At 42.8% G+C, this 56,329-nt stretch carries 62 protein-coding genes and 8 pseudogenes (1 of these 70 cut by a window edge); 38 read left to right on the forward strand and 32 right to left on the reverse strand.

What is annotated here, in order from left to right:
- Positions 1 to 42: 42 nt before the first annotated feature.
- The 7 genes and pseudogenes from V7126_RS06895 to V7126_RS06925 form a co-directional block, all read right to left on the reverse strand.
- Entirely contained in the window at positions 43 to 312 is a 270-nt protein-coding gene (locus tag V7126_RS06895; protein ID WP_175075349.1) for a hypothetical protein, read from the reverse strand.
- A 61-nt stretch (positions 313 to 373) separates the two neighbouring features.
- Positions 374 to 2,461, reverse strand: a pseudogene (locus tag V7126_RS06900) (thioredoxin domain-containing protein).
- Positions 2,462 to 2,531: 70 nt separating this feature from the next.
- Positions 2,532 to 3,449 (reverse strand): DMT family transporter, encoded by a 918-nt coding sequence (locus tag V7126_RS06905; protein ID WP_175075346.1) that lies wholly within the window; start codon positions 3,447 to 3,449, stop codon positions 2,532 to 2,534.
- Positions 3,446 to 3,859 carry a MerR family transcriptional regulator gene (locus V7126_RS06910; RefSeq protein WP_019260039.1) on the reverse strand — a complete coding sequence of 138 codons (414 nt, stop codon included), beginning with the start codon at positions 3,857 to 3,859 and terminating at the stop codon, positions 3,446 to 3,448. Before V7126_RS06910 ends, V7126_RS06905 begins: the two co-directional genes overlap by 4 nt.
- A 151-nt stretch (positions 3,860 to 4,010) precedes the next feature.
- Positions 4,011 to 4,246: pseudogene (locus V7126_RS06915) on the reverse strand (DUF255 domain-containing protein).
- 571 nt (positions 4,247 to 4,817) lie between these two features.
- Positions 4,818 to 5,174, reverse strand: a complete 357-nt coding sequence (locus V7126_RS06920; RefSeq protein ID WP_175075345.1) for an MmcQ/YjbR family DNA-binding protein — start codon at positions 5,172 to 5,174, stop codon at positions 4,818 to 4,820.
- Positions 5,175 to 5,315: 141 nt separating this feature from the next.
- Positions 5,316 to 5,462 (reverse strand): annotated as a pseudogene (locus V7126_RS06925) (DUF255 domain-containing protein); the annotation flags it as partial.
- A 201-nt stretch (positions 5,463 to 5,663) separates the two neighbouring features.
- Here V7126_RS06925 and V7126_RS06930 point away from each other — a divergent pair.
- Entirely contained in the window at positions 5,664 to 6,623 is a 960-nt protein-coding gene (locus V7126_RS06930) for a patatin-like phospholipase family protein (protein WP_335497351.1), read from the forward strand.
- 175 nt (positions 6,624 to 6,798) lie between these two features.
- Here the strand turns inward: V7126_RS06930 and V7126_RS06935 are convergent.
- Positions 6,799 to 6,948, reverse strand: a pseudogene (locus V7126_RS06935) (DUF255 domain-containing protein); the annotation flags it as partial.
- A gap of 377 nt (positions 6,949 to 7,325) precedes the next feature.
- Here V7126_RS06935 and V7126_RS06940 point away from each other — a divergent pair.
- Positions 7,326 to 7,739 (forward strand): NUDIX hydrolase, encoded by a 414-nt coding sequence (locus tag V7126_RS06940; protein ID WP_175075342.1) that lies wholly within the window; start codon positions 7,326 to 7,328, stop codon positions 7,737 to 7,739.
- 97 nt (positions 7,740 to 7,836) lie between these two features.
- Positions 7,837 to 8,065 (forward strand): annotated as a pseudogene (locus V7126_RS06945) (hypothetical protein); the annotation flags it as partial.
- Between the two features lie 210 nt (positions 8,066 to 8,275).
- Here the strand turns inward: V7126_RS06945 and V7126_RS06950 are convergent.
- Positions 8,276 to 9,184 carry an NmrA family NAD(P)-binding protein gene (locus V7126_RS06950; RefSeq protein WP_175075341.1) on the reverse strand — a complete coding sequence of 303 codons (909 nt, stop codon included), beginning with the start codon at positions 9,182 to 9,184 and terminating at the stop codon, positions 8,276 to 8,278.
- A gap of 114 nt (positions 9,185 to 9,298) precedes the next feature.
- Between V7126_RS06950 and V7126_RS06955 the strand changes: the two genes are divergently transcribed.
- Positions 9,299 to 9,640: a winged helix-turn-helix transcriptional regulator gene (locus V7126_RS06955; RefSeq protein ID WP_175075340.1), complete on the forward strand. Its 342-nt coding sequence runs from the start codon at positions 9,299 to 9,301 to the stop codon at positions 9,638 to 9,640.
- Positions 9,641 to 9,748: 108 nt separating this feature from the next.
- Here V7126_RS06955 and V7126_RS06960 read toward each other — a convergent pair whose 3' ends face one another.
- Complete coding sequence (locus V7126_RS06960; protein WP_175075339.1) at positions 9,749 to 10,633, reverse strand: alpha/beta fold hydrolase; 885 nt, start codon at positions 10,631 to 10,633, stop codon at positions 9,749 to 9,751.
- A 267-nt stretch (positions 10,634 to 10,900) separates the two neighbouring features.
- On the opposite strand from V7126_RS06960, the gene V7126_RS06965 reads away from it, so the two are divergent.
- Complete coding sequence (locus tag V7126_RS06965) at positions 10,901 to 12,124, forward strand: MFS transporter (protein WP_175075338.1); 1,224 nt, start codon at positions 10,901 to 10,903, stop codon at positions 12,122 to 12,124.
- 340 nt (positions 12,125 to 12,464) lie between these two features.
- On the opposite strand, the gene V7126_RS06970 is transcribed toward V7126_RS06965, so the two are convergent.
- Complete coding sequence (locus V7126_RS06970) at positions 12,465 to 13,181, reverse strand: N-acetylmuramoyl-L-alanine amidase (protein WP_175075336.1); 717 nt, start codon at positions 13,179 to 13,181, stop codon at positions 12,465 to 12,467.
- Positions 13,182 to 13,238: 57 nt separating this feature from the next.
- The gene (locus V7126_RS06975; RefSeq protein ID WP_175075335.1) at positions 13,239 to 14,789 is read right to left on the reverse strand and encodes an MFS transporter; all 1,551 of its coding nucleotides are present in this window, start codon (positions 14,787 to 14,789) and stop codon (positions 13,239 to 13,241) included.
- A gap of 270 nt (positions 14,790 to 15,059) precedes the next feature.
- On the opposite strand from V7126_RS06975, the gene V7126_RS06980 reads away from it, so the two are divergent.
- From V7126_RS06980 to V7126_RS06990, 3 genes and pseudogenes are all read left to right on the forward strand, one after another.
- Positions 15,060 to 15,740, forward strand: a complete 681-nt coding sequence (locus V7126_RS06980; protein ID WP_175075334.1) for an aspartate/glutamate racemase family protein — start codon at positions 15,060 to 15,062, stop codon at positions 15,738 to 15,740.
- A gap of 66 nt (positions 15,741 to 15,806) precedes the next feature.
- Positions 15,807 to 16,138: pseudogene (locus V7126_RS06985) on the forward strand (hypothetical protein); the annotation flags it as partial.
- A complete protein-coding gene (locus tag V7126_RS06990; protein ID WP_175075333.1) occupies positions 16,125 to 16,772 on the forward strand; it encodes an O-methyltransferase in 648 nt (215 codons plus the stop codon). The pseudogene V7126_RS06985 and the gene V7126_RS06990, both read left to right, overlap by 14 nt.
- Before the next feature lie 27 nt (positions 16,773 to 16,799).
- Here the strand turns inward: V7126_RS06990 and V7126_RS06995 are convergent, their stop codons facing one another.
- Together V7126_RS06995 and V7126_RS07000 are read right to left on the reverse strand one after the other, a co-directional pair.
- The gene (locus V7126_RS06995) at positions 16,800 to 17,093 is read right to left on the reverse strand and encodes a hypothetical protein (protein ID WP_046129100.1); all 294 of its coding nucleotides are present in this window, start codon (positions 17,091 to 17,093) and stop codon (positions 16,800 to 16,802) included.
- A 142-nt stretch (positions 17,094 to 17,235) separates the two neighbouring features.
- A complete protein-coding gene (locus tag V7126_RS07000) occupies positions 17,236 to 17,550 on the reverse strand; it encodes a DUF6944 family repetitive protein (RefSeq protein WP_046129099.1) in 315 nt (104 codons plus the stop codon).
- A gap of 312 nt (positions 17,551 to 17,862) precedes the next feature.
- Between V7126_RS07000 and V7126_RS07005 the strand changes: the two genes are divergently transcribed.
- Positions 17,863 to 19,098, forward strand: a complete 1,236-nt coding sequence (locus V7126_RS07005) for an MFS transporter (RefSeq protein ID WP_254416484.1) — start codon at positions 17,863 to 17,865, stop codon at positions 19,096 to 19,098.
- Between the two features lie 36 nt (positions 19,099 to 19,134).
- On the opposite strand, the gene V7126_RS07010 is transcribed toward V7126_RS07005, so the two are convergent.
- From V7126_RS07010 to V7126_RS07025, 4 genes are all read right to left on the reverse strand, one after another.
- The gene (locus V7126_RS07010) at positions 19,135 to 19,893 is read right to left on the reverse strand and encodes a class I SAM-dependent methyltransferase (RefSeq protein ID WP_175075331.1); all 759 of its coding nucleotides are present in this window, start codon (positions 19,891 to 19,893) and stop codon (positions 19,135 to 19,137) included.
- 24 nt (positions 19,894 to 19,917) lie between these two features.
- Positions 19,918 to 21,348: a pyridoxal phosphate-dependent decarboxylase family protein gene (locus V7126_RS07015; RefSeq protein ID WP_335497356.1), complete on the reverse strand. Its 1,431-nt coding sequence runs from the start codon at positions 21,346 to 21,348 to the stop codon at positions 19,918 to 19,920.
- 170 nt (positions 21,349 to 21,518) lie between these two features.
- Positions 21,519 to 21,686 carry a hypothetical protein gene (locus tag V7126_RS07020; protein ID WP_175075329.1) on the reverse strand — a complete coding sequence of 56 codons (168 nt, stop codon included), beginning with the start codon at positions 21,684 to 21,686 and terminating at the stop codon, positions 21,519 to 21,521.
- A 3-nt stretch (positions 21,687 to 21,689) separates the two neighbouring features.
- Entirely contained in the window at positions 21,690 to 22,121 is a 432-nt protein-coding gene (locus V7126_RS07025; RefSeq protein ID WP_175075328.1) for a MarR family winged helix-turn-helix transcriptional regulator, read from the reverse strand.
- Between the two features lie 194 nt (positions 22,122 to 22,315).
- Here V7126_RS07025 and V7126_RS07030 point away from each other — a divergent pair, with 194 nt between their 5' ends.
- Together V7126_RS07030 and V7126_RS07035 are read left to right on the forward strand one after the other, a co-directional pair.
- Positions 22,316 to 22,771: a MarR family winged helix-turn-helix transcriptional regulator gene (locus tag V7126_RS07030; protein WP_175075327.1), complete on the forward strand. Its 456-nt coding sequence runs from the start codon at positions 22,316 to 22,318 to the stop codon at positions 22,769 to 22,771.
- Complete coding sequence (locus V7126_RS07035; protein ID WP_175075326.1) at positions 22,768 to 25,428, forward strand: MMPL family transporter; 2,661 nt, start codon at positions 22,768 to 22,770, stop codon at positions 25,426 to 25,428. Before V7126_RS07030 ends, V7126_RS07035 begins: the two co-directional genes overlap by 4 nt.
- A gap of 46 nt (positions 25,429 to 25,474) precedes the next feature.
- On the opposite strand, the gene V7126_RS07040 is transcribed toward V7126_RS07035, so the two are convergent.
- Entirely contained in the window at positions 25,475 to 26,014 is a 540-nt protein-coding gene (locus tag V7126_RS07040; protein WP_175075325.1) for a GNAT family N-acetyltransferase, read from the reverse strand.
- A gap of 134 nt (positions 26,015 to 26,148) precedes the next feature.
- Between V7126_RS07040 and V7126_RS07045 the strand changes: the two genes are divergently transcribed.
- Positions 26,149 to 26,766 carry a nitroreductase family protein gene (locus tag V7126_RS07045; RefSeq protein WP_175075324.1) on the forward strand — a complete coding sequence of 206 codons (618 nt, stop codon included), beginning with the start codon at positions 26,149 to 26,151 and terminating at the stop codon, positions 26,764 to 26,766.
- A gap of 34 nt (positions 26,767 to 26,800) precedes the next feature.
- Here the strand turns inward: V7126_RS07045 and V7126_RS07050 are convergent, their stop codons facing one another.
- The 3 genes from V7126_RS07050 to V7126_RS07060 all read right to left on the reverse strand — a co-directional run bounded on the left by V7126_RS07050 (position 26,801) and on the right by V7126_RS07060 (position 28,999).
- Positions 26,801 to 27,457 (reverse strand): GntR family transcriptional regulator, encoded by a 657-nt coding sequence (locus V7126_RS07050; RefSeq protein WP_175075384.1) that lies wholly within the window; start codon positions 27,455 to 27,457, stop codon positions 26,801 to 26,803.
- 112 nt (positions 27,458 to 27,569) lie between these two features.
- Positions 27,570 to 28,307 carry a sulfite exporter TauE/SafE family protein gene (locus tag V7126_RS07055; RefSeq protein WP_175075323.1) on the reverse strand — a complete coding sequence of 246 codons (738 nt, stop codon included), beginning with the start codon at positions 28,305 to 28,307 and terminating at the stop codon, positions 27,570 to 27,572.
- Between the two features lie 188 nt (positions 28,308 to 28,495).
- On the reverse strand, positions 28,496 to 28,999 hold the full coding sequence (locus tag V7126_RS07060; protein WP_175075322.1) for a DUF1648 domain-containing protein: 504 nt from the start codon (positions 28,997 to 28,999) through the stop codon (positions 28,496 to 28,498).
- A gap of 157 nt (positions 29,000 to 29,156) precedes the next feature.
- On the opposite strand from V7126_RS07060, the gene V7126_RS07065 reads away from it, so the two are divergent.
- The 7 genes from V7126_RS07065 (at position 29,157) to V7126_RS07095 (ending at position 31,722) form a co-directional block, all read left to right on the forward strand.
- On the forward strand, positions 29,157 to 29,624 hold the full coding sequence (locus tag V7126_RS07065) for a hypothetical protein (protein ID WP_175075321.1): 468 nt from the start codon (positions 29,157 to 29,159) through the stop codon (positions 29,622 to 29,624).
- Positions 29,625 to 29,661: 37 nt separating this feature from the next.
- Positions 29,662 to 29,907 carry a hypothetical protein gene (locus V7126_RS07070; RefSeq protein WP_046129088.1) on the forward strand — a complete coding sequence of 82 codons (246 nt, stop codon included), beginning with the start codon at positions 29,662 to 29,664 and terminating at the stop codon, positions 29,905 to 29,907.
- Between the two features lie 138 nt (positions 29,908 to 30,045).
- Entirely contained in the window at positions 30,046 to 30,432 is a 387-nt protein-coding gene (locus V7126_RS07075) for an Hsp20/alpha crystallin family protein (protein WP_175075320.1), read from the forward strand.
- Positions 30,433 to 30,446: 14 nt separating this feature from the next.
- Positions 30,447 to 30,632, forward strand: coding sequence for a hypothetical protein (locus V7126_RS07080; protein ID WP_175075319.1), 186 nt, complete (start codon positions 30,447 to 30,449; stop codon positions 30,630 to 30,632).
- A 15-nt stretch (positions 30,633 to 30,647) separates the two neighbouring features.
- Positions 30,648 to 30,980 carry a hypothetical protein gene (locus V7126_RS07085; protein ID WP_046129085.1) on the forward strand — a complete coding sequence of 111 codons (333 nt, stop codon included), beginning with the start codon at positions 30,648 to 30,650 and terminating at the stop codon, positions 30,978 to 30,980.
- Positions 30,981 to 30,997: 17 nt separating this feature from the next.
- Positions 30,998 to 31,342 carry a hypothetical protein gene (locus tag V7126_RS07090; protein WP_231947416.1) on the forward strand — a complete coding sequence of 115 codons (345 nt, stop codon included), beginning with the start codon at positions 30,998 to 31,000 and terminating at the stop codon, positions 31,340 to 31,342.
- Between the two features lie 119 nt (positions 31,343 to 31,461).
- Complete coding sequence (locus V7126_RS07095; RefSeq protein WP_175075318.1) at positions 31,462 to 31,722, forward strand: YiaA/YiaB family inner membrane protein; 261 nt, start codon at positions 31,462 to 31,464, stop codon at positions 31,720 to 31,722.
- Between the two features lie 574 nt (positions 31,723 to 32,296).
- Here the strand turns inward: V7126_RS07095 and V7126_RS07100 are convergent.
- The 7 genes from V7126_RS07100 to V7126_RS07130 all read right to left on the reverse strand — a co-directional run bounded on the left by V7126_RS07100 (position 32,297) and on the right by V7126_RS07130 (position 37,749).
- The gene (locus tag V7126_RS07100; RefSeq protein ID WP_046129082.1) at positions 32,297 to 32,743 is read right to left on the reverse strand and encodes a hypothetical protein; all 447 of its coding nucleotides are present in this window, start codon (positions 32,741 to 32,743) and stop codon (positions 32,297 to 32,299) included.
- Positions 32,744 to 32,778: 35 nt separating this feature from the next.
- A complete protein-coding gene (locus V7126_RS07105; protein WP_175075317.1) occupies positions 32,779 to 33,246 on the reverse strand; it encodes a hypothetical protein in 468 nt (155 codons plus the stop codon).
- 98 nt (positions 33,247 to 33,344) lie between these two features.
- Entirely contained in the window at positions 33,345 to 35,546 is a 2,202-nt protein-coding gene (locus tag V7126_RS07110; protein WP_335497361.1) for a glycoside hydrolase domain-containing protein, read from the reverse strand.
- A 104-nt stretch (positions 35,547 to 35,650) separates the two neighbouring features.
- Positions 35,651 to 35,764 (reverse strand): DUF2000 family protein, encoded by a 114-nt coding sequence (locus tag V7126_RS07115; RefSeq protein ID WP_335497385.1) that lies wholly within the window; start codon positions 35,762 to 35,764, stop codon positions 35,651 to 35,653.
- Between the two features lie 127 nt (positions 35,765 to 35,891).
- On the reverse strand, positions 35,892 to 36,008 hold the full coding sequence (locus V7126_RS07120) for a DUF2000 family protein (protein WP_236809523.1): 117 nt from the start codon (positions 36,006 to 36,008) through the stop codon (positions 35,892 to 35,894).
- Positions 36,005 to 36,916: a DMT family transporter gene (locus V7126_RS07125; protein ID WP_175075315.1), complete on the reverse strand. Its 912-nt coding sequence runs from the start codon at positions 36,914 to 36,916 to the stop codon at positions 36,005 to 36,007. The genes V7126_RS07120 and V7126_RS07125 overlap by 4 nt, the downstream gene beginning before the upstream one ends.
- Positions 36,913 to 37,749, reverse strand: coding sequence for an AraC family ligand binding domain-containing protein (locus V7126_RS07130; protein WP_046129078.1), 837 nt, complete (start codon positions 37,747 to 37,749; stop codon positions 36,913 to 36,915). Before V7126_RS07130 ends, V7126_RS07125 begins: the two co-directional genes overlap by 4 nt.
- Positions 37,750 to 37,890: 141 nt before the next feature.
- On the opposite strand from V7126_RS07130, the gene V7126_RS07135 reads away from it, so the two are divergent.
- The 11 genes from V7126_RS07135 (at position 37,891) to V7126_RS07185 (ending at position 46,733) form a co-directional block, all read left to right on the forward strand.
- Complete coding sequence (locus V7126_RS07135) at positions 37,891 to 38,358, forward strand: helix-turn-helix domain-containing protein (RefSeq protein ID WP_175075313.1); 468 nt, start codon at positions 37,891 to 37,893, stop codon at positions 38,356 to 38,358.
- Positions 38,358 to 38,537 carry a hypothetical protein gene (locus V7126_RS07140; protein ID WP_175075312.1) on the forward strand — a complete coding sequence of 60 codons (180 nt, stop codon included), beginning with the start codon at positions 38,358 to 38,360 and terminating at the stop codon, positions 38,535 to 38,537. Before V7126_RS07135 ends, V7126_RS07140 begins: the two co-directional genes overlap by 1 nt.
- Complete coding sequence (locus V7126_RS07145) at positions 38,534 to 38,752, forward strand: hypothetical protein (protein ID WP_175075311.1); 219 nt, start codon at positions 38,534 to 38,536, stop codon at positions 38,750 to 38,752. The genes V7126_RS07140 and V7126_RS07145 overlap by 4 nt, the downstream gene beginning before the upstream one ends.
- A gap of 165 nt (positions 38,753 to 38,917) precedes the next feature.
- Positions 38,918 to 39,973, forward strand: coding sequence for an iron-containing alcohol dehydrogenase family protein (locus V7126_RS07150; protein WP_046129075.1), 1,056 nt, complete (start codon positions 38,918 to 38,920; stop codon positions 39,971 to 39,973).
- Positions 39,974 to 40,537: 564 nt separating this feature from the next.
- Complete coding sequence (skfA, locus tag V7126_RS07155; RefSeq protein ID WP_046129074.1) at positions 40,538 to 40,705, forward strand: sporulation killing factor; 168 nt, start codon at positions 40,538 to 40,540, stop codon at positions 40,703 to 40,705.
- Between the two features lie 64 nt (positions 40,706 to 40,769).
- Positions 40,770 to 41,990, forward strand: a complete 1,221-nt coding sequence (gene skfB / locus V7126_RS07160; RefSeq protein WP_175075310.1) for a sporulation killing factor system radical SAM maturase — start codon at positions 40,770 to 40,772, stop codon at positions 41,988 to 41,990.
- The gene (locus V7126_RS07165) at positions 41,987 to 43,480 is read left to right on the forward strand and encodes a CPBP family intramembrane glutamic endopeptidase (protein ID WP_175075309.1); all 1,494 of its coding nucleotides are present in this window, start codon (positions 41,987 to 41,989) and stop codon (positions 43,478 to 43,480) included. The genes skfB and V7126_RS07165 overlap by 4 nt, the downstream gene beginning before the upstream one ends.
- Positions 43,481 to 43,499: 19 nt before the next feature.
- Positions 43,500 to 44,222 carry an ABC transporter ATP-binding protein gene (locus V7126_RS07170; protein WP_046129071.1) on the forward strand — a complete coding sequence of 241 codons (723 nt, stop codon included), beginning with the start codon at positions 43,500 to 43,502 and terminating at the stop codon, positions 44,220 to 44,222.
- The gene (skfF, locus tag V7126_RS07175; protein ID WP_175075308.1) at positions 44,215 to 45,741 is read left to right on the forward strand and encodes a sporulation killing factor system integral membrane protein; all 1,527 of its coding nucleotides are present in this window, start codon (positions 44,215 to 44,217) and stop codon (positions 45,739 to 45,741) included. Before V7126_RS07170 ends, skfF begins: the two co-directional genes overlap by 8 nt.
- A gap of 17 nt (positions 45,742 to 45,758) precedes the next feature.
- A complete protein-coding gene (locus V7126_RS07180; RefSeq protein WP_175075307.1) occupies positions 45,759 to 46,271 on the forward strand; it encodes a HEAT repeat domain-containing protein in 513 nt (170 codons plus the stop codon).
- Positions 46,272 to 46,283: 12 nt separating this feature from the next.
- Complete coding sequence (locus tag V7126_RS07185; RefSeq protein ID WP_175075306.1) at positions 46,284 to 46,733, forward strand: TlpA family protein disulfide reductase; 450 nt, start codon at positions 46,284 to 46,286, stop codon at positions 46,731 to 46,733.
- A 182-nt stretch (positions 46,734 to 46,915) separates the two neighbouring features.
- Here V7126_RS07185 and V7126_RS07190 read toward each other — a convergent pair whose 3' ends face one another.
- Positions 46,916 to 47,677, reverse strand: coding sequence for a SurA N-terminal domain-containing protein (locus V7126_RS07190; RefSeq protein WP_175075305.1), 762 nt, complete (start codon positions 47,675 to 47,677; stop codon positions 46,916 to 46,918).
- Between the two features lie 397 nt (positions 47,678 to 48,074).
- Here V7126_RS07190 and V7126_RS07195 point away from each other — a divergent pair, with 397 nt between their 5' ends.
- Positions 48,075 to 48,953, forward strand: coding sequence for a Vgb family protein (locus tag V7126_RS07195; protein WP_175075304.1), 879 nt, complete (start codon positions 48,075 to 48,077; stop codon positions 48,951 to 48,953).
- A gap of 47 nt (positions 48,954 to 49,000) precedes the next feature.
- Here the strand turns inward: V7126_RS07195 and V7126_RS07200 are convergent, their stop codons facing one another.
- Positions 49,001 to 49,384: a YndM family protein gene (locus tag V7126_RS07200; RefSeq protein ID WP_175075303.1), complete on the reverse strand. Its 384-nt coding sequence runs from the start codon at positions 49,382 to 49,384 to the stop codon at positions 49,001 to 49,003.
- An 89-nt stretch (positions 49,385 to 49,473) separates the two neighbouring features.
- Here V7126_RS07200 and V7126_RS07205 point away from each other — a divergent pair.
- The 6 genes and pseudogenes from V7126_RS07205 to V7126_RS07230 form a co-directional block, all read left to right on the forward strand.
- Positions 49,474 to 49,753 (forward strand): annotated as a pseudogene (locus tag V7126_RS07205) (hypothetical protein); the annotation flags it as partial.
- A gap of 77 nt (positions 49,754 to 49,830) precedes the next feature.
- The gene (locus tag V7126_RS07210) at positions 49,831 to 50,562 is read left to right on the forward strand and encodes a carbohydrate deacetylase (RefSeq protein WP_175075302.1); all 732 of its coding nucleotides are present in this window, start codon (positions 49,831 to 49,833) and stop codon (positions 50,560 to 50,562) included.
- A gap of 14 nt (positions 50,563 to 50,576) precedes the next feature.
- A complete protein-coding gene (locus V7126_RS07215; RefSeq protein ID WP_175075301.1) occupies positions 50,577 to 51,968 on the forward strand; it encodes a PTS transporter subunit EIIC in 1,392 nt (463 codons plus the stop codon).
- Between the two features lie 56 nt (positions 51,969 to 52,024).
- Positions 52,025 to 52,234 (forward strand): hypothetical protein, encoded by a 210-nt coding sequence (locus V7126_RS07220; protein WP_175075300.1) that lies wholly within the window; start codon positions 52,025 to 52,027, stop codon positions 52,232 to 52,234.
- Between the two features lie 180 nt (positions 52,235 to 52,414).
- Positions 52,415 to 53,188 (forward strand): annotated as a pseudogene (locus V7126_RS07225) (MerR family transcriptional regulator).
- 292 nt (positions 53,189 to 53,480) lie between these two features.
- On the forward strand, positions 53,481 to 54,860 hold the full coding sequence (locus tag V7126_RS07230) for an amino acid permease (protein WP_175075299.1): 1,380 nt from the start codon (positions 53,481 to 53,483) through the stop codon (positions 54,858 to 54,860).
- A 420-nt stretch (positions 54,861 to 55,280) separates the two neighbouring features.
- Here V7126_RS07230 and V7126_RS07235 read toward each other — a convergent pair whose 3' ends face one another.
- Entirely contained in the window at positions 55,281 to 55,676 is a 396-nt protein-coding gene (locus tag V7126_RS07235; protein ID WP_175075298.1) for a DUF2809 domain-containing protein, read from the reverse strand.
- Positions 55,677 to 55,865: 189 nt separating this feature from the next.
- Here V7126_RS07235 and V7126_RS07240 point away from each other — a divergent pair, with 189 nt between their 5' ends.
- Positions 55,866 to 56,329 carry the 5' portion of a vWA domain-containing protein gene (locus tag V7126_RS07240; protein WP_175075297.1) on the forward strand. The gene runs 274 nt beyond the window's last position, so only the first 464 of its 738 coding nucleotides appear in the window; the start codon lies at positions 55,866 to 55,868; its stop codon lies off the right edge, out of view.

Here is a 56,329-nt window from a genome sequence, read left to right on the forward strand (position 1 = left end):
ATTAAGAAAAGCTGCCGCGCGCCGCGGCAGCTTTTCTTAATGTTATTTTTTCTTTTGATCGTAATATTGAACCGGATACATTGAGCCTTCAGAGACCATTTTGTTGTCTTCGATATCATGCGGGTGCGGATGCCCCGCCTTTTCGACCGGGAATGACGCCGTATCTTGCTTTTGCGGCAAAGACGGCAGTTTTGCCTTCATATTCTGCAAGCATTCCTTGAGTTTTTGCCTGTTGGCCTGGTCCTTAAGCATATAAGAGGCGACACCGACAACTGCGGAAACGGCGAGCACTGACATCACGTTTTTCTTCATGGTCAAAACCCCTTTCTGAAAGTTTTGGTGAACTTTCAGGTGCTATTCCCGCTATCATCGTTTATGAAACGGACAGAAGCCGTTTCAGCGCTTCATTAATGTCTGTTGTCGGCTGTTGACATGCGAAGTTTTCGCAAATATAGACGGTCGTTTTGTCACCGATCGCTTTATAGTCCGCCGCAAAGTCGGCAACCCCTTTAAAATCTTCCGGAGACTCTGCGGCCAGGACGGCGTAGGTCGGCTGAAAGGCATGCTGCAATGCCTTAACGATCTTTTTCCGGTCAGGATCATCGCGTTTGCCCAGGATAACAATTTCTTTTTGCGGCATCACATGGCTCAGTAAACTTTGGAGAAAGTTTGTATGTCCGCTCGGGTAAGCAGATACGTCCCCGTGAAACGCCGAAAACATGCCGGATACACGATCGATCAATGACAAGTCGCCCGTCAGCCGTCCGAGACGGAACAGCTGGACGGCGGCAACGCCGTTTCCGGACGGCAAAGCACCGTCGTACACTTCTTTATCTCGGACGATAAGCGCCTCGGCGTCGCTTCCCGTAAAGTAAAAACCGCCGTGATCCTCATCCCAGAACAGCCCGATCATCTTTTCCGCTAAATCTTTCGCTTTTCGCAAATCGTCGAGGTTCAGCGACGCTTCGTACAATTCGAGATACGCCCATAACAAAAACGCGTAATCATCGATAAACCCTTTATTCTTCACTTCACCGTCGCGGTAGCGCACCATAACGCGCCCGTCCTTGATTAATTCGTCTTCGATAAACGACATTGCAGTCCGCGCCATTTCCAAGTATTCAGGGGCATCGAACACCTTCGCCGCTTTGGCGAGACCGGCGATCATCAAAGCATTCCACGATGTCAGCACCTTATCGTCGACATGGGGATATACCCTTTCTTGGCGTTTTTCGAAGAGCCTTTGCTTCGATTCTTCCAGCTTGTCTCCCAGTTCAGCTTCCGTCAGCGAAAACTCTTCCTTTACCCCTTCAAGATTCGCATAGATCAAGTTCGGAATATTGTGCCCTTCGAAATTCCCTTCGTCCGTTATATCATAGACGGCGCAGTACAGCGTGCCGAGCTCATCGCCGAGCGTTTCTTCAATTTCGTCTTTTGACCATATGTAATATTTTCCTTCAACACCCTCTGTGTCGGCGTCAAGCGCAGAGTAAAAAGCGCCTCTGTCATCTGTCATCTCGCGGCGGATAAACGCGATGATCTGCTCGGCAATCCGTTTATACCGTTCGCGTTTTGTTACCTGATAGGCTTCTGTGTAAGCGATCAGCAGCAACGCATTGTCATAGAGCATTTTCTCAAAATGGGGGACGAGCCATTCCGGATCGGTCGAATAACGGGCAAACCCGTAGCCGATATGGTCGTAGATGCCCCCGTTCGCCATGCTGTCGAGCGTTTTCGTCACGCTGTACAAGGCGTTTTCCTCTCCGCTGTATTGATGGTAGCGGAGCAGAAAGGTCAGCATGTGAGGAATCGGGAACTTCGGCGCGCTGCCAAAGCCGCCGTATATCGTGTCAAAACTGTTCATCAGCTGCTGGTACGTGCGCTTCAGGATATCCTCTTCCAGCGCTTCGCCGGCATCGCTTTTCGCTTTGATTTTCAGGTTGTTGGACGCCTTTTCAGCGATATCTTCGACATAATCCCGTTTTTTCTCAAACGTATTTGACAGCTGCTTCAGCACCTCGACAAATCCCGGACGGTTGAAGCGGCTCATCTTCGGAAAGTACGTCCCCGCATAAAACGGCTTTTGCTCAGGCGTCAAAAACACATTCAGCGGCCACCCGCCCTGCCCCGTCATCATCTGGCAGATCGTCATATAAATCGAATCAACATCAGGCCGCTCCTCGCGATCGACTTTAATGGCGACGTATTTCTCATTCAGAAGCTCGGCGACTTCTTCGTCTTCAAAGCTTTCATGGGCCATGACATGGCACCAATGGCAAGTTCTTTAGATTAGCCAAGGCTAGCTATACCCAATAGATACGAGAACAGGCTTGTTTTCGCTTTTCGCTTTTTCAAATGCTTCTTCCCCCCAAGGGAACCAGTCTACAGGGTTATGGGCGTGTTGAAGCAAGTACGGAGACTTCTCAGCGATTAATCTATTGGGTGTATTGTTAGTGGGCATGGGATCACCTTCTTTCTATATTAGTGTATATTTAACTTAACACATTTTCTCAAAAATAATCCCTATTTCTTTATACAGCTGACTGTTCTTTAGTATTGTACTTAGGAATACGTATTACCCCCGAAGCAGTTAAAACGCCTAATATAACTAACCCAGCCCCAATAACTTGAAATACCTTTATCGGTGTTCCAACGGCAAATGTAATAATCATCGTTACAACGGGAACAAGGTTGAAAAATAAAGATGTTTTACTTGCCCCAATCTCCTTAATCCCTTGATTCCACCATAGGTAACCCAAAATACTTGTAAAGAAAGCCATAAAGGCAATTGCTCCCCAAACTCCAATCGGGATGTTTGATAAAGAAACGGGATTCGATGTAAATAAAGAAACTACTATTAAACTAACAGCACCGATAACCATCGTATAAGTGGTTGTAGATAGCGGAGTACCATCTTTTATAAACCGACGTCCAAGTACACCATAAAGTGCCCAACAAACGTTACCTGTAAAGATTATTAAATCTCCGCCTGAAATTGATAAGGTTTTAATGGTTTCGATAGAACCTTGTGTAATGACTAACAATACACCGATGAAAGCAAAGAATATGCCGAGCACTTGTTTTTTTGTAATTTTGTCCTTTAAGATAATTCGAGCGAAAATTGCTGTTAATAAAGGATTCAGACCCATTATTAATGCTCCGTTAACGGGAGATGTATATTTCAACCCAACAAAAAACAAGGCGTTAAAACCAAATATCCCCATAATCCCAAGCGCAATGTATGAAACGGCATTCTTCCGTAATTGACTTTTCTTTATACCTTCAGTAAAAATCAAAATGATGAGCATCACCGCAGCAGCTAAACCGAAACGCCATGCCGCAGAAGACGATGGAGAAAAATATCCAACTGTATATTTTGCAAGATTAAAAGTAGCTCCTGTAAAAATAGAGAAGCCAAGTAACATCAGGTATATATTTAAATGTTTCATTTGTTTTCCACTTCCTCTTTCAAAATTGAATAATATGTATCCAGTTTTCCTTTTGTAGTAGAAATTACTTCTTCCAGCTCCTTTTTTTTAATTTCCATTTTCTCTAAGTGCTTGGTTAAAATCTCAATACGTTTATTTATAGATGGGGAGAGTTGTGACGATTTAACATCCGAATTGATTTTTTCCAAAATGCAGCCGTCTTTGACAAACTCATTAATATCCTCCAATGACATACCTGTTTCCTTTAAACTTTTAAGGAATGTCATAAACTGAATATCAGTCTCTGTATAAAAACGTCTTCCGCTGTTTTTTCGTTTTGGTGGTGGAAGTAACCCAATTTTTTCGTAATATCTTAATGTATACGAACTAATACTAGTCTTCTCAGCAGCTTTACTAATGGAATACAACAAACATCATCCCTCCCTTTTAATTAAAGTTAGTTTACAACTTAGAGTTAACTCTAAGTCAAGCAAAAAAAAACTGCTACCGCATAGTTGCGGATTACAGGTTTTAAAAAATGAATGACATAAAAGGTAAACTGTATTATTTGAACAAATGGTATTATCGTTTAAAATGGCTTCCGTTATCTTTTAATGGAGTTATACACGAGTTGATTATCCCAGGCCACCAATGGCATGCCGAATAACCGATACTGATCAGAAGCGCTTGTTCTCGTGTTTCGCTTTTTCGAAGGCTTCTTCTCCCAAAAGGGACCAGTCCACAGGATTGTGAGCATGTTGAAGCAAGTACGGAGACTTCTCAGCGACTAATCTATCGGGTTTACCTTTATTTATAATAGGATCATCTTCTTTCCAATTTGATTATATTCAGGTTGCCACATTAACCATAAACAATACAAAACTGGTGTTTATTCCATAAAAAATGAAAAAATATATATAATGTTTGATTGTGTCATCATAGGAAATATAAGTTTATTTTTGGTCTATTGATATATATTTGGTTACGTACTATATGTTGTGATAACGTTGCTTTACAAAAAAATTCAAGTTCAAATTACATTGAATAAACGAGATTCAAAAACATACGTTCTTCAAATGTTATACTTGAGAAAATCAGCACTCATACTATATGATGGGCAGTTAATACCTTTGGAAGCGATTTTATGATTCGAAGATCTTTATTTGATGCGAGTATGATCAAGAACGGCCTTTAGCAAATCGTGTGGGGCCCAAAAGTTTAGAAGAGTTGGTAAGGCTAAAACATGCGCATAACATGTTTTATATGACTAATATGTTCCGCCCTTAGTTTAAGTAGAATCCTTCTTGTTAAAGAAAATGTGCCCGTTTGTGGCACAGAGAAAAGAACAATAATATCCTAAACTTGATTAGCAGGGAGCACTCTTTATCTTTACTTGGTTAAATGAAAGCTCTGCTCGATTAAGTAATAAATTTCTCCTTCTGGATCTGTACGTTCCAAAACAAGTGAAATCCAATGTTCCTTATCCATATGATATCCGGGCAGGATATTTTCCCCGTTTCTTAAACTATCACTTATTTCAGGTGGACATTTTAGATTCAGAATATCTATTTCGTCACTTCCATATAATCCTAATTTTTCCGGGGGAACATTCATTATAAGACCGTACCATTTTTTGTTTGATTCATGTCTCAAAGCGGCATAGTTTGGGTATTTCTTCCACGGGTAATCAGGCGATGTACCGTATTTTTCTTTGACGTGTTTAAAGATATCTTCTCTTGTTAACATACTTCAATCATCCCTCCAACTACTTACGGTTAATTTCTTCTCTCTAACCCATCTTTGAAAAAATCACAGGAATTTGTACTCGACGATCCTTGGTTGTCGATTTTGGTTACTTTAATAGACATGTCACCCAATGGCAAGCCAATAGCCGATGCTGACGAGTACCGGTTTGTTTGCGCGCTTTGCTTTTTCGAATTCTTCTTTTCCCCAGGGTACCAGTTGACGGGAGTGTTGGAGTAAATATGGGGATTTCTCAGCGATTAATCTGTTGGGTTTATTGTTAGTTGGCATGGGATCACCTTCTTTCATATCGTTTTGCTCTTTCTTACTTTACCACGTGTATTGAATTTAATACTTTCGTTGATATGTGAGTCCTAACAAATAATATTAATAAATCGAACAACGTTTAGCGCAAGAGGTATCCATCCATACAACAGACACTGGATAAACATATACTGCATGATAGATCAAATTAGAAAGGAGAAATCAGCTTTGACAACATATCGGATCATGACCTTTGATGGGGGTGGTACCTTAGGTGCTTTAAGTTTGCAACTGTTGAGCAGACTGGTTAAACAAAACCCGAAATTAATAAGTCAGACCCATGTATTTTCGGGAACTTCAATCGGTTCATTCACGGCCCTTGCGTTAGCAAGCGGAAGATCGCTGCAGGAGACATTCCAATATTTTAAGGAAAAAATTCTGCCTGCATTCAGTATTTCCCGGCCAGGAGGGCCTGTTTTTAATCAGCAATTACCATATTCAGGTTTTATTAAAGCGGTACGAAACTTTTTCCCGTCAGATCTTCGTCTTAAAAATTTAAAAAAACGAATTGTTGTTCCTGCATTTAAATTATACTCACCTGAGCTGGATCGGTGGACTCCTGTATTATTCCACAATTTTCCTGACTCTCCCTATTTAAATGAAAAAGTGAGTGATGTCATACTGCGGAGCAGCGGTGCTCCCGCGACGCAACGTGCCTATCAAAATTACGTGGATGGATATGTAGTAGCAGCGAACCCTAGTACACCAAGTATCGCGTTTGCAGTGGGTAAAGCCAACGTGCCGTTGGATGAAATTGCGGTATTATCCATCGGAACAGGTGAAGCCCCGACTCGGTTAAGAAGAGATACGAGGGGGTGGGGGATGGTAAGTGCAGATAACATACGCCCCAAAAATCTGGATAATCTTCCTCCAAATTGGGGAGTGCTTCTGAACCGAGCGCCCAACGAACCTTTGCTGCCATTCCTTTCGGTTGTCGGCAGTGGATCAGGTTACTATGAAACCATGGTCAGTTCTAATCTTCTGGGTGATCGCTTTTTTCGGTTAAATCCACGAATCCCAAGCTTATCCTTAACAGACCCTTCTGTTGTTCCCGTTGTCATTGAAATTGCTAACAAAACCAATTTACAACCTGTACTTCGATTTATAGAGGAGAACTGGAGCAAATAAATTTTCATTTTAAGCTGTTCTCACTTATATTTTCTTAACTTACAACTTTTCTTAGAGAAAAGTATTTTCGAAATAAATACAGACAATGGGTGAAAAGAATTTTGTTTTAGGCACTAGCCTGTGATGAATTGAATTTTCATCCAGGCCTTTTTATTTAGTACAGTATATGTGATCAGTGGCAAGTCGAATAGCCGATGCTGACGAGCACCGGCTTGTTTTCGCGTTTTGCTTTTTCGAAGGCTTCTTCTTCCCAGGGGTATGGGGATTTCTCAGCGATTAATCTATTGGGTTTGTTGTTAGTTGGCTTGGGATCACCTTCTTTCATTATTTTGTTAAGTTTATTTATATAAATGTTATTACCAAAAGAAGAGTTTACATAATAATCACTCAAAAGTAGACAAAAAGCTTTTTTGTCCCTTGTTGTTGAATAATCTACAAATTTTAGTTTTTATTTGTTTTTCTGTACTACATAAATAAAGTCCACAAAAACCATCATCTTCATATACCCTTTCGCTTTGTTTTTTATACCGATCTATTATGCTGTTAATGGCATCATCATATTTGTTGCCCCCCGCAGGCAGCTAACACAAACAGCATCATTAGATTAAGGAAAATAAAAACGCATCTCAATCTTATATCCTTTATAGTAATATGTAGAAGCCCAATATGCGGTTAAAATATATTTATATAAAGGAGATTATCATGGAAGAAGTTAAAGTTGTATATGCATTGATTAAAAATGAGTTCAATCAGATATTAATGGTAGATAATCATGAGGGGCATTGGTCACTTCCAGGTGGAAGAGTTGAACTTGATGAAAACCTAATAGAAGCTGCTGTACGTGAGGTGTATGAAGAAACAGGGCTAGAAGTTGAAATAGGGAATATACTAGTTATTAATGAAGCGAAATTTATAGAGAGGAATCATCACGCTATATTATTTACATTTGAAGCAAAAATTGTAGGAGGAACAGCAGTAATTAAAAATGCTCAAGAAATATTGAAAATAGAATGGGTTGATATTGATCAAGCAAGTCAACGAATGCCTTATTACACTGAAGGGATTAATAAACTTATGAAAGGAAATGCGTTGTATAACAATCAAGGAACAATATGAAATAAACGATTGTAATAGTTGTTATCTGTAAAAAATTAATAGCTATTCCCTAATAGTCTCGTATTTTGATTTATCCAAATCAAAGTGCGTTTTTTTATTGCTCCTACCCAATCGAGCACGATTGGGTAGTGATTTAGAGTCTATTGGCTGTTTGGATATTGCTGAGGAACTGATTAAAAAAATGATGGGAGGTACTTTTTACAGTGATGTCGCTCAAAGGGTTATAGTTCAAGCTCTTGCAGTTATAGAGAATGCCAAACTTCAAGCCCATTCAACATACTGGAGGATGAAGAAAAATCGTAGAGTTTGAAGGAATTAGCTACTACCCATATATATCTAAAAGATGCCGGTTTGTCTGCACGATTGGCGTATTGGACTCCGCATGTTTCACAGATAAAATATGCCATTGCAGTCTGCTCCTTTTATTCTTTATTTAGAACAAAATAATGATAGAGCGGCAGTCTGGATGTTCTGAGTTTGTCCTTTTCATATTATAGCAGCTTCTTCTTCAACTGGATAAAAGAGTAATGGAGTTTTTATTTTACCCGTGCTTCCTTCTCATATTGAGGTTTAAATACTTCATTTATAAACGTGTCAAAAGACGTCGGGGTAGTATTTTCGGATGAACGCTGTTCCAGCATTCGAATGTGCTTTGTATTCAGAGCCCGTGCTGTCTCTAACACAAGGTCTATAATATGTTCTGAAAACCCTTGATTTCTCATTTCATTTCGGGCTGTTTCTTCGGTTGTTTGTATATAGCCGAGGTTCGGTTTGCCGATCGCTTTTCCTATGAGCCTCGCCGCTTCAGACATACTCAAGTCACAACTGCCGTGCAACTCTCTTATTTGTTGATCTTGATGGTTAACTTTTAGCATCGCTTCTCCTGCAATTTGTCCAATGTCCCGTGTGGCAATCATAGGAAACTGAACATCGGGGAGAAAAGGACCTTTTGCGGCATCGTGAATTAAAATGTTTTGAATTTGTGAAAGTAAATTTTCCATGAAGTATCCAGCCCGTAAGTGCAAAACGTTTAACCCTTCTATTTGATTCAGTCGTTGTTCGAGCAAGTGTAATCCTCCTACTGATCCGGTGCCTTCTTCTTGATCTGCTCCCCAGCTGCTGAGAGACACAACATTCTTAATTTTTGTTTGTGTCAGAGCAGGGATTAATGCATTGATAATGCGGGTCTGGTAAGCGCGAAAATCAGTGCTCGTCACAATGTAGTTAGGCTGAAGCATCACGTAGACTGCTTTTGCGCCGGTAAAAGCCTTCATCAGCCTTGTTGCATCTCCTGGTTCAGAGACAAACGGCTCAGCTCCTTTACGCACAAACCGCTGTAAGCGTTCCGGGTTTCTGCCAATCACTCTGACCGGCTGTCCTTTGTCTAATAAATAGTTTGCAACTGCACTGCCTGTTCGTCCGGTTGCCCCTGTAATCACGTACATAGCCTGCACCTCCGTGGTTTTGATACTATCATAAAAACTATGGTATAAAATAACAAGCAGGCACTTTTGGGACACGCAGTATCCATTTTGATACTAATCTGGGGAGGGAAGCGAATGCTGGTGAAATACAAGGATAACGAGTATAGATGTTCAATAGAATTGACATTGAAGCTGATAGGGGGTAAATGGAAAGTACTCATCTTGTGGTATTTAGGCGAAAAAAATATGCGCTTTGGCGAATTAAAAAGAGCTTTACCGCAAATTACGCAAAAAATGTTAACAAAGCAGCTGAGGGAATTGGAAGAGGACGGTATAGTCAATCGATTTGTTCATCATCAAGTACCGCCTAAGGTAGAATACTCTCTTTCTGAAATTGGAAAAAGCCTTTTGCCGATTTTAAGCACTTTGTCTGAGTGGGGGGCCTTCTATGCGGAGCAGGCTGGATCTAATCATTAATCCCGCGAAAAAAATAGAGCCTATAAGAGACTCTATTTCTATATTAATAAAAATATCCAGAATACGAATACCGATTGAGATTCTCTTACACAATTATAAGACTGTGGTTTATTTACTGAAAAAACGTAATACACGTTCATTTACGTATTGAGGCTGTTCCATTGATAAAACGTGGCCTGCCTGTTTTATGATTTCTGCTTCAATACCAGGAACGAATGTTGAGGCGCGATGTAAGGCTGATTGCGGGTCATAGATGACTTCATGTTCACCCAGCAATAATAGAATAGGGACTTTTACTGATTTTAATTCGTCATCGGTGAAAACATACGGAAATCCGTCGGCGTTGGGCTTTGGCTGTCTTAATCCATCCTGCCACATCACGCCTGCATGAAACTGCTCTGCAAAAACCGGGTGTAACACATTACGGTCTGTCATCATCCACTTTAAGAAATTCTCTACTCCATCAGGCTCTGTGAGACTAAGAGCGTATTGATAAAAATCGTGATGAAACGGCAAAAATGTTTCCGCGGGACTAAGGATAGCTGCGCTTTCTACTCTCTCTGGCGCACGTAAAACGAAATTCATCGTATGAAGCCCACCAAGCGAAAGTCCAACAATGTGCGACTTTTCGATCCCCAGAGCGTCAAACACATCAAGAAGCCAATCGGCGTAACCCGCCCTCGTACCGCATAAATCTGCAGGGATGCTTTTGTTCTTATCACCTATGATATCGATTGCATATGTTCGGTATTTGCTGCTCCAATCCTCGATATTGGGATGCCACATAGTGGAGCTGAATAATGCCCCGTGAAGCAATACAAGCGGCGGGGCATCCTCAGGTCCGCTTGCAATAATATGAGTTTGGCCGAAACGGGTAGATACATAGAAAGCTTTGTAGTGAACTGGCCAAAGACCGAGGCTTTCGTCATAAGCTTGAAAATAGCGAATGCCGCCGTCGCTTAAATCAGGGGTAATCGGTGAATGTTTTGACATGAACATTTCCTCCCAATCCTCTTTAAATGAATGTTTCGTTACGTGCAAGGGAGTCTGTTTTTTGTATAACAGAATTTATAAATAATATAATACAGTTTTTATTTTATATCAAATTTCAATAATATAAAGGAAATTATATTAAGTTACAGTATTTTATAATTAGATATAACAGTTATTGATTGCATGTAAAATGAAATCTAATAGTGTTGTTAATCGTCTAGTTATTTTAATATGTTATATGCTCTTGAGGAGAAAGGAGGGATTTTTGTGAAGAAAAGCTATTATTCTATTTTATTAAGCCAGACCACTACAAACTTAGGTTTTTCTCTATATACGATGGCAGTCATTTCATTTCTGTTCAACATGACGAACTCTACAGCAATCGCCTCTCTTGTGACATTCATCAGTATTATGTTTCGTATTATAGGAAGTGCTGTATTGCCGTTGGTTGCAACCCAATTTAACCTTCGTCTTACAGTAGTGATTTCTCAATTCATCCAAATTGTTTTGTTAGTATGCTTGGTTTATTTTCTTTTGCAAACGTATTCCTTTGAAATGATGATTTTCGTTTTCGTGATGATTGGCGGGATTTCATTTTTTAATGGGTGGTTTGCGCCTTTAAAAAGTGCGTTGATTGGCGAAATCATCCCTCCTGGTGAAAGAGTGAAAGCAAATGGATTATTATCAACAGTGGATCAAACGTTTCAATTTGTAGGCTGGTCGCTGGGAGGTCTTATCATCGCCTTTTTAGGAGAGGGATACACGATGATCATCACGATCCTTTTATTGTTGATATCGCTTTTTTTCATCATGTTTTGCCTTAGAACAAAACACCATGCCACTATAATCGGAAAAAGTACTCCCTATTTCAGTGTAATAAGCGGTTGGAAATACTTGTTTAAACAAAAGAACCTAAGAGCAATAATCATTATGGATGTAATCGAGTCATGGGCGGGAATGATTTGGATAGGGGCTGTCTCGTTGGCTTTTGTAAACGAGGCATTACATAAAGGCGAATCGTGGTGGGGCTATATAAATGGAGCATATTATTTAGGGGCGATGATCGGAGGATGTATCATCTATAAACTTTCCGGCAGATTCCAACATAAGTTAATAACTTTTATGTTAATTGGTGCTATCTCATATGGAATGTTAACTTTAATATATGGTTTTATAAGCAATGCATATTTAGCCCTTTTATTGGTTATTTTGATGGGGCCGGCTTATATCCTGAGAGACTTAGCACAGGAAACAATTATTCAGAACATAACAACTGAGCAAACGCGAGTAAACATTATGTCTGCAAGATCAGCTCTCGTACAGTTGATTTTTATGCTGTCCATTCTGGGTATCGGGTTTATTTCAGATTTGATTGGCGTACGATTCGTTTATATATCAGCAGGCATTCTTTTGCTGGCATCGGCATTATACGGTTTTTGGCAATTGCAGGCCAAGAAAAAATCAAATTACCATAAACAGATCAGCGTTTAACGAGTTCTTTTCGAAAATAAACCAATGACGTGTTGTGAAGGATCAAGCAAATTCCAAACAAAAAACCTAACCAAACGGTTAGGTTTTAAATTGTTCATATCCTGTCGTTAATCTTATTCGTCTATCGTTCCAAACTGGACTCCCAGTTGTCATAAACGGTTTGGGAAGCGCCCCAGCTTAACCATGATACAAGGATGGGAGAGCTATTTTCTTCTACAACCCAATATTCCCAACGTCTTTTTTTAGGATTTACATATATTCCTGATTTTTTGATTGTCTGCATGATACCTCCGTAAAAACCACCTGGTCGCTGTCGTATTAAGACAGAATCTGTTTCGTATTAAGAACTAAAGTAATCAGATAACCCATGTACAATCCCATTGGCTGCTCTTATTTGATAAGTTTCTGACTGTATAGCCGATTCTTCGCCGGGATTTGAGATATAGCCAAGTTCCAATAATACCGCAAGTTTTGGATTTTCCCTCAAGACATAAAAGTCGCCGAAACGAACGCAGTTGCTTGGAAATCCGGTTTCATTGGATACGCTGCGTAGTACATTTGCAGCCAGCGATTTGTCAGCGCCTCCTTTGTAGTAATACACTTCAACCCCGCGGCTCAAATGAACAGGAGATGAGTTGTAGTGAACAGAAACAAATGCATATGTATGATAAGTGCTGCTGATCGCAACGCGGCTGTTTAAACTCAAATAACGGTCGGACGCGCGGGTCAGAATCACATGCGCCCCCTTTTCTTTTAGAAGAGAAGCAAGATGTGATGCTGTTCTTAGCGTATGATTTTTTTCAAGGGAACCGCTGTAGCCAATCGTTCCTGGATCGCTCCCTCCATGCCCGGCATCAATCACAATATTTTTTCCTCTTAAACTATTGGCATTTTGAGAGGCCGAGGTTCGAGAAACGGCAGAAGAACCTGATTGATTTGAATCTGATACCAACCATCCTGCGATCCAGCCCGACTGAGTGCTGTCCACTTGAATATGTACCCATTGACCCTTTTTTTCAAGGACTGGATATGTATCGCCTTGATTTCCGATTTTCACAACTTTATAGTCTGCCCCCAAGGGCTCAAGCGTATCCCTTGTCTTTTCGTTCGATCCCTACGTATTGTTTTGAAACTGTTTAAGCGCACGCCTGAATTCTTGATCACTCATTTTTCTCGAAATGTGCTTGAGTTGCCCGAGAGTCCGGTCATGAACGCGACGGGGAAGATGCTGTGAAATACCTGTATGTGTTTTTTGATGATGCGGTTTATGAGCAAGCTTATGCCCTTTTCCTGTAAGCGCCATTCCAAACGAGAAACATAAAATCAGCAGGCTCAGAATAAAGGAAATGAAGAAAAAATCATGATATGTCATCATGTGGGCCGCTTCAGTTTTGCCGGTATTCATCAAATGACAGGCCATGTCTTTTTTTAAGGCAAAACTTGCGATGATGGGTATCCACGCATAAGCGAACAGTCGAATAAACTGAACGGCGACCATCCTTTGCACCAGGTCCGGCAGCGGACCTCCTAAAGCAGCCCCCATGAGGCCGGATGCTACGGTAAACCCGACGCCGGCCAATAAAATCATAAAATTGCAGGCATACATATACAACGGGACATGATTGCCCAATAACAGTCCTTGCAGAACGGCGGCCATGATACATATCGATCCTAAGATTCCGATCATGCCCGGGCCGAGTTTGTCATACAGCAAGGCGCTGAGCAGCGCTGAGATCCCGACGCCGCAAATGAAGAATAAATAGAAAAGCAGGAAATCATGGTGTGAAATCCCGTTATCTTTCAGCATTCCTTGCAGGGAAGACAGGCTGAACACCATGCACATATAACCTAAAACAATGACTAGCAGCCCCAATATTGGCTTTGGACGCAACAGCAATTTGAACGGGAGGAAGGGTTTTTTCATGTAACATTGCGTTGTAAATAAAATCACAAAGAGGAGAAGACTTGCCCCCGCACTTTCCCATACATAAGGAGAGGACAATCCCCGTTTTAAAAAGCCGATGAACGTGAGAACCGTCAAAGCAGAAACGATTCCCGACAGGATAAATCCGATAACATCAAAGGGATGTCTGGTCTCTGTCGAATGTTCGTTTTGAAGAAAGATGCGGCTCAAAGCAATTCCGATGAATGAACATGCGCCGGCTGCATAACATAACCATCTCCAGTGGCCGGAAACAGAAGAGATCGCCCCGAAAAACGTTCCCAAAATGGCAAAGCCGAACAATCCGCCGACAAGGACAAACAATGCAAAATTTCGAATGCTGATTGGGAATGAAAGGACCAGCATGGGAATCATCATCATGAGCACTGTCCCCGTGCCGATCCCCTGCAGCATGCGGCCGATTGTCATCCATAACAAATTCGGAGATGCTCCGCATATCAATGCGCCCAATATAAAAAGACACATTGAGGCGACATACGTTCTCAAAGCACCGATTCGATGCCGCAGAAAAGGACCGAACGGAACGAATAAACCAAAAGCGACGGCTCCAACGACAAACGGAATAAGAGCTGCATTAGCTTCGGCATGAAACGTCTGCTGCACCAGCCTTTGCGCTGAAGTAAACGCACTATTCATCATTAATCCGGGGCCGATTGACAAGACTGCCAATAATGAAATTCCCCAGTGTTTACTTATTTTCATACTGCAATTCCTTTCTTTTCTTGCTTGTTCATCTGGTTGATATTCGATAAAAAAGACGCCTTCAGAAATAAAAGGCGCCCGTTTAGGAGAAAACAGGTCTGTTGTAATGCCATCGAGAAACTTTTAGCTTCTGTTATACTAGTATTTCTTTCAAACGAAAAGGCACCCCGGATATGCGCCGCAAATGACCTTCCTCTTTTCTGTCATTTCCTTCAGGTGATGGTGATGCATGGTATAATTTGAATATCAGTGTAAAAAGGAGGAGCAACGATGATAGGAATACTTGCGGGCATGGGGCCGAAATCGACCGGGCCGTTCGTTGATAAAGTAGTAGACGAGTGTCAAAGAATGTATGGGGCAACATATGATATAGATTTCCCGCATATGATGATTTATTCGTGTTCGACTCCTTTCTTTATTGATCGACCCATTAATCATGAAGAGATGGAAGCGGCAATTATAAAAGGCGCCCGTAAGCTTGAACAAACAGGGGCCGATTTTATTGCGATACCTTGCAATACGGCACACATCTATTTTCAACAGCTGCAACATTCGGTTTCAGTACCGCTCTTAAACATGGTCGATGAAACGATGAAAGCCATACCCGGACATTCAAAAAAGATAGCCTTATTAGCTACTGATCCGACAGTTCAGTCGGGCATTTTTCAAGATGCTTTTTTGAAAAACGGCCTGGATTATATCCATAAAGATCATTGGCAAGCGCGTGTGAACCAAATCATACAAATGATTAAAACAGGTCAAACAGACGAAGCCGTTCAATTGTGGGAAACGTTCTCTAAAGAACTAACCGGGGAAATTGACGCGGCTGTGATTGCCTGTACGGATTTAAATGTCGTGACAGATAAACAATCAGCCATTCGTTGCATTGATTCATCATCTTGTCTCGCCAAAGCGATTGTGCATAAATATCTTGCATTGACGGGTCGTTAATCCGTTGGCATGACCCCATACATTTGATTCAAGACGTGCAGAAAATGAGCACATAAAGATCTTAAAAAAGAGGGACATCATCATCGCGGCTTAGCATAAAAAAGGAAAAGGCGGACCAAAAACGTTCCGCCGGGGAAGAGCGATTGCTTTTTTGGAGATGATGAATCTTAACCGTTCGACCATTAAGAAACAGTTGGAAGAGGCTGAGTTTCAATCGATCCAGCAAATATTTCGGTGAATTAAAAGCGATTGATATGGTGATCAACGAATTTATTCAATTGTTTGACATACAGGAAGGGGAAGCGGCGGAAATACCGAATAAGACAGAGGAAGAATCGGATCGAAATGAGGCTTCAGACAAAAGTGAGAAAGGAACTGAACCCGATGAAACAAATTAGCCGTTATATCGACTCAGTGTTTCCATGCCAGGATGCCCTTTTGCAGGAAGTCCTTTCGTCCATAAAAGAAAACGGAATGCCTTCCATATCGGTAACTCCCTCGTCCGGAAAACTTCTGACGATGCTTGTATCGATTTCAGGGGCTAAACGCGTTCTCGAAATCGGAGCGCTCGGGGGATACAGCGGGATTTGCCTCGCGAGGGGGTTCGGCAGCGAAGGAACGTTAACTTCTCTTGAATTAGAAGAGAAGTACGCAAAGCTGGCACACAGCAATCTTTCGAAAGCGGGCTTTGGTGATCAAGTCGCATATATGACCGGACCGGCTTTGGAAAGCCTTGAAAAACTTGTCCGCGATCATAAGCGATTCGACTTCTTCTTTATCGATGCCGACAAAGGAAATTATGAAAATTACCTCGCGTATTGCATCAAGCTTTCAGAGCCTGGTGCGGTCATCGTTGCCGATAATGTACTTGCAGGCGGCAGTGTAGCAGATCAGGACGCTGAATCTAACCGTCGGACCGAATTGATGAGGTCATTCAATGAAACCGCGGCAAGCCATCCCCGATTAGAATCCCTTCTCATTCCGATCGGCGATGGGATGACCATTTCTAAAGTGAAAAATTCAGCTGTTTGATTTGGGATTCAAACAGCTGAATGGATCTTAGTACGGATGCTGAGGCAACGGGGTCCCCGGCGGTCTCCACCAAGATTCAACGGTTTTCCAAGCGTTATGATAATGATAGCCTCTTCCCATCAAATATCCAATTGCGACCGCTTCCCTTAATGCGTGCCGGTAACCGAGATGCTGGGCCTCGCGCAATCCGTGTCTGACAACCGGATCTATGGCTGTCAGTGTTTGCTGTTTAAGGTTGGGATCCCGGTAATATAAGTCTGGATATAGATCTGGTTGAAGGTGAGGAACATAATCAGGAGCTTGATGGTAGCTGATATCCAATTTAATATCTCCCCCTTTTTGAGATAATGTATGCTGATATGGGTAGTTGCGGAATAGGCGATAAACATGTCCTTATCATTTTTCCGGGGATTGAGCAGTTTCGGAAAAGAGAGGTATTCGGGTGGACGGAATGATGCAAAAATTAATCGCTTTCTGCTGCGGCTTCGATTCCATTTCCGATTGATTGGATCAGCGGGCCTAAAACATCCAAAGCGACCCCTTTTTTGTCTTTTTCATTCTTTCCTTGTATTTCAGCCAAAGCAGCCTGAATGCCGTTGCCTAACGCCTGAATCAAATTTCCTTTTATCTGCAATTCAATTCCTTCTTTTTTTTTCTCCTCTTTTTCAGATAAAAATTTCGTTTGGCCAATTGCTTGAATATAGGATCCATAGGTTTGTATCCATGAGCTTATCGCATTCAGTTCATCTATTACGTCTTGTGAATCTTGTTTTTTCATTTCATCCCCTCTCTTTCCGGCCCGTTAATTCAATATAATCAAAAATGTATATTTTGGACTAGGTGCTCTGAACAGTAAGGAGCTTTTTACATGTTTAACACGACTAAAGACAAGGTATTTGATAAATGGCCCTTGTCTTTTTTTGTATAAAAAAGGGGTTTGGAGAAATACTTAGTATACCGCTTGAGATGGCTTGGGTCTCAAAAAAAAAGGGGGCATGCAGGTAAAATGAGTGTAAAAACCATAATGGATGAGTCTCCTTTTACGTCTTTCCACCGTAAATTGACGATTTATACTTGCGGGGGCCCGTTCTTGGATGGTTACATTTTAACGATTATTGGCGTTGCTTTAACACAAATGACGACACAGCTTGATCTGACGACATTTTGGAGTGCGATGGTGGGGGCTTCTGCTCTTTTAGGTTTATTAGTAGGAGGGGCATTATTTGGCTATATTACCGATCTGGTCGGCAGGCACGTGATGTATACCCTTGACCTGATTGCTATATTCATATTTTCGGTACTGCAATTCTTTGTCAATAGCGGACTTGAATTAACCATTATCCGCTTTTTAATGGGAGTCGCCATCGGGGCCGATTACCCGATTGCTACAGCGTTGCTTGCTGAATTTTCCCCCAAAAAACACCGGGGAAGAATGCTGGGAATCTTAATGTCCATGTGGTATTTAGGAGCTCTCGTATCTTATATCGTCGCCTTTCTGTTGATGAATCTCGGTGACAGCGCCTGGCGCTGGATTCTTGCCAGCAGTGCTGTTCCTACATTGATTCTGCTTGTCATGAGATGGGGAACGCCTGAGTCGCCGCGCTGGCTGTTAAGCAAAAACCGCGTAGAGGAAGCTGAGGACATCATTAAAGATGTATATGGAGAAGAAGTAGACCTTTCACATGAAACCGGAAAAGTGGAAAAAACGCGTTTTAAAAAAATGTTTGAGGGCATTTATTTAAAACGCACCTTGTTTATCGGGCTGTTTTGGACATTTCAAGTAATTCCGACCTTTGCGCTTTACACCTTTGCCCCGCAAATTTTAGGGGCATTTGGATTAAAAGGAGAGAACACTTCTTTCATCAGTGAAGTCGTGATCAGTTTCTTCTATTTAATCGGCTGCATCCCGGCTTTGTTGCTGGTCAACCGAATCGGCCGCCGCCCTGTGATCATATGGTCTTTTTTCATGATGACAATCGGAATGCTGATTTTAGGCATTTTTCCAAACGCATCTATTTTCGTTGTTCTTCTCGGCTTTTCCATCTATGCTTTCTTCTCCGGAGGTCCGAGTGTTCTGGATTACATTTATCCAAACGAACTCTTCCCGACGGATATTCGGGCATCAGCAGTCGGAATGGGAACCGCATTCAGCCGGATCGGCTCATTTATAGGAACATTCCTCCTGCCGTACTCGTTAACGTATTTAGGCGTGTCTGCTACCATGATCATCATGGCTGTCCTGACCGGAATCGGACTGATTGTATCGATTGCATGGGCGCCGGAAACAAAAGGGAAGACACTTGCCGAGGCGAGCGGATCTGAATAATCGGGCCGTTGACGAAACCGGCAGCGGCTCCGTTTTTCAGCTTTTTCGCAATTTAAAAACGATAAAATCAGGACATCTGAAATCTTCTTCGAATGACGGATATTTTTTCAGCATCTCTTCTGACGGCTTTGGTTCTATTATGCCTTCCAGCATGAAGCCCGTTTTAATCAAAGTGTTGATGTAACTCGTCAAGGTTCTATGGAAGAACAGCATATTCTCCCGATCGCCAAACCTTTGTTCGTATGTACCTTCATAAAAATATTGATCTACATTCCAATGCAGCTTTTTGCCGTCTTTCGATTTCTCCCAGCCGCTTTCCGGCGTAATGAAGCAGGGATGCAAACTCGAAAAAATAAAACATCCGCGGTCTGTCAGCAGCCGATGCATTTCCTGAAACGCTTTTTCATAATCCGCGAGGTCTTGTATGACCATATTCGATATGATCAAGTCAAAGCTTTTGTCTTCCAACATATTCAAGTCTTCACAGTTCCCGTGCCGATACTCAATCGGCAAATCATCCGGCGTTCTTTCCTTGGCGATGTCGATCATTCTCGGCGAGTAATCGACAGCTGTTACAGCTGCTCCGGCCTTGGCCAGCAGCCTGCTGAAATACCCTTCACCGCACCCGGCGTCAAGCACGCGTTTATTCTTTACCGTTTCAATGAGAGAAAAAATAGCAGGATTTAAAAACACTTCTTTATGAATGTCTCCCAGTTCGGTATGATTGGCGGCGTACGCATCGGCAAATCGGTTCCATCTTTGAATGGCTTCTTCTGTGCCAACTTTATTTGTCATATTTCTCCTCCTTTTCAAAGTCTGTTACCCCTGTTCATAAAACTCATCAATTTTTTCAAAAACTCTTTGAATAAGGGTATTTGAGATAAAAGGATTTAATAAAACGGCGCGGAGCCAGCGGCTTCCTCTAAATGCAGGCAATGAAAAGAAGATGTTTTCTTCATTCAACAAAAACTGCTGCAATTCGAGATTCCAGTGATCCCATTGAGCTTCATCAACGTCATGAGGAACGCCTCTAAAGCATACAACATTTGTATCCGGCTCGCCGGACAGTTCGAGATAGTGACGCTGTTTCACCTGCTTAATAAATTCGTCTTTTAATGCGAGGCTTTCATGCAACAGCTCCCTGTATCCTTTTAATCCGATGTGTTGAAGCGATAAATATAATTTTAGGATATCCGCATGCCGCGTGCCTTGAACGCTTATTTCGCCCAGGTTTGCAAAGTCGGTTTCGTTCATATATGGGGCGGAAATGCGAAAATCGGTTTCCAAAACGCCGCGATTTTTGAACAAAACCATTGCACAAGTCTTCGCGACGTACATCCATTTTTGCGGATTGAATGTGATGGAATCGGCCATTTCGATACCGTTCAGCTTGTCGCGGTAAGCTTCTGAAAAAATGAGTGCTCCCCCGTATGCCGCGTCGACATGCAGCCACAATCCGTTTTCCTTTGCGGTGTCAGCGATCGATCGAATGGGGTCGATGCTTCCTGTTACCGTCGTTCCGGCCGTGGCTGCAATTGCAAATGGAATCTTTCCTTCATTTTTTGCCTGACTGATTTTCTTTTTTAAATCGTCAAGATCCATTTTCGAATCGCTGCTGCTTTTCACCGGGATAATGCTGGAGGTTCCCAGGCCCAACAGCATTGCTGCTTTATGCAAGGAAGTATGGCTGACGTCTGAAGCAAAGATAACCGGCTGTCCGGTAAGTCCGAATAACCCCGATTCCTTTACCTTCAATTGACGATTGCGCGCTGCTGCAAGCGCTTGAAGATTCGCGAGGCTTCCGCCGCTTGTCATCACGCCCCCTGAGTTGTCATCGTATCCAAACATACGGGCGACGGTGCCCATAAGCTGTACTTCCATTTTTGAAAAGACAGGCGACATTTCCAGGCTCAGCATATTGTTGTTCACTGAAGTGCTGACGAATTCGCCCAGACAAGACATTAGAGACGGAATGGAATCCATATGACCCATATAATCCGGACTTAGAGGATTTATGGAGTTTTTTACAATCGCCTGCAACTTTTTTAAAAGCTCTTCTAATTCGATCCCAGTCTCGGGTATATCTCCGTAATACGATGATTCCGGGGAAGGCAAAGTGCGGTGATTCCCGGCGCTGCTTGCGTGCTCAATGACGAATTTGACGACTTGATCAACAATGTTCATGATTTCCTTAATATTCTGACCATTTGGATCGATAAAGGCGTTCTTAGGCAAAAAGGATAGCTTCATAGTACACACGCTGCTTTCTTTCACATTTTTCTCAATTATAGCATTGTGGTCATTCAGGAGTTCAAAAATTTAGAATCTGTTTGTGCAACAGGCATTTTCAGGGAAGGAGAAATTGACGGAAATCAGCCTGATCAAGCGGCGGTTGCTATGATAAAGAAAAAGCCCGTCAGTCAGGCTCTTTTTTCCGTTTTCGCTTTCATGCTTAACCGAAGCGTGATGACGGAAGCTGCGATGACGCCGGTCACAAGGCATTTGTACATATCCTTCAACAGAAGTCCCGACACCACGCCGGTGATCACTCCCAAACAGATGATTGTAACGCGTTCTCTTTGATTCATGTTTTAATCCTCCATCTTTTTCAATAATACGTTCGCTTTGTGAAGCGCAAAGTGTAAATCGATGAGCTCTTCATCGCTCAATTTATTGAGATTGCCGCTGAACGTTTCATAAATCCTCGTCCATTTTTTTTCGACCATTCCCTTGCCGAGAGAAGTCAAAGAGACGAGGACGGCGCGTTTGTCTTTAGGATCGGGCGCTTTTGTCACATAGCCGTCGGCTTCCAATGAGCCGATGACGTTCGTCAGCTGCTGTTTTGCGATATTTAACCCGGTGCTGATGTCTTTCATGTTTAAGGCTCTTTTTTGCATATACATAAATTCGATGACGTGATTTTGCATATGCGTCAGCCCTGTCGCATCTTTGTTTAATTCGCTGAACCCGGCGAATACGTTAGGGATCAATTCGATATATTCTTTTGCAATTTTTTCTTTCATGGATATCACCGTCTTTTAGTAATTGTATTATTACTATATGTCAGACAAGTCAATTTAATTTCATTAAAAAGGTTCAAAATCGTTTACTAATACCCGAATTAATAAAAATATTGACACCATATAGTTTAACGGTATAAACTATATGACATGCGAATAAAGTTTAGCGGTGTAAACTAATGCAGAGGTGAATCCTTTTGGATGAAAAGAAATTGTGCCAGGCGATCGATCTCTTTGCAGAAGTATTGTTTGTCGGCACGGAATTTGTACAGCGTGAAATTGACCAGGATGTGTTTCAGCACATTTCAAGGGAACAGGCTGATTTATTAACCGTTTTAAAAATTAAAGGACCTTCCACTCCGGGAAGCCTTGCGCTCATACAAAATGTACATAAAAGCGCCGTTTCCAACAGGCTGAAGAAGCTGCTTGAAAAAGGACTCGTTGAATGGGATGACTCTCCTGTCCAGCACGATAAACGTTCCAAGCTTATCAAAATTACGGAGCAAGGCGAAAACGTCATGGAAGAATTAGATTCGGCCATTTTTAAGGCTTTAAAAAAAGTGATTGATGATACAGATGAGGAGCACTTGGATTCCTTTATCGAGATATTCAAGATGTTAAAACAAAAATTTAAAGGAGACGTGACGGAATGAGATTGATCGTCAAATACAAATGGATCATTGCCGCATGCGTTTTGGCACTTACGGTCATCTTAAATTTATTTTCCCCGAACCTGACCGAGCTGGCGAATCAAAAGGGGCAGGTGCAGCTTCCTGCTGATTCGGTATCTGAGAAGGCAAAGGAGATTCTGAAAGATGCAGGGGAAAATAATAATACAATCAGCGTTGTTTTTTCGCTGGATCACGCCTTTAAGAAAGACGAAAAAGAAAGCATGCGCGATGCAGCGGATCAGATCAAAAAGATCGAAGGCGTGAAAGGCGTTACATCTCCTTTTTCAGGCGACAGGGAGATACAAGATCAACTGATATCAAAGGATAAGAAAACGGTCCTCATTCCCGTTACGGTCACAGGATCGGATAAACAAGTGGAAAAGATCGCGGATCGTATTTATCAAATCGTTCCCGAAGACTTGACGGCATACATTACAGGAGCGTCTCTCATTAATCAGGACTTTGCACACAGCTCAGAGGAAGGGCTGAAGAAAACCGAAGTTATCACGGTCTTTTTAATTATCGGTTTGCTTTTGGTTGTGTTTCGGTCAGTCGTAACGCCTTTTGTTCCGATTATCGCTGTCGGTTTTTCCTATTTGATCAGCCAATCGCTGTTGGCGATCCTGGTTCATCATGTTGATTTTCCGATTTCGAGTTTTACACAGACGTTTTTGGTGGCGATCCTGTTCGGGATCGGGACGGATTATTGCATCCTTCTTCTGACGCGCTTCCGCGAAGAGCTGGCAAACGGGCATGACAAAATAGAGTCGACTTTGATCGCTTACCGCACAGGGGGGAAAACGCTCTTTATCAGCGGCTTTGCCGTATTGATCGGTTTTTCCTCTCTCGGGTTTGCCAAATTTGCGATATTCCAATCTGCCGTAGGTGTCGCTGTCGGGGTCGGCGTATTAATGATCATTTTGTATACGCTGCTTCCGTTGTTTATGGTGACCCTGGGTGAAAAATTATTTTGGCCGTCCAAAAAAGTGCTTTCACACAGCGACAATAAATTGTGGGCGTTTCTTGGCAGACATTCGGTTGCGCGCCCGTTCTTGTTTATCATCATCACGGCCATCATTACAGTTCCGTTTATGTTAACGTATGATGATCAAATTTCTTTCGATTCCACTTCGGAAATCAGCAGCAGCTATAAATCGGTAAAAGGCCTTGAGGCGATAAAAGAAGGGCTTGGAGAAGGAAAAGCCTTTCCGGTGAATGTCGTCATCAAAGGTGAAAACAAGCTGACGACGGCTGAAACGATTCCTTATCTCGGGAACGTCAGCAAAGCCGTTGAGAAGGTGGATCACGTCGATTCGGTGATGACGATCACGCAGCCGACGGGAAAGGAAATTGAAGACCTGTCGATTGATCACCAGCTTGGGGCGGTTTCAGACGGACTTGATAAAGCGACAAAAGGCCTCGGCGATGTTCAAAAAGGTTTAACTGATGTAGAAGCGGGCCTAAGACAAATCGCGGGGCAAGCCGCAGATTCTGCCGGGAGCGGACAATCGGGCGGTTCGCTGGGGGATGCAGCCGATGGGTTAGGAAAAATCAACAGCCAGCTCCAGCTCATCAGCAAACAGATGGCTCAAACGGGCAGCACCGCACAGTCGGTGCCTCAGCTGACTGCAATCAGCGGCCAGCTTGGACAGATTCAAAGCGGGCTTGAGCAAGCCGATCAGCAGCTTGCAGGACAAAAACAGCAGGCCGGAACGCTGAAAGCAAGCTTAGGCAAGCTTGCAGACGGTGTGAAGAGTGCAAATGCCGGTCTTTCAAAAGTGACTGGCGGCATCACGGCTTCCGCTGATATGCTGAAGGATATGAGCAAAAGCTCTGCAGTGAAGGATACGGGGATATTCATTTCTGACCAGGTCATGAAAAACAAAGAATTTAAGAAGTCGATCGACAATTATTCATTTTCGGACGAAAAAGGCGTTCAATTAAGCGTGGTGCTCGACATCAACCCGTATTCGGAACAGGCCATTACAACGGTTAATCAGATCAAAAAAGCCGTCGCCGATGAAGTCTCAGGCACTCCATTGAAGGATGCAACGATTGCGTACGGCGGAGTCTCCAGTCAGAACGCCGATTTAAAAGAGCTGTCGACGACAGACTTATCCCGCACGATGGCGATTATGGTCATAGGTTTGTTTGCGGTGCTGACGATTTTGTTCCGTTCCATGATCATGCCCATCTATATGATTGCGTCTCTGTTTATCACATATTACACGTCGATATCGATTACGGAGCTGATTTTTGTCCGGGTCATGGGCGACGACGGGGTCAGCTGGGCCGTTCCATTCTTCAGCTTTGTGATCCTGATCGCTTTAGGGGTGGATTATTCGATTTTCCTGCTTGACCGGTTTAAGGAAGAGGTGCACCTCGGCATCAGCCAGGGCATCGTAAAGTCCATGAGCAAGATGGGGTCTGTGATTATGACGGCAGCCGTTATTTTGGCAGGTACATTCGCCGCCATGATGCCATCAGGGGTCAATACGCTGATGCAAGTGGCGACAGTCGTCATTGTCGGCCTTCTGTTATACGGACTCGTCATCCTGCCGCTGTTGATTCCGGCGATCACTGTGACGTTCGGAGAAGGCAACTGGTGGCCGTTTGGCAGAAAAAAGAGCGAAGAATAAAGCAAGAGAGTGATGAACAATCGATGTTCATCACTCTTTTTTAGATTTAAAACGTCAAATACCAGTAAAGCGCGATTTCATCTTGATGTTGATCCATCCCTTTATATAAGCATAGATCAAACCCGCCGATTTCAAATCCGCAGCTTTCATAAAATTTGCATGCTTTCACATTGTTGTTCTGCGTTTCCAGCGTGATCCCCGCCAGGCCTTTTTCCTGCGCCCAGCGTTTGACTTGCTCCATTAGTCTCCGCCCGATTCCATTGCGTCTAAACGCTGAATCGACTTTGATGTCCTCGATATAGGCATATTCATTCCAGTTCCGTTTGACTGCGGCAAGTCCTGCAGGCTGATTGCCGGCAAACGCCAAATAAACGGCTTGATCGGGATTATCGAGATATACAGAGTAATCAGCGGGCTCTGATTCTTCCGTATAGCTTTTTTCGTAGCTTTGAATTGGTTTTACCGAATACCGGATTTTATTTTCCTCAAGCGTGAGAAGCAGAACCGAGTCTACGACGAAACTGTCATCGATATCGGGCAGCCGGCCCAGATCCCCGCTTGCCATTTTTCTAATGGTTATGTTCATGCTCTGAGTTCACCTCATTTCCAACATCGTATCATAACAGCGAAGCGAGCGTCGCTAAACAATAGGGAGCTTATCGCCGATTATATAAATAAGGAAACTTATCGGAAAAGTATAGATGAATGGAGTTTTTGAGAATGGAATTTAACGAGCTTATCGAAACGCGACACTCTGCAAATAATTTCCTGGAAGATGTTCAAATCACGGTGAAAGATTTGGAGCCTATCTTTGAGGATATCAAGCTTGCGCCTTCGGCGTTCAATTTGCAGCACACAGAGTATAAAGTGGTATTGGATAAGGATTTAAAAGAAAAAGTCAAGGAAGCTGCGAACGGCCAATATAAAGTGCATTCAGCCTCTGCCGTGATTTTAGTGACGGGAGACCGCTACGCCTACCGGCAAACGGAAAAAATCAACGAAGGCATGAGGGATTTAGGAATTATTAAGGACTTTGAGCTGCAGGAAATGATCGAAAACAATACCCATTTTTACGAGTCGCGCGGGGAGCAATTCATGAAGGAAGAGGCGATTCGCAATGCTTCTCTTTCTGCGATGATGTTTATGCTCGCCGCCAAGAACCGGGGATGGGACACCTGCCCGATGATCGGATTTGACAGCGATCAAGTTCGCGATCTGCTGAAGATCCCGGATACACATGAAATCGTCCTCATGATAACGATCGGCAAAGAAAAAGAAAGCAACCGACGCTTGAGAGGATATCGCAAGCCGGTTAATGAATTTGTTTCTTTCTATTAGAAATGAGAGGCGGCCGTAAGAAAGGCCGCCCTTTTTATTGATGAGACAGCACTTCGGCTAAGTGGTCAAGATCAAGCTGAAGGTGGCGAATCATCGCTTTTGATGCCTGCTCGTCGTCTCTTTGTTTCATATGGCGGAAAATTTCCCGATGCTGCTCCAAAATGGCTTCAGCCCGTTTTTCTCCTTCAAAATTCAAAATACGGAAATAATAAATTAACCCTTCCAAATCGTTGAGCTGTTTCCGCAATAGACTGTTTTTTGTATATTGGACAATTAAGTTGTGGAATGTATCATTTAATTCGATAATCGTGTTTTGATCTTTGGATTGAAGGATGGCTTCCTCCGTTTTTTGCAAAACGTCTTCGATCGTTTTCAGTTCCTCTGCCGTTGCAATTCTTGCCGTCAATCCCGCAGCAAATGATTCAAGCGCCATCCGGCAAAAATAGATTTCTTCAACGTCCTTGATTGTCGGCTGATAGACCTTCACTCTTGAGTCGATGACGATGAGCCCCTCTTTTTCCAGAACCCTGATCGCTTCTCTCAAAGGGCTTTTGCTGACGCCGAGCTCCTTGGCTAACTTCGCTTCGGCGATTCGTTCACCGGGTTTTAATTTCCCTTCAAATATCATTCGCTTAATCGCATGGTAGGATTGTTCATAAAACGGTTTTGGTTTTTCAATCACGCTTCTCATCCTCGTATTCGTTCTCATTTCGTATTTTACCACAGGTTCCTTCGTTATCCCCCACTATAACCACTCCAAGTGCAGGATAAACAAAATGCCCGGCCGCAAGCCGGGCACTGAATTAAAATAAGAGAATGAACCCCGAAACGGCGGGAGTTAAAAATAAACCCGATTTCAAGACGACTTTCGGCAGGACATTGGTAAATTTAGCCCCGACATACGCGCCGCACATCGTACCGATCAGGATTTTGACCAATAGGACATAATCGACGAATCCTTCTGAAATATAGCCGACCCCACCGCCTAATGAGAGCGGAATAATGACGAGCATTGTCGTTCCTACGGAATGGCGAATCGACAGGTTCAGCATCATCATCAACCCGATTTGAATAAAAGGTGCAGAGCCGATTCCGAACGTTCCGGACAGGACGCCGGCCACGATTCCCAATAAACAGGCCTTGATCCAAAAGGCAAGGTTCGTTTCCTGCGCAGCTTCCTTTTCTTTCAAAAAGAATAATCTGATTAAAATGAGGATGGCCGATAAAAATAACATTCCCGCGGTCATATAATGCAATGAGCTTGAAGGTATCAGAGAAGTCAGCTTAGCTCCTACAAAGGATCCCGCTGCTGCAAAACAGCCGACGGTTAAGCCGATTTTCAGCTTGATATTTCCCTCGCGAAAGTGGCTGTACGTGCCCGATAAACTCGTAAAAGCCATGCCGGCCAGAGACGTTCCCAATGCTGTATGAATCGGAATGTGAAACAGCATCGTTAACAGCGCGATGACAAATCCGGCTCCACCGGCCCCGACAAAGCCAAGCAAAAGACCTAGTAAAAACATAACGAACACAATCGACATGTTGCTTCTTCTCCTTTATGAACACCTGAATATCTTTTTGTAGTCGACGGTATTCGGTCGACCATAATCGCTAAACAATATATTACTCTATTCATTTCATATTGACAAGCCGGGCCGGCATGGGGAAATTAATTTCAGCAAACCGGCCGAACATACAAAAAAGGCCCCGGCAGAGGACCTTTTTTAAGCTATCGTATCTTTCTGCGCCTGATCATGCTCGATGCAACAAGAAAACCGACGGCAAATAGGGCGATCGGTAAAAACCATTTGCCAAAACCGCTGCCCCATCCTAAAGCAATCGAGGCAGATTCGAGCAGAATGAAAGAGAATATGATGATACACACGTTTTTAAGTTGATTGATCAGTTTTCGGCTGTGCAAATAAAAGCGTTCTGCGTTTGTCTCATTCAACCGTTTAGGATAATTGTGGATTTCAAAGTGCTTTTCCAATAGCGTCATAAGCAAGAGAATGAACATCCCGATTCCGGGCAATATGATCAGCTCCCATTTTGATCCCCAGCGGTCTGCTTCACCGAGTACGCCATAATGTACGGGCACTTTTTCAGGAAGCTTGCTCCAAATCAAGATCAAAAAGACGATCGACCCGGCATAGCATAAACAGCCTAACATATCCCAGACCTTTTCGCTTAGGGTCTTTGGAATGTTTGCTTTTTGTTCTGGTGAATTTGGCATCTTTCTCCCCCTCTTTATCTTTATACGGATGAAGTGTGAAAAAGTTTGATTTTTTGATCCTTTGAAAAGTGACCCAGAACTTTTATTCATGTCAAAACATATTGTAAAGTATTGAATTCAGATGCAATCACCGAAAAATATCGAGGACTGAAAAAAATTGAACCGTGACACAATCATCAATCAGGTCAATGTTTATCAAATCAGTGTAAATTCCATCGATACTTCTTCAGGAATTTTTGTCGGAACCAATTATGCGCATAATTGGTCTTCACATCGAAAAAACAATTACGGTTTCGGATCGATCAGCAATTCGCAGATTTCAAACAACTATAGTTATGTGACGGACAATGATATCGTCGACACGCCGATCCAAAATCAGCCGAACATCCTGCTTGGACCTAAGGAAGGAAATGTAAATGAAGTGGATATCGGAGAAATCAATGTTAACGTCATAGATACTTGTGCAGCCATTTCAGTCGGCGAAAATGAAGTGAACGGCTGGAGCGCGCACAGCAAGCGAATAGCCGGTCAAGGGAGATTTACCGGCACCGTTCAAAATTCCCAAAATACGACTCTTGTGATTGATAATGATGACAATGACTGTCAAATAAACGATTTTCACTAAAGGCTGCTTTTTGGTTCGAAAAAGGAAGGTGATTTGTTTGGCAATTGGATTTTCACTCGGCGCCGTCAATGTGAATTCACAAAATACAAACTGTGTCATTGCCATCGGGGAGAATCAATTAAATGGTTATGCTGCGCACCGGAAAGTTAACAACGGAATTGGTTTCTTGTCCGGAAACGTATTAAATCAAGCAAACGTGACATCGGTATTTGACCCTGACGGAGTCGACTCATTGATGAATTCCCTAAACTTTTCACCGGCAGTTCAGAATCAGGCTCTTTAAGATGTTGTGTAAAGAGCTTGATTTTGTTTTGAAATGAAGACAAGCCTCCTTGATATTCTTTTAGCATGACTTTCGTTAAAAGCACATATGGATGAATAAAGATGTAATGATTGGCAGATCTGCGGGAGGCTTTAAGCAATGGTAAAACCCCATTTTCATTCAAACGTGAAAGAGATGCTGGGAGAGGATTTTTCCAATCTCCTGTACGAGATCTCGCCATTTGTTGAACCGAGGGTGGATATCCTTCAATCAAACGGCGGCTTGATCATATCCGTTGATTTGGCAGGCGCGGGCACCGATGACTTTACCGTGAGAAAAACGAACCACGCACTGTGCATTGAAGGAATCATTGAAAACAAACTTGGTTCAGAAAATGAGAAAGTCATCATCCGCAGGGAACGGTTCTACGGACCTTTCAAAAGGGAGCTTCCGATCCCCGAGGAGTGCGATTTGCAGAGGATTCAAGCGGTATTTGAAAGGGGAGTCCTGGTGATCACCATTCCTTTCTATAAAAATAAACGATGATGAAGGAGAACGTGATGACATCGATAAAATACGGTTCTTTAAAAGTAAATGCGATCAGAAATTCTTCCGGAATATTTGTCGGAACCAACATGTTAAAAGGCAGAAAAAGCGAATCGTTTATCCGTGAAGGCTTTGGGTCAGTGAGGGGGAAGCATAATAAAGTCAGAGAGAATAAAGGTGTTGTGGAAAAGCGTTATTAAAAAGGAATGGGGCATATGAGCCAAGACGATATTCTAAAAAAACTCGATGAATTGTCTCAAAAAATCGACACACTCGAGACATCCCTCAACCATCGAAGCCATCCTTCTTTATTTTTGAAAATGGACGTGAAAGACCTTCATTTGCAGGAATTGAACCTCGAAGAATTCGCATTTCACCTCGACAACATCGAAATAAAGGATCTGAGCGGGATGCTGAATATGGGAAATGTCTTCTCCCCATATATCCATCCGAAACCGAAAAGACCGCCTCACCAAAAGAAAAAAAGGAAAACCGATGAAATCGAAGTGAAAATAAACGGAAAAGCAGTGCCTTATACGATCAATTAGACGAAAGGATGTTGGCCGTGAAACGTTTTTCCCCTTCATTTTTTATTGGAGCGATTTCGATCGGAACAGTTGAAGGCGCCTCATGCGTCAACCTCGGAAACAACCTGCCGAGCGGTTTTGTGAACTACAAAAAACAGAACCAGGGATTCGGCTCGATCTCCGGCGATCATAACGATATTCACGATATTTTGGCGTCCATAGAAGAAAAGGAGCCGAATGATGCGTTTCATTATGATGGATTACATTACGGAAAAAATGAACAGGTGTTGGAAAAGATCGAAAGCGAGATGCTCGATTCGGGGCTTGAAATTGAAGAGCAATACGATGGGGAGACGAGAGGCGGCCCGCCTTCCGTATATTGACTAGGTCTATGTAATCATGGCGTGACATATTTACTAAATTGTGTGTAAAAAGGAATATCATTCTTCTTTTAGGTGGATAAATCAAGTACAATAGTTTTAGTTTTTTAGGAGGTATTAAGATGCAGAAGTATAGACGAAGAAATACAACGGCTTTTACGGTCATGGCATATTTCACATTTTTTGCAGGCGTTTTTTTATTTTGTATCGGCCTTTACAATGCCGAAAACCTGCAGCTCAATGAAAAAGGCTATTACATCGCTGTGATGATTTTAGTGGCGGTAGGCGCGATTCTGACGCAGAAAGTGACGCGTGATAATGCCGAAGACAACGAGATCATTGCAGAGCAGGAAAGAAGACAGAATATGTCTAATATGGAGTAATTGATGGGGAAGGCATCGAAGGATGCCTTCTTTATTTTTTTGCGTTTAAATATGTTTTTGTATTTATTCTCCAGCAGGACATCAATCATTCCGATGATTTTTGTATGATTGGTTTTTTTTCTAAAGTGTAAAAAGTTTTGGTCTTTGTTTCTTTGCGATTTAGTGATCGTGCCGAACACCCAGATGGAGCTTGTTATCAGTAGTATCGTTAATATAAAAGGAAAAAAAGTATATTCAATGTCATACGAAATGGAGACGGCTTGACCAGTAAATATAGCAGTTATAATGCTGGCGGTGAAGGAGCTATAAAGCGAGGCTTTTATCACATGGCCGATTTTCAGCGTTGGCCCTGAAAAATAAACTTTCAACCGGTTTAACGTGGATAAATCTTGTTTTTCGAGGTATGCCATCAGCTCTTCATCGTTTTCGGCTTTCGATAACAATATTTCTTCTGCTGTTTGTTTTGTTTCTTCGAATAATTGTTTGTCTGTTTGCATGTCTTTTGTCCTCTAGTCATATTATATTAGTTTGATTGATAGACGAACCAAAGCAGAGGCGCATGTCCCTCTGCTTTTTAATCAAATTTCTTTTTGAAACGTTCATCTAAAATAAAATCAATCATACCCGCGATTCTGGAATATTCCGCCCTTTTTTGAAAGTGCAGGATCGTTTGCATCGGTCCTTTTCGTGAGGAGATCAGCATCTTGGCGATCCAAAGAAAAGAGAAGATTAGATAGAACATGAAGAGGAATGAAAATAGCCTTGAAAGGTCATAGGTGGAGGAGGAGACTTGACCAGATAAAAAGGCCGCCATAATTACAGCGGTAATACTGCTAAAAAAAATGGCTTTAATAAAATACGTTAATGTGAAACTGGGATTTGAAAAATATATTTTTAACTGATTTAATGTAACAGAATCTTGATTTGCAAGGTATGTAAGCAGCTCATCGTCACTTTTGTGAGACTCAAGGAGTTTGGCTGTATGTTCAGCTTTTTGAAATAATTGTTTTTCGTTTCTCATTGGATTGTCACTCCTATATAAAAATACATGAGATTTTATTGGTACGGTATGTTTTCCAATGCCTTTTTGTATTTTTGTTGTAAAACATAATCAATCATTTTTACAATACGTGCAAACTCGGCTTTCTTGGAAAAATGTGTAATGAATTGACTCGGCTTTTTTTTCAAGGTGACAAGCTGTTTAAGCACCCAGAAGAAACACCCCACAAATATGGCAGCTAATGTGATAATGGAGATGCCGGAAACAAAAGGGAACATCGAATCTGCTTGACCACAAAGAATTGCAGTAATGAACGAAGCTAATACTATACTGAAAAATGCTGCACTGATGAAATAATGAAGCGCAAATGAAGGATCAGAGTAATAGACTTTCAGCTGATTTAAGGTTAATGAATCTTGTTTAGCGAGAAAGGCTAATAACTCTTCATCGCTCTTATCGCGGAAAGTTTTAAGGGTTTTGGCTGTTTTTTGCGTTGCAGTGAATACTTGTTTGTCTGTGTTCAATGTAAATACCTCCACGAGACTTTATATATTAAAGATTTGGAAAAACTGCATAAATACATTATATTATGTATTTATGCAGCTTTCATTAAATAAACAAATTAATCTGCTGTTTTTTCGCCAAATATCGCAAATAACACAGCAGACACTGCCGTACCAATAGCGATTTCAGGTGCTGCAGTTCCCACTATTACAACAGCTGCTACACCAACAGTAGCTGCTATAATTCCTCCAACTGCAACCCCAACTGCTCCCCAATCGATTGGTAAAGCTTCTTGAGGAGCTACAACTGGTTTGCTAGGTGACACATATAACTTCTTAATTTTAAAGGTAATTGTAGCCGACATTTCAGTTTTTGTATCGCCTACTACCGGAATTTCATTGCTAAATATAGTTAATGAGAGATCCAAAGATTCAACAGAAGGTGAAACGTTTACCGAGATATATCCGTTACGCACCGACAAACCGATATTCTTTAAAAGCTCATCATATGAATGAATTTGTGAAGAACTCAATGATGTTTTTGAGTTTCCTAATACTTCTGTAATCGATGCTCCGACCTTTCCGTTTTTAACTTGCAGTGTACCCGGTGATGTTTCACTTGGCTTTTTAAATACCAGTGAAGTAGACAACGTAATATCCAAGTATAGCGACTTGTAAACTGTCTCAGTTTTATCAAAAATAAACATTGTTGTAAATAGTTCAGAAATACTGCTCAGTGCCGGGATATTTGCTAAAATGTTTCTCAATGTGCGTACGCGTGCGTCATAGACCGGATCTGACGACGGGGTGACGCTTGCAGTACCTTTGTCCCTGCCTGAGTAAGCATCTTTATCAATGCCGATCATACCGCTTCCGCTGCCGATTGATTGTTCGTAGAATTGGTCAAAGGCCCAGTTTTTCGGCATTGTGTAGCCGAGGTTGCCGCTGAAGCCGGTCGACATATCGGCGACGAAGCTGTATTCCGTCAAACCTGCGTCGGCTGTTCTGATACAGATGTTTCTTGGCCCGTATACGCCGATCTTATATTTTGGCGAATTCGGAATGCTTTGCATTTTGTCAAACGCTGCTTTGATTTCATTAAAATAAGGGATGATTTTGTCTGTTACTTCATAATCATACGCGTCAAAATCAACGGCAAAATAAATGGTTGTGCCTGATGGGAAGCCTAACCCTTGTGCTGCGTTGACAGCGGCATACGCATCTGTTGTTCCTTGATTTTGCACGAAATACGAGGATTCGTAGCCGCCGTCCTGATAAATCGGAAACACTCTCAAACCTTCATTAAAAATGATGGAAAGCTCAGCAGGGGTCATTGCCTTTGATTTAAGGCCGCTGCTTGTCCGCACATTGCCCGTCAAATATCTGCCGACAACTTTATATCCGTTGTTACGCAAAGTTTTTGCAGTTGCTGCTGTTAGAACCGTGGAAGTGTCGCAGGCCGCGGCAGCACGCGAAGTATCGCCGGAGCTTGACAATAAAGCCTTGATTGTTGCCATATTGGCAATTCCCGTTGCCGGCAAACACATGAAGCTTTGAAAGCGTGAGACGGCAGATTCCACTTCTGCATCATAAACGCCGTCAAATTCACCTGAAGGATAGCCATTGCAATATAATGCGTATTGAAGAATCAGCACGAACTTTGTTCTGGAATCGCCTGGTTTAAGTGTCGGGCATTTGCTTGTTGTCCCTGGTCCAAAATTGCCGTTTGCCACACTTGTACTCATGCCTTCTTCTTTTTGCAAAGCATAAATCAGTGCCTTATTTGTCTCTCTGGAATAAACGCCGTCACAAGGCATTAATCCGAAATAAGCATTGTAATCCCGATTTAAATTTTGCTGAATTTGACGAATTTTCGTATCACCATTTCGAAGCAATTTAAAAGCGCTCATGTTGAGCAGAGCTTTCATGATTTGTGCAGTGACAACACCGTCTTGTTTGGCTAGGCCTGCAGCTCTCTGAAACCTTTTCACGGCATCCTCTGTACTCTCAAAGAAGTTACCCGTTAAACCGCCGGGATTAAATCCACTTCCTTTACACCAAAAAGCGCCTTGCAGAATGTAATTTAAGTTTGTAGGTTTTTCAGTTTTTTTCTGCTTTTTTAGCGGCACAAATTTGCTCTCTGTCGCCGGTCCGAAATTATCGGCGGGCTCTGCGATACCGAGTTCGATCTGCAATGCTCTCGTTAAACCGTAAATCGTCTCCCAGCTTGGTTTTCCGTTCTCTTTCACCTTGTTGTAGCCGTGTTTTCCGCTGTAGGTTTTGTTTAGCCATTCCTGAGTTTTCAATACCATTTGATCCATAGAAGGTCCCTCTTTTCTTTATTTAGGCTTTCACTATTAGGTGGCAAACGTATGACAAAAAAATAAGGGCATTGACCCATTCAGCAGTCAATGCCCGTAATTGTTTATTTTAACAGCCCCAAGCTCCCGGTCAGCCTGTTCACCTTCTTCTTATCCCCGCACATTCCGATTCCATAATAGCGGTAATCGGAGGAAGCGGAAGCTTGGAATTTTTCGATATATGCTTCATATGTATGACAGCTCTGGGCCGCATCGGGAGGATATCGTCGAACTCGTCGGTGAGCAGCTTTTGTCTCAGTTCATGAAGAAGCCCGGCGTTTCCTTTTAAGATGGGGATGGGGACTTTTACGATTCGATCCCTGAGCCGTCTGTTACGTTCCCGCCGAGAATGGCGGCTGTATTGGCGGTCAGTCCGACAGGCAGGCTTTCGTCTATGACGAGTGCGCATTTTGTTTCATTCAAGACGTATGCTCCTCCTTCAGCTGCGGTTTGGATTTCATCTCAGAAATATAAAGGCCTGTTAGTGTCAGCGCGCCTCCGACAAAGGCGATCCATGTCAGTTGTTCGTGCAAAATGATAATCGAAGCGGCAATCGTGATCACGGGCACCATATAAATGTAGGCGCTCGTTTTCACGGCTCCGAGCACCCCGACCGACCAGTTCCACGTCACAAAGCAAAGAGCGGATGCGCCAGCACCCAGAAACAACATGTTCAGCAGGTTGACGGAGGAAGCGAATGGGCTGAGCGTAAAACGGAAGTCAAACAGGAACAAAGCCGGGATCATAAAGATCAGCCCGTAAAGAAAGATGCGCTGGGTGCATTGAATCGTGTGATGGCGAAACGCGCTGATTTTTTTCATTAAAATGGCGTATATTCCCCAAACAAAAGCAGAGGCTGCGGCAAGCGGGTCACCGAACGGATTCAGCTTGAGCACGACGTTTCCATTGAAAGATATAAGCAAGAGACCGGTAAAAGCGGCGGCAAATCCAATGAAAAAGTGCGGCTTAAGCTTCTCGCCGTCCAGAAGGAAATGAGCCAGGACGGCTGTGATCATCGGGATCACCGAGACGATCATGCCGACATTTGAAGCATATGTGTAGGTGAGCGCGATATTTTCCAATAAGAAATACAAGGTTACGCCGCATAAGCCGGCCCCTGCAAAAAGGATCTCCTGCCGCAGGCTCTGTACGTTCAGAACGCGCGGGTGAACGATGAGCAGGACGATCAATCCAAGCAAAAATCGATAAAACAAAATCTCCATTGGCGAAAAATCCTCGAGCAGCACTTTTGTCGAGACAAAGGTCGTCCCCCAGATGAGAATCGTTAAAACGGCTGCAAGGTGTCCGGCGGTTTCACGTCGATGATTCATCCTTCAATCTCCAATCTGTCTTGTTCAAAGATTTTCATATATTGTTTCGGCGTCAGCCCGACCTGCCGCTTGAAAAACTTCGTCAAATGGCTTTGGTCGCTGAAGCCCGTTTGAAAGGCGGCGTCGATCGGCTTTACGCCTTGTTCCAGAAGCTTTTTTGCCTGATTGATGCGCACGGTTTCCAGGTAGCTGTACGGAGAAATTCCTTTTTGCTTCGTAAACGACCGCAGCAAATGATACTTGCTCCAGCCCGTGAGTCCGCTGAGATCATCAAGCTTAATATTTTCCGTATAATGCTCTTCTAAATAACCGCACACGGTTTTGACTTCATCAGACGGTTCGGGCGCGCGTTCGAGGAACGTCACGTCTGAATACGTTCTGATCAGCTCTTCAAGAAGGTTGAGAAACAGCTCCTCCTTTTGAAGAGCTTTTTCCTTTTGCAAAATTTGCACGTGCAGTTCTTTCAAGCTGGACGTCAGCTCATGGCGGAACAACACGTTTTGCGTGAAGTAAGGGAGGCTTTCGGCGCCCGTTATCTCCTTCACGGCTTTTTCCATTACATCAGGCATGACGTTGATGCTGCGGTAATCAAGGGCCTTCCCGTCAATTTGCTCGCAGCTGTGCGTATCGTGCGGATTAAACAGCAGGAGATCTCCGGGGTTGATGATATACTCCTGTCCCTGGCAAAGCAAATAGCGCTGTCCTTTTTCGATAAAGCCGATCACATAATATTCGTGAAAGTGGTTCGGGAACTTCTGCATGATTCCTTTGAAGCGATAGGCTTCAACCTGCAGGTCTTGATCAAGGATCAGCGTCCGGGTTTCCTCTCGCATGACGGACCTCCTGTCGTGTTGTTGATTGTTTTAGTTTAGCATGTTTTTCAGGGATTTCTTGTATGATGTTGCGGTTTGAAAGATTGAAATATTTCATCAAAAAGTGTAATATTACACTAAATATTGCGATGGAGGAATACTGTGGACAAAGATTATATAATCGAACTTATTTCATTAAAATTAAGGCTGATTCGTACAGAAAGCGGCTATACGCAGGAGAAAATGGCGAATGTTCTTGGGATTTCGAAGAAGACGCTTGTGCAAATTGAAAAGGGAAGGACGACTGCGGGGTGGACGCATGTCGTGGCAGTGTGCGCGCTATTTCGAAACAGTGAGGTTTTGCAGTCAGTGCTGGGGGACGAACCGTTGGAAGTTGTCGAAACTGTGGCGCACCGCAGCATTGACCGGCCGAAGGGGAAAACGCTCGGCGGCAGGGTATGGTGGCGGGAGATTGACTGTAAAGGAGATTTTCGTATGCAGCAAAATTTGATTTCACATCATTACCGGATTCTGGATTCCTATGATGACCTCTGGTACAGTACGTTTGAAAAAGAGGAAGCGATGGCGCGCTTGGATGAGCTGGCGAGTGAGAACGGCGGAATTCAATAATGAAAAGGCTGAACGTCATATTAGGGCTGATCAGTGCAGTATTGCTCATCGGTCCGTATGCAATTTTTTATGTCCTAGACCACGGCAATCCGATCATGAATGCGTGGGTTCGCTCAGATGCTGAAAAGCATTTGTCGGAAATAGGGCATCAGGAAAAAATTATAAAGAGAATCATGTGATTGAACCTAAAACTGTGATAAACAAAGACTATTTTTTAACGCAATCTATGGGCGTTTTTAAAGATGAGCCGGATATGACATATTATTATGGAAAAAACAAAAAAACGGGCAAGATCGTTCAGTTTTGTGAGAAAAATGAATTAAGCGGCACGAGTGATGGAAAGACGAAGCACAGCGAACCGCACTGTGATTTCAGTCTGAAAAACCGTGGCTAAACGCCGGCTGGTTCAATGACAACATCACCATTTCTTCGACATGTTTCATATGAAACATGTATTTTTTTGGAATCCGGCGCGGCAGCGGGCTCGTAATATAATTTGACACAGTTTTAAAGAAAGTGAGATGATTGGCGTTAGAAAATAATAGAAGGAGATGGTGTCATGCAGCCTGAAGATATCGTCAGAAGCGGACCGAATCAATATATATGCAAGGAAGGAATCACGCGGGAGCTCCCGGCGTTTTTAGAGGGGTTCAAGCAGCCTGTCATTGTCACCGGCGTGAAGTCGTTTGCGGCTTTTTCCAATCATGCGGCGCTTCCGGCTGATTGGAAGGTGATTCAGCATAAGGGAACCAGTTCGCTTCGTGCGATTCGCAAAGCAGCCGAGGAAGCAGGTGCGGCGGATATCATCATCGGGATCGGCGGGGGAACCGTTTTAGATACGGCGAAGGCAGTCGCCGATCTGCTGAGTATTGAAGTGATGACGATTCCGACAATCCCGGGAACATGCGCCGCAGCTACGCCGCTCAGTGTGATTTACGATGACGAAGGGAACTTTGAAGGGGTGCAGTACCATAAGCGTTCAAGCTATTTGACGCTTGTTGACCCTGTCTTGCTTTTATCATCCCCGATTGCTTACGTAAAAAGCGGGATCGGCGATACGCTTGCGAAGTGGTATGAAGCTGAGGCGATCATCAGAACGACGAAGGATGCGCTGTCGATCATGGTTCAGGCGGGGCTCAGACAGTCCGTCTATATTCGCGACATCCTGTTAAACGAGAGTCTGCAGGCTGTAGAAAGCATCGAAAAAGGCGAACCATCTCCGGCTTTGGCGAATGTGCTGGAAGCGGTCATCGCACTTGCCGGAACGGTGGGCGGCTATGCAGGCCGCTACGGCAGAATGGCCGGGGCCCATGCGATTCACAACGGTTTGACGTTTATTCCGGAAACCCATCATGTGCTCCACGGTCAAAAGGTCGCTTACGGCATATTGGTTCAGCTTGCGTTGGAAGGACGGACAGACGAAATTCGCGAGCTGCTTCCGCTATATGATGCGCTCGGATTTCCGAAAAGGCTGCGCGATCTGGGCATTGTCGAAAACATTGAGCAAGCCAAACAAAAAATTGCAGCCCACGCGTGCAAACCGGAAGAGTCGCTTTGCTTAATGGGAACGTTCAGCGAAGCGGATGTCGTTGCTGCGATCGGGTCATTGGAATAATAAAAAGCGCCCTTGAATTGAATTCAAGGGCGTAAATTTTGTGTACAACATGCATTTTTGTTTAGAAAGTATCTATTATACTGTTTAATCATGAAATCTCAGTTGTAAATGAAATACCGGGTCAAAGAATTTATGCAGAAATCGCAGAATTTGTTTTAAATGCTTTTGATTCGCCCTTTATTAACATAAACTAAGATTTCGAAATTCTTATTGAACCATTTGTATATGCAAATGGTTTGTTTGATTTTAGATCTCCCGTGTTAAAAAACTCTCCACACCTGCCATCGATGAAATAAAATCCCTACATTCAGTTTCTATATTTCCATTCTGTCTCCCCTTGAATAACTTAGATATTCGTTACTAAGTCAAGAGAAGGGGAAGAAGTTAAATATAATTAGAAAAGGTCTTTTGGATGGTTATGAAATATTACATATAGATGAGAAAATTTGAATAAAATGTATTTAATTACAAAATTCCCCTTACTTCGACAAAAGTGAATTGTTATTGTGATGTTAGGTGGAATCTATTTATGTGATTCCACATTAAAAATAGGAGGTGAATTTCATGAGAGGTAATGAAAAAGAATGGGAACCAGTAAACCAAAAAGGGCTCTCTAAACCAGCAGGAAATTCAATTATTAAAGCTGCTGGTTGTATGGGATGCTGGGCAGCGAAAAGTATAGCAATGACTCGCGTTTGTCCGTTGCCAAGTCCTCAAATGAAAGTGATTTAAATCTATTAAGTTTCGACAAAAACGGGTAGGGGGCATGCAGCTCCCTATTCAAAAGGGGGATTCTATGTCTTTATTGGGAGAATTATCGGAAATGGAACTAAGTGTACACCTTCAGCCACATGGTGCTTTATTGGTAGATCGTAAAAGTATGTTCTATTACAGGCTTAGTGGAAGGGGAGTGCAGCTTGCTCTTTTACTGGCTGAAAATAATAGCTTGCAAAAAACAGCAAGAATATGGGAAATAGTAACGAAGGAGGAAATGAGTGCTGATAAATTAAAAGAAGAATTAAGTACGCACCCATTCACTGCTGCATGGACAGAAGGATTGTTAGATAAACGGTTAATGATTACCGGCTCTACAAAGTCTTATTTACCTATTAGCTGCACACTTCAATTTACAAACTCTTGTAATTTGAGTTGTTCGTTTTGTTATGCAAGTTCAGGTAAACCTTATCAAAACGAGTTGAATGCTTTCGAATGGATAGAGGTAATGGAGAAGCTTGCTGCACATGGTGTGGCAGATATTACAATTACTGGTGGTGAAGCAAAATTAATTAAGGGATTTAAAGAACTTATCACTGCAGCAAGTTCATTATTTACCAATGTAAATCTTTTTAGTAATGGATTGAATTGGAGAGATGAAGAAATAGAACTTCTTAAACATTTAGGGAATGTATGTGTACAGATAAGTATTGATGGGAGTGCCGATACTCATGATCTCCTTAGAGGGAGAAAAGGCAGTTTTAAAGAAAGTATGAGAAATGTCAAGCGAATGACCGATTCTTCTCTCTCTGTCATAGTAGCTATGACTATAAATGAATTAAATGCTTGTGAGGTTTTGGAGGTCATTGAGAATTCTGTCGAATCTGGCGCCACTATTTTTAGGGCAGGAAGAACACTTAATGTGGGAAGAGCTTCAGATACAAGAGACATTTCTTCAGAAACAGAGCGTTTAGTAAAGCAACAGCTTAAAAAAGCGATTAGTGATTGGGGAGATCAAATTATCATTATCGATTGGGAGGAAGAAAAAAATGGTGTAACTGACTTTTGTACACCTGGATATTTGGCTTGGTATATCAGAGCTGATGGTTATGTAACACCGTGTCAAATTGAGGAATCAGCAATTGGACATATCTTGGAAGATAGTATGTTAGATATCGGTTCGCCTGAACGTTTAATGCAAGCAAAATGTAATGCGAAGCATTGTAGATGTATAGGTAAAATAGAGTTATCAGAACCTGATCTGCCGTTTAGTCAAATACGTATAGATGAGGTTAAGTCATGACTGTTTTGACTATTATTCTATGGATTTCTATTTCTGTGATAGGCTTACTTTTATTTCATAAATTTAAGCCTTTAATTTACCAATCTTTGTTGCTTGATAAAGATACTGCTCGATTAATTTGCAATAAGTTTATTAAGCGCTATGTCGGGATAGATGTAACTGATTGGGATTGTTATGCAATGTATTGGTATGACCATGATACTGTTAACAAACTGCATCATTTAGGTTTACTAAATAAAGTTCGACAAGTCCTGTATCATTGGGGATTGGTCGAGTCTTGGAGAATTCGTTTTGTAAATCAAAATAAATCAATTATAGCTGGAGTGAACTCAAAGGGAGAAATTACATTTTTTCATGCGGATGTACCACGAAGAGAATTGCCCAAGAAAGTTTCTAAAATCTCTCCAGAGCAGCTGAAATTAGAACTTGCTGCTTCAAATGAAGGACTATGGAGCCAAGCGGAAGTAAGTGGAGCAGGTGAAAAAGAAGAAGCTCTTGAAAATATCACGACTTATTGGTATATTGCCGAGTCGGATAATGTCAGAATGAAAATGACGGTTGAATTACATAATGGCTGTATATTAAGTATTGGAAGTGAACAAGAAATCCTAACAGAGAAAATGGGTGTTGCAGTAAAAAAAGAGCACCTTGAATCGACGTTAGGTATGACGGGGGTAATAGGGTCTTTAATTGCTGTAATTGCAGCAATCATGGTATTAATTAACATGGACATTCGCGCGGACGTCACAACTAGTATGATACTGGGAGGGATTCTTATATGTTGCAATCTATTAACTTTAAAAGAGGATATACAATTAACAATTGTAAATGCATACGATTCAAGGATAAGTGTAAAGATGGTGTATATATTTGGAACTTTGTCTACTATTCTTGCAGGTTTATCAACAGGATTTGTCGTATTTATATGTTCATTAGCCGGAAATACTGTAGGGTACAGCATGAAATGGTCAGTATGGGATAACCCTGCTTCTCAAGTATTAAGCGGAATAAGCATAGGGCTTGCTTGCCTGGGGCTGTCTGCTGCCATGTTTACAGTTCTTGAAAAGAAAAAATTATTACGTATCTCTCCTGAACTCTCAAATCGCACTGTCTATTTGTCCGGCTTTACATTTAGACAAGGACTAAATATCAGTCTTCAAAGTTCCTTATCAGAAGAGACGGTGTATAGACTTCTTATGATTCCTACAATTTGGTTGCTAACTGATAATATGGTGATTGCTGTCTTGGTTTCCTCAGTTTTATGGGCAATAATGCATCAAGGAACAGGCTATCATCCTAGGTGGATACGATGGTTGCATCTTACCCTTTTTGGATGCTTACTAGGGTTTGTCTTCCTACAATATGGATTTATATCAGTATTGGCTGCTCACTTCATTCATAACCTCATCTTGGTCTGTAAGCCGCTATGGGATTATAAAGTCAGAAAAAAACTTCAATTTGGCAAAAATACGAATCAATCTTCATTCTAACAATGAGGAGAAGGTAAATATGAAAATCATGCAAGTCAAAAATTTAACAAAAAAATATCATAATGGAGAGGGAATTGATCAACTATCTTTCTCAATTCACGCAGGGGAAATCGTTGCTTTGCTCGGTCCTAACGGAGCGGGCAAAACAACGACAATCCGCTGTATTACAGGCTTATATAAATCTGATAACGGTGATATTGAAATAAACGGTCTGAGGCCAGGTGATAATCGAGTTCAACGGATGGTTGCTTTAATTCCAGATCAACCTTATTTGTACCCCTCTTTAACCGTAGCCGAACATCTTCAGTTTCGAGCAAAAGCTTTTAATATTAAAGAAAACATACAAGAGAAGGTCCAAGAAGCGTTAAAAAAAGTGAACATGGAAGGAAAGGCCGATCGGATAACTGGACAGCTTTCCAGAGGACAAAAACAACGTGCTGTTTTAGCTGGGGCAATCATTCAAGACGCATTGTTATACATATTGGATGAACCGACAGTAGGTTTAGATATTCCTTCAAAACAATGGCTCTCTCAGTGGCTGATTAATAAAGCAAAAAACGAAGGAGCAGCAGCTCTTGTCTCCACTCATAGTCTTGATTTTGTGCTGGAAACTGCTCATCGTGTTTTATTGATTCGAGATGGGATACTTATAAAAGAGATTGATGTCCCCGAAAATCAAAAGGACTATTTAGCTTGGAAACAGGAAGTAATCGATCTCCTGGGGGATTGGTCGGATGATTAATATTCTGTCATTCTTATTTCTTCAGTCAAAAAGAAAAATTCTCAAACAAGAACAAGAAAAAAAGCTCCCTTTCTTAATTTTGTTTTTGTTTTTAGGGGCAATACTTATCCAAATTGGTTTTATAGCAAAAACGGAAACTTGGAATTCACCTTTAACAGGATGGATCTTGACAGGCGCTTTTATTGTCTATACGTGCTTTGGTCTTTTATCAAACCGTATTCCCAGCCAGATGGAGGATGTCATTTGGCTATATACTGCACCTTATAAGTTATCCGAGATCATTTATGCGGCATTAGTTTGGAAAGCTATTTGGAAGGGTTTACTATGGTTGTGCTCCGGCATCGCAAGTGATCTTATTTTACTATTATGGAAACAACATTACATAAATTTGACCGGAAAAGCTATAGGTCTGGTACTTTTAATCATTGTAATGGAGACTTGGATTATGGCGGTTTCATGCACAAGAGCAGTCAGAAGCGTAAAGTTTATATTTACTTTTTTTACACTGATTCTAAGTGTGTTTTATTGTGTAACTCTCTATTACTCTTTTATTAATGATCGGCCGCCAAGTTTTTGGAGGGTAGCGGGGGATCAAGTTGGTGAATTCGGCAACATTCTCATGCATTTTTATTCTCCGGTTGAATTTATAATGTTAGGATTAATTCTTATATCTATTGTAATAATTCACTTTACTTCAAATAAAATAGAGAGTAAAGAAAAATTGGTTAAAGAAGCTGAATTTTGGGCGGAATTTCAAGATAGTAATGTAGGTTTAGGCCAAGACCACTTTAAAGAAAAGCAAACTTGGTGGGGGTTGAAAGGATTAGTCGGTGTTTTTTCATTTTTATGGGTAGAGATTTTACTAGTTAAAAAAAATTTATTTTTTCATATGTCTCATTTTGCTTTTCTGTTACTCCTGTTTCCATATTTAATGTCAAAATATCCAGATGTATTTAATCTTCTTTTCACTTTAATTGTATGTGCTACTTTTTTTAGTTCTTATTATTCGGGCCTAGTTCGTCATGCAAAATCTGGCGATTTATTTCTGCTCCCGGGTTCATTGTGGAAAAAAGTGCTTTTGCTTGAGGTTTCAAATACTATATGGCTGTTCGTTCTTTTGGTTGTATCAGTTGTGGCACGTCAAATATTTGACCAGTCTTCAGTTGGAGAAGCCTTGCTTTTCATAATGTATGGGATAGGGGGGTATATATTTTTACTAACAATTCGTTGGGTATCATTTGTTCAAACACGACAAAAAGATCCGTCGATTTCTTTAACTTCCTATTATAAATATTTTTTAATAAATAGTGCTGTGAGCATCTTCTTTTTATTCATTGTTTTTGTTATTGCTCAAAAAGCTGTTGTGTTTATTTTTCCGGTAATTTTGATCGGAACAGGAGGTTGGACATGGTTTTTATTCTATAAATATAGAAGAAGTACTTATTTTAACTATCTGTGTTTAGGAACATTTCTCTTTTCTATTCTTCTGTCGTTAATTATAGGGAAACTGATAAACTGAAAAGTTTGGAGGGACAAATGAAATTGGAATCAAAAAAAAATCTAACGCAATCTGTAAGAAATCTTGCAAATAAAAACGAAGTTACGGTTACTAAAGCGATTGGGGAACTCAAGGAGACTGGAAAAGCAGCAATTCCAGTTTTGATTGAAGCATTGAAGGAAGAGGGCTCTTTACGCAATATTGCTGCAGCTGTTTTAGGAGAATTTGGTGAAGATGCTAGCGAAGCGTCACCAGAACTCGCATCACTTCTAAAAAGCGAGAAGGAAGAAACGAGAATGGCGGCGGCTATTTCATTAATGAGAATTGGTAAAGGCAGCCTTCCATACCTTATTGAGATTGCTAAAAATATGGATGGTCCCCCTTGCTTTTGGGCGTCTTGGGCAATAGCCTGGATCGAACCTTCTAAAATTGAACGAAAAATGTATGAATGTTTAAAACACGAACAAGAGAACCCATCCGGATTGGTTGCTCCGTTTGCGGCAGAGGAAGCCCTGGGGAAAATTATTGCTGCACAGTTAAAAGAAAAATAATGGAGGGTTTTTATGAAGAAAAATGAAATTACCGTTCCATTAATTCCAAATGATTTACCATGGATAAATGTAGAGGAGGGAGGAGTTGATCTTAAGAGAAAACAAAAGTACCTGTTTTATTTTTGGTCTGTCAGTTGTATAAACTGTAGGCAACTATCTGGTGATGTACTGAAAGAAACAAATAAATTTAATAATTTGCAGGTAATTGCTGTTCACGTCCCTTATTCAGAAGAAGAAAAATCTATCGAGTTAGTTAAAGAAAAATCTACAGAGAAGGGGTTTTCATTACCGATTGTACTGGATCAGAACTATCATATTGTTCAAGCTTGTCACATTCAAGCAGTACCAAGTTTTTGTTTATTTGGTTCTAATGGAAAGCTTGAGTTTTCATCAATGGGTGATGTCGGGTTTAAAAAATTACTTCGTCAACTAAATGAGAATTCGAATATGGAGAAAAAATAAGTCCTTTTATCTCTCAAATTTGATGTTTTGAATTAGATGTATTTTCTCGATTTATCCTTTTACATGATTACACTTGTTCAGCAGATTAGAACGTTCAGCGAAGCAGATGTCGTTGCTGCGATCGGGTCATTGGAATAGGATGCGAAAAAAAGGCCGCCGGACAAAACCGGCGGTCCTTGTTTTTATATTTTAAGTTCTACGTTCGCATGCTTTTTCAGCTTTTCAACCTGTTGTCCGAGCTTTTCCTGCTGCTTTTGCTTTTCGAGCATTGTTTTGATCTGTGATTTCACGTCTTCGAGCTTCGGCGTTTTTTGTTTGCTTTGTTTTTGCTGTGCAGCGTATTGATCATAGTATGATTTGATTTCTTCGTTTGTTACTTTATCCTGCGGGACTTCTTTCTTGATATATTTTTCAGCTTTGATGTTGTCGGCTATTTCGGATTTGAATTCGGACATGTTTAAGCCGGCTTTTTTTAAAGCGGCATCGAATTGTTTATCGCTTTTATACTGCTTTTTGCTTTCATCAAGCTGTTTGTTAATTTCTTGGGCAGACGCTTTATAGCCCTTTTTGTCGGCTTCTTCAAGAAGGAGGGTTTGTCCGACAAGGCTGTCGAGCGTTTGTTTTTTGATTTGCTTTGCCGCGTCAGCTGTCGTCGGGTCTTGTCCGGTTTGCTGATATTGCATTTGTGCGGTTGATAATAAGCTGTTGTAGTCGCTGCCGGTGATTTTTTTGCCGTTGACGACTGCAACGGTTTTCTTCTCATCCACTTTTTGCTTATCGAGCTTTTTCTGCATCGCCTTCATTTGTTTCTCTTGATCCTGTGCGTTTTGCGTTGTTTTTGCCTGATCATCGGCTTTTGATTTTTGGCTTTCCTCATTTGAACCGCAGGCGGCGAGAGCGAGAGCCATGAATCCGATCATGAGAGACGAAATCAGTTTTTTCATCAACGTGTGTCTCCTTTCTTGAACAAAAAGTCAGATCGCAAAAAAATGATCTAGTGCGCATTCTAAATGATATTCAATAAAAAAGAAACCATTTGGAATCGATTTTCCAATTTGTAATCAAATTGAAAGGAGTTCGTAATGTTTCAGATGAACGTCCGATATGTGATATACTGTAAAAAAATCGGAAGGGTGAAAAAAGCACATGATCTTATAATCCTTTTTAGAAAAATCCGTTACAAGCATATCATCGTATACGTCTATTCGACTTTGCCAAATGTAACGTCCTTTTTCTGAATAGGATTTGTCATGTGCTTCTATAGTAAAGAAGTTCTTCTTGCTGTGCGGCTGCATCGCCTCCTATTCAGAAAAATCAACACATACAGGGGGATTATTAGCCATGCAGTTGAACATAAACGAATATCCGCTGCCTGATCTTGCATCAGGACCATACGGAATCGCAAGAGGCGCGGATGGTGCGCTTTGGTTTACCGAGCAGAAAGGGAACCGGATCGGCAGAATCACTGCAGCCGGACAGATCACTGAATATGACGTTCCGACGCCTGATGCCGGCGTGTCGATCATCGCCGCCGGAAGCAGCGGAGAGCTCTGGTTTACAGAGTATAAAGCCGGGAAAATCGGAAAAATCACGGTTCAGGGTGAACTGACCGAATATCCGCTTCCGGCTGGAACGGCGCCATTCGGAATCACGGAAGGGCCGGACGGTGCCGTATGGTACACGGACATGGCAGGCCATAAAATCGGCAGGGTGTCCCGATCAGGAGAGCTTACGGAGTATGAACTGTCTTCTGGTTCATTCCCTTCATTCCTTGTTGCCGGTCCGGACGGTGCGCTTTGGTTTACGCAAAACCAAAACAACGCCATCGGCCGCATCACGCCGGAGGGCGACATCCGGGAGTTTCAGATTCCGACTGATCAATCCGGACCGGTCGGGATTGCGGCTGGTCCGGACTGCGCCCTGTGGTTTGTTGAAATAAACGGCAATCAAATCGGGAGGATCACTGTTTCGGGGGAGATCTGCGAATACCCGCTTCCTTCCGAAAACGCCCGGCCCCACGCCATCACCTCAGGTGAAGACGGCGCGCTCTGGTTCACGGAGTGGGGCGCCAATCAAATCGGGAGGATCACGGTGAAAGGAGACATCACCGAATATCCCATTCCTGCGGAGCATGCTGAACCGCACGGCATCGCCGCAGCGTGTGGCGGGATCTGGTTTGCCGAAGAATGCGGCCAAATCGGCCGGTTTACGATTCGCTAGACAAAGAACGTCCCTGTAACATGGGACGTTCTTCGTTTTGGACGCCACTAGTCCGTCCGTGTTTCCATTTGACGGTGATTGAAAAAGCCGAGGTTTTTATTCATCATGTAAAAATGGAAAATGTATTCACCGACCGACATGGCGACTGCTGCGAAAAATGCGGCCAGTGCGGAGGGGCCACCCTCCACTCCCATCGTACGTGAAAGCAGCCAGACAACAAGAAATGCGACGCCCAAATCGGCCAGCGTGGCGGTGATGTTGCTCGTTTTCGGCAAAATAAACAAGTCACCAAGCAAGTAGGAGACGGCGCCTAAAACTACCGTAATCAAGAGGGTATGTCCAAAAGTAAAGCCGAAACCGAGACCGAGTACAAGATACAAAATCACAATCGTCATGATGCCTTTAATCGCAAGAGCTTTGACATGTTCCATCCCCATTCACTCCTTCGTATGAGGTTTACTTTAGTTTTTCCTCGTATGAAGGAATCCAAACATGCTACCCGTCTTCTTTTGAAGTTTGAAATACATTCTATATTCCTTGGAAAATTGCACACCCGTTCTTGTTCAAGAAGAGTGTACAGGCTCATAGTACGATCAGCGGGCATTTGCACATCAACGTCGGTGCCCCGGTATTCCTGTCTGAATCACTTACCTATGATGATCAAGGCGAATACGCTCTGGATCATCACGAGAGGGGATAGAGCGAAGTTTATCGTCGAACAGCAATATGTACATAGGAAAAACCTGTTAACTGAACATTGTTCAGCAGCGGGTTTTTTTCTTTGTTTTGCGGCCCGCTAAATCGCTGCAACATGCTAAAAGGCCGGACCCGGCATATTTTGATAAAGACACCAAAACATCGCAAAGGGGACATCACGGTGAAAAAATTAATCATTAATGCTGACGATTTTGGTTATTCAAGAGGCGTCAATTATGGGATTATCGATGCCCACAACCTGGGGATTTTAACTTCGGCGACCTTAATGGCCAATATGCCGGGAGCCGAACATGCAGCCGGGCTTGCCGAAGCGTGTCCGGGTTTGGGAGTCGGCGTACATCTGGTGTTGACATGCGGAAGGCCGATTTTGCCTGGCCATCGGACAATCGTTGATGTGAAGGGGGATTTTCGGCGGCTTTCTTTTTATCAGGGAGCGTTCACTGTCGATTTGGAAGAAGTGTATGCCGAGTGGAAAGCGCAAATCGAAACAGTGTATGAATTAGGCCTTAAGCCGACTCATATGGACAGCCATCATCATATCAACTCCTATGCCGGGATTACGGAAGTGTTTTTAAAATTGGCGAAAGAATACGGGCTGCCTGTCAGAAATAACATGGAGCATGCGGCATTGGAACAGATCAAAACGACGGACCGTTTCGAACCCGTTCTCGAAACCGCTTTACAGGACGAACAAGCCGTCAGCCGGCTTTTCAATGACTGTGAATCGATAGAGGTCATGACGCATCCGGCTTACCTTGATAAAGCGCTTTTGGCGAATTCCTCGTTTACTTATCCGCGGGCCGATGAGCTGGAGTTTTTGATCGACCGAGAGACCGTAGGGCGGGTGAAGTCGCTGCCGGACGTACGCCTGTCAACATTCAGGGATCTATAAGAGGGGGAGAGGAGATGAAACATTTTCTTCAAAAGCTCGGCAAATCGATGCTCATTCCGATAGCTGCCCTTCCGGCTGCGGGACTTCTGCTTCGGCTGTCTGCTGAAGACATGCTCGACATTCCGCTTTTTCAGGCGTCGGGCGTCATCTTGAACAATATGGACATCTTGATAGCGATCGGCATTGCCATGGGGCTTGCCAATACAAAGGATAAGGGCATTCCCGCCTTGACGGGATTTTTGGCGGTTTCCGTCTTGCAGGAAGGGCTCGGCATCCTGAATCAGAACCTTGATATGAGCGTGTTCGGCGGGGTAGTTGCGGGGCTTGTGGCTGCGTTCATCTATAATCGATTTCATCAAACACGGCTGCCAAGCATGTTCGCTTTTTTTGGCGGTGAAAAGTTTCCGATTACAATGATCATTTTGGTGATGATCCCGATCGCGGGTTTGTTCTCCGTCGTATGGCCTTATGCGCAGGCGGGAATCGATGCTTTTAGTCAAATGCTTGTCGGGCTGGGGGCTTTCGGGATATTTGTCTTCGGTTTTTTCAACCGGTTTTTGCTGCCGTTCGGCCTTCATCATGTCATGAATACGTATGTTTATTTTGGCCTCGGACGTTTTGAAACGGCTTCAGGGGAAACGGTGACAGGCGAAATTACGCGGTTTCTGAATGGCGATCCGGCAGCCGGGTATTTTCTCGGCGGATTTTACGTCACGATGATGTTTGGCATTCCGGCGATTGCCTTAGCCATCACACGGGCCGCCAGAACGAAGAAGAAAGAAACGAAGGCGCTGATGTCCTCCGGAGCGGCCACATCGTTGATTACCGGCATTACCGAGCCGATTGAATTTACGTTTTTGTTTACCTCGCCCCTATTGTATTTCCTCCATTCTGTATACACGGGTCTTGCCGGCATGGTGCTGTACTTGCTCGGCATTCGGCACGGTTTCTCGTGGGGAGCGGGAGCAATCGACTATGCGCTGAATCTGAATTTATCTGATCGGGGTCTATTGTTGATTCCGGTCGGCCTCGCATTCTTTGTCCTCTATTACGTCACCTTTTATCTCGTCATTACAAAGCGAAACGTTCCAGTCATCGGCAGGGAACAGGATGCCGAAGCTCCGGCAAAAAGCGGACCGGGTACAAAGCATTCAGGCTATGAAACGATCGCGGCTAATATTCTCCAGCATATCGGAGGAAGAGAAAACGTGATCGCATGCGACAACTGCATGACGCGGCTGAGGATGAAAGTAACCGATACCTCACTTGCTGAAGAAACCAAATTAAAGCAAGCCGGAGCACACGGCGTCATCAAGATCGGAAGGCATGATATCCAGATTGTTATCGGCCCTGGGGCAGCGAATGTGAAGAGGGAATTGGAAAACATCATAGAGCGGGAATCGTAAATTCGTCATCGCTTTAGTGTTATCATAAAAACAGATGAACGAAAGGGTTCGTGTTCTTGCAAGTCATAAAGGCATATACCCGCCTTATCTCATTTTATGAAAAGCTGTCTGGCTCTCAAGCTGAACAGAGGTTTCAATATCGCGAAGCGGGCTTGGAAACCGCTGCAGTTGGCCGCTTTATTATTTTAGCAGCACCGCAAAAGGCCTTAGAGCCTTTCTTTGGAAACAAAAGCAACCTTGATAGTCGATTCTGTAGAGGAGTTTAAGAAATAGTTCGTAGAACGGCGGTTCTGAGATCATTCGCGACATTCGGGAAGTACCGACGGGAAAAACATAACGATGAAGCATCCCGATGGGTCCATCATTCGTGCAATTCTTCAAATAAATAAAACTTGCACCTCCGGTAACGTGAGGCGTTATGATCGTCGATGAGGGGGATGACAAAGATGGAAAAAGATCAATATTATACAATCGGGGTTTTCTCCGAGAAAACCGGCACATCGATCAGGACGCTGCACTAATATGATGAAATCGGGCTGCTCAAGCCTGAGAAGCACCCTAGCTCAGGACACCGCCTTTACACGGATCAGGATGAAATGACGCTGCATAAGATCACGTGTTTTAAATTTTTGGGGTACAGCCTTGAGCAAATTGCGCGGCTCATGAACGATTCCAGCTTTGACGTCAGTCTGATTGAAACATTGCGCAATCAAAAGAAAGAGCTTGAAGGAAAAAAGGAGCATATTGAAACCGTATTGAAAGCAATCAGCCGGATGATCGGTCTTCTGGAGGAAGAAAAAGAAATAGACGGGGCTATTTTCATGAGCCTGATCAACATCATCCAAACAGAGAAAGATCAGCGCGAATGGCTTGAGCGGAATATGCCGGAAGGAGCCGCCGACCGGTTGTTCAACAAACCTGAAGAAGAAATGGCATCATTGGATAAATCCTTTATTCAATTGGCCAAACAAGTCAAAAGACTGGCGGGAAAACCCGTTGACGATCCCGAGGTGCAAGAGATGGCAAATCGGCATATGAAGATGAGCCTTCAGTTTGTCGGCGAGGATGTTCTGGCGGCCTTCGGCAGCGTCGATACAGCTGAAACAGAGGAGTTTGTGAATCAAATTCCTTCGCCTTATACAAAGGAAGAGGAAGAATGGCTGGAACGCGTGCTGGAATATTATATGCTGCATAACGATAAATACCCTTACCGACAGTAAAAAGCGGCTTTCAGCCGCGATATGCTCTTTGTAAAGCGCACGGTGCCTGCCGGGCGCTTTTCGTATTGTGAGAAAGGACATTATTTTACATTGCGGCCTTTTTCATTTACTATAAATACTGTCCATTTTTTAGGGGATTTTGTTTTGTACGAAGCTGATGGAACGGGGTGTATATTGGAATACATAGCATATCCACGCATCATAAAGCTTGAAATGACAACATTTGATACGCAAAACAATCAGAGTTAAGGAAATCTGTATTTTTCCGGCTTTGTATTTGGAGGAAAGGCTTTTGCGAAACTTATTTCAGAAAAAAGATGTAGTACAACTTTTAGCACAACATCAAAAGCGGAAACACAACCCATCTATGGGAGCGTTTGATTTAACATTGATGGGAATCGGCGCCGTTATCGGAACGGGGGTTATGGTGCTGACCGGGATAACGGCGGCACAGGACGCCGGACCGGCTGTTATTTTTTCGTTCATCCTTGCTGCTGTTGCCTGCAGTCTGGCTGCTCTCTGCTATGCCGAAATATCGTCCGCACTCCCTGTATATGGAAGCGCTTATATTTACTCCTATACAACCATGGGAGAAATCGTCGGCCACCTGATGGGCTGGACGCTGCTGTCGGTATATATGGTCACCTCGTCTGCGGTTGCAAGCGGGTGGTCCAGCTATTTTAACAACTTGCTCGAAGGGTTTGGACTGTCCATTCCGAAACAGCTGCTGACCACGCCCGAACACGGCGGAATCATGAATCTTCCCGCTATCTTGATTACCTTCGTCATCACATGGATCTTGTCAAAGGGAACGAAAGAAAGCAAAAAGTTTAACAATGCAATGGTGATCGTAAAAATATTAATCGTCGCGCTCTTTATTATTGCCGGCAGTTTTTACGTGAAGCCTGAAAACTGGCAGCCTTTTATGCCGTTCGGTGCAGAGGGCGTCATTACCGGAGCGGCGGCGGTGTTTTTCGCATATTTGGGGTTTGATGCCATTTCTGCTTCAGCCGAGGATGTAAAAAACCCGCAGCGCAATTTGCCGATCGGCATTATAGGATCTTTAGTGATCTGTACGATGATTTATATCCTCGTCTGTCTGGTGATGACGGGCATGGTTCCGTACAGCCAGCTGAACGTCCCTGAGGCCATGTCTTACGTTTTACAGGTAGTCAATCAAAACGCGGTGGCGGAAATCATTTCGGTCGGTGCGGTAATCGGGCTGATGGCGGTGATTTTTGCGAATACCTTTGCGGCGACGAGAATCTCGTTTGCCATGAGCAGAGACGGGCTGCTGCCGAAAGTTTTTTCAATAGCGGGGAAAAAATCGGGGGCACCGGTATGGAATACATGGATCACCGGGATGTTAACAGCGTTCATCGCCGGGTTTGTCGATTTGAAAAACCTGTCTGATTTAGCCAATATGGGCGCACTGCTCACCTTTTTGATGGTGAGCCTGTCCGTAATCATATTGCGCAAAACCGAAAAAAACCTGCCGCGAGGATTTAAAGTTCCGTTCGTGCCGCTGCTTCCGATTCTTTCGATAGGCTTCTGCCTGTTTCTGATCGCGAATTTGCCGATGAAAACATGGCTCTATTTTTCTGTTTGGCTGCTGGCCGGAACGGCGGTTTATTTCGGTTATTCTTATAAACACAGCACACTTAAACAATAGATTCTCACGGTTTTATTCAAAGCTCGGCGTGCGAACGGGGCTTTCTTTTATGGAATAAGTGAAAATCATGAATTGAAACGCATCAAATGAAGAAGGCTGGATGAAAGTGCGGGGCGGCATTTTTTACTTCGGAGTATTGGGGAAAAGTCCATAGAACAACAGAGATGGGCAAACCGTAAAGCATGCGGCAGACGATTATAGGGAAGAGATAAACGATGTAGTTCCTCCTGCCAAAAAGGATAGAGACACTGGACATGTCGAAAAAACAGGAGGAAATCATCTGCCGGCTGCAGGAAATGACGGCCTACATCACGCTTTACGTATCGAACCCATCCTCTTTTATTATCGGACTTGTCCAGCGGGTTTTAAACAGCAGAAAGTCACAAAATAAAAGTGCGTATATTTTCCTCAAAAACAGCTTTACAGCTGTTTTTTTCGTTTGTGCATCGCGCGGTCGAAAAGGATGCCCGTTCCAATTCCGAGCAAATAGGCCAATAAATCGGTCCATAAAAATCCATAGCCGAGCACAAGCCCGCCCAGTGCGGTGCCTCGAATCCGGTCGATCCACCCGGCATGATACAGCTGGCTGAATTCTATTAAATAGCAGAACACCAGCGCCATGAACGCGATAGTTTTTGTACGCGCCGTCTTACATAAAAAACCGAATCCGAAGAAAATCATCAGGGCCCAAAGAGCGTCGCCTAAACAGGCATTGACAAAGTCCGGAAGCAGCCCTGCTATTTTTCGTGAACCCAATCCCGCCGCCATGGCCGCGATCACGAGCGAGGCCTGTCGTGTACGGTTGCGTTTGATCATGTGCAAAACCCCGTTTCTAATGATTGAGCAATTGTTATTGAAATAAGGGGAAAATTTCTCTGCGTGCATGTAATCTCTATTGATCTATATCTTATCATCATAATCGAAATCTGAAGGGTTTTTCTCAATTGAAACCTGCGATATGTTGGATTCGTAATAGCTTTATACAAACAAAAAGTAGATTTGCAAATGAACTCGATCAGTCTGCAAAAGAAAAGCTTGAACATCGTTTTGGAGAAAAAACAACTAACGAAAGTTACGGCGCGGGTCGGCTTGGTTTTGGATATTACAGGATCAATGAGGTCTCTTTATAAAAATGGAACCGTTCAGAAGACGGTTGAAAGGGTGCTGGCTGTCGCCGATCGGTTTGATGACGACGGGGTGCTTGATGTTTGGGTGTATGATAACGAATTTTCCCGTTTGGCGCCGGTTACCGAAAAAGATTTTTCAGGGTATGTAGACCGGGAGATTATCAACAATGATTCGATTCATAAATTCGGAAGGAATGATGAACCCCCGGTCATGAAAGATGTTTTGAAAAAATACATGACGGAAGAACCCGGCTCAGAGCCTGCCTTTATCATTTTTATCAATGACGGAGGCTGCAAAAAAACGATAAAACCCATTATCGAGGCGTCCTCGGATAAACCGTT

The organism is Bacillus sp. JJ675 (assembly GCF_036963165.1).
In the GTDB taxonomy this organism is placed as follows: Bacteria; Bacillota; Bacilli; order Bacillales; family Bacillaceae; genus Bacillus; species Bacillus glycinifermentans.

Excerpts from the sequence above, each read along its gene's own strand:
- V7126_RS06895 (WP_175075349.1), bottom strand. The coding sequence starts at position 312 with ATGAAGAAAAACGTGATGTCAGTGCTCGCCGTTTCCGCAGTTGTCGGT.
- V7126_RS06905 (WP_175075346.1), bottom strand. The coding sequence starts at position 3,449 with ATGAAACATTTAAATATATACCTGATGTTACTTGGCTTCTCTATTTTT.
- V7126_RS06920 (WP_175075345.1), bottom strand. The coding sequence starts at position 5,174 with ATGTTAACAAGAGAAGATATCTTTAAACACGTCAAAGAAAAATACGGT.
- V7126_RS06940 (WP_175075342.1), top strand. The coding sequence starts at position 7,326 with ATGGAAGAAGTTAAAGTTGTATATGCATTGATTAAAAATGAGTTCAAT.
- V7126_RS06950 (WP_175075341.1), bottom strand. The coding sequence starts at position 9,184 with ATGTACGTGATTACAGGGGCAACCGGACGAACAGGCAGTGCAGTTGCA.
- V7126_RS06955 (WP_175075340.1), top strand. The coding sequence starts at position 9,299 with ATGCTGGTGAAATACAAGGATAACGAGTATAGATGTTCAATAGAATTG.
- V7126_RS06960 (WP_175075339.1), bottom strand. The coding sequence starts at position 10,633 with ATGTCAAAACATTCACCGATTACCCCTGATTTAAGCGACGGCGGCATT.
- V7126_RS06975 (WP_175075335.1), bottom strand. The coding sequence starts at position 14,789 with ATGAAAATAAGTAAACACTGGGGAATTTCATTATTGGCAGTCTTGTCA.
- V7126_RS06980 (WP_175075334.1), top strand. The coding sequence starts at position 15,060 with ATGATAGGAATACTTGCGGGCATGGGGCCGAAATCGACCGGGCCGTTC.
- V7126_RS06990 (WP_175075333.1), top strand. The coding sequence starts at position 16,125 with ATGAAACAAATTAGCCGTTATATCGACTCAGTGTTTCCATGCCAGGAT.
- V7126_RS07000 (WP_046129099.1), bottom strand. The coding sequence starts at position 17,550 with ATGAAAAAACAAGATTCACAAGACGTAATAGATGAACTGAATGCGATA.
- V7126_RS07010 (WP_175075331.1), bottom strand. The coding sequence starts at position 19,893 with ATGACAAATAAAGTTGGCACAGAAGAAGCCATTCAAAGATGGAACCGA.
- V7126_RS07015 (WP_335497356.1), bottom strand. The coding sequence starts at position 21,348 with ATGAAGCTATCCTTTTTGCCTAAGAACGCCTTTATCGATCCAAATGGT.
- V7126_RS07020 (WP_175075329.1), bottom strand. The coding sequence starts at position 21,686 with ATGAATCAAAGAGAACGCGTTACAATCATCTGTTTGGGAGTGATCACC.
- V7126_RS07025 (WP_175075328.1), bottom strand. The coding sequence starts at position 22,121 with ATGAAAGAAAAAATTGCAAAAGAATATATCGAATTGATCCCTAACGTA.
- V7126_RS07035 (WP_175075326.1), top strand. The coding sequence starts at position 22,768 with ATGAGATTGATCGTCAAATACAAATGGATCATTGCCGCATGCGTTTTG.
- V7126_RS07040 (WP_175075325.1), bottom strand. The coding sequence starts at position 26,014 with ATGAACATAACCATTAGAAAAATGGCAAGCGGGGATCTGGGCCGGCTG.
- V7126_RS07045 (WP_175075324.1), top strand. The coding sequence starts at position 26,149 with ATGGAATTTAACGAGCTTATCGAAACGCGACACTCTGCAAATAATTTC.
- V7126_RS07050 (WP_175075384.1), bottom strand. The coding sequence starts at position 27,457 with ATGAGAAGCGTGATTGAAAAACCAAAACCGTTTTATGAACAATCCTAC.
- V7126_RS07055 (WP_175075323.1), bottom strand. The coding sequence starts at position 28,307 with ATGTCGATTGTGTTCGTTATGTTTTTACTAGGTCTTTTGCTTGGCTTT.
- V7126_RS07060 (WP_175075322.1), bottom strand. The coding sequence starts at position 28,999 with ATGCCAAATTCACCAGAACAAAAAGCAAACATTCCAAAGACCCTAAGC.
- V7126_RS07075 (WP_175075320.1), top strand. The coding sequence starts at position 30,046 with ATGGTAAAACCCCATTTTCATTCAAACGTGAAAGAGATGCTGGGAGAG.
- V7126_RS07080 (WP_175075319.1), top strand. The coding sequence starts at position 30,447 with ATGACATCGATAAAATACGGTTCTTTAAAAGTAAATGCGATCAGAAAT.
- V7126_RS07085 (WP_046129085.1), top strand. The coding sequence starts at position 30,648 with ATGAGCCAAGACGATATTCTAAAAAAACTCGATGAATTGTCTCAAAAA.
- V7126_RS07095 (WP_175075318.1), top strand. The coding sequence starts at position 31,462 with ATGCAGAAGTATAGACGAAGAAATACAACGGCTTTTACGGTCATGGCA.
- V7126_RS07100 (WP_046129082.1), bottom strand. The coding sequence starts at position 32,743 with ATGAGAAACGAAAAACAATTATTTCAAAAAGCTGAACATACAGCCAAA.
- V7126_RS07110 (WP_335497361.1), bottom strand. The coding sequence starts at position 35,546 with ATGGATCAAATGGTATTGAAAACTCAGGAATGGCTAAACAAAACCTAC.
- V7126_RS07125 (WP_175075315.1), bottom strand. The coding sequence starts at position 36,916 with ATGAATCATCGACGTGAAACCGCCGGACACCTTGCAGCCGTTTTAACG.
- V7126_RS07130 (WP_046129078.1), bottom strand. The coding sequence starts at position 37,749 with ATGCGAGAGGAAACCCGGACGCTGATCCTTGATCAAGACCTGCAGGTT.
- V7126_RS07140 (WP_175075312.1), top strand. The coding sequence starts at position 38,358 with ATGAAAAGGCTGAACGTCATATTAGGGCTGATCAGTGCAGTATTGCTC.
- V7126_RS07150 (WP_046129075.1), top strand. The coding sequence starts at position 38,918 with ATGCAGCCTGAAGATATCGTCAGAAGCGGACCGAATCAATATATATGC.
- skfA (WP_046129074.1), top strand. The coding sequence starts at position 40,538 with ATGAGAGGTAATGAAAAAGAATGGGAACCAGTAAACCAAAAAGGGCTC.
- skfB (WP_175075310.1), top strand. The coding sequence starts at position 40,770 with ATGTCTTTATTGGGAGAATTATCGGAAATGGAACTAAGTGTACACCTT.
- V7126_RS07165 (WP_175075309.1), top strand. The coding sequence starts at position 41,987 with ATGACTGTTTTGACTATTATTCTATGGATTTCTATTTCTGTGATAGGC.
- V7126_RS07170 (WP_046129071.1), top strand. The coding sequence starts at position 43,500 with ATGAAAATCATGCAAGTCAAAAATTTAACAAAAAAATATCATAATGGA.
- skfF (WP_175075308.1), top strand. The coding sequence starts at position 44,215 with ATGATTAATATTCTGTCATTCTTATTTCTTCAGTCAAAAAGAAAAATT.
- V7126_RS07180 (WP_175075307.1), top strand. The coding sequence starts at position 45,759 with ATGAAATTGGAATCAAAAAAAAATCTAACGCAATCTGTAAGAAATCTT.
- V7126_RS07185 (WP_175075306.1), top strand. The coding sequence starts at position 46,284 with ATGAAGAAAAATGAAATTACCGTTCCATTAATTCCAAATGATTTACCA.
- V7126_RS07190 (WP_175075305.1), bottom strand. The coding sequence starts at position 47,677 with ATGAAAAAACTGATTTCGTCTCTCATGATCGGATTCATGGCTCTCGCT.
- V7126_RS07195 (WP_175075304.1), top strand. The coding sequence starts at position 48,075 with ATGCAGTTGAACATAAACGAATATCCGCTGCCTGATCTTGCATCAGGA.
- V7126_RS07200 (WP_175075303.1), bottom strand. The coding sequence starts at position 49,384 with ATGGAACATGTCAAAGCTCTTGCGATTAAAGGCATCATGACGATTGTG.
- V7126_RS07215 (WP_175075301.1), top strand. The coding sequence starts at position 50,577 with ATGAAACATTTTCTTCAAAAGCTCGGCAAATCGATGCTCATTCCGATA.
- V7126_RS07235 (WP_175075298.1), bottom strand. The coding sequence starts at position 55,676 with ATGATCAAACGCAACCGTACACGACAGGCCTCGCTCGTGATCGCGGCC.